This is a genomic window from Streptomyces sp. NPDC055013, assembly GCF_053608645.1.
Map to the genome: position 1 here is coordinate 1 of NZ_JBSGVW010000048.1, position 56458 is coordinate 56458.

Below are 56458 nucleotides of genomic sequence, written 5' to 3' on the forward strand. Positions count from 1 at the left end.
GCCCCATGGGGTGCGCACGGGCCCTCCTTCCCCTGGAACCGGACGCTCATGGGCTCGGGTCAATGGGCCGGTGAAAGTCCGTTCCGGGCACGGCGACTGACGAAAAGGGGTGTGTCAGACCGCCGGCTGGGGGTCCTTGGCGAGACGCGGCGCGGGGACCGCGTCGTCCGTCTCCGGGTAGTGGCACGCGGTCAGGTGGCCGGGCTTGTTGCCCTCGACCTGGACCAGCGGCGGGGCCTCGGTCGCGCACTTGTCCGTCGCCTTCCAGCAGCGGGTGCGGAAGCGGCAGCCGGAGGGCGGGTTGATGGGGGAGGGGACGTCGCCCTGGAGGCGGATGCGCTCGCGGGGGGTCTCCTCCACCGTCGCCTCGGGCACGGCGGACAGCAGCGCCCGGGTGTACGGGTGGCGCGGGTTCTCGTACAGGTCGTCGCGGTCGGCGATCTCGACGATCTTGCCGAGGTACATGACCGCGACGCGCTGCGAGAAGTGCCGTACGACGGCCAGGTCGTGGGCGATGAAGACGAAGGCGATGCCCAGTTCCTGCTGGACCTTCTGCAGCAGGTTGACGACCTGTGCCTGGATGGAGACGTCCAGCGCGGAGACCGGCTCGTCGGCCACGATCAGCTTCGGTTCGAGGGCCAGTGCCCGTGCCACGCCGATGCGCTGGCGCTGACCGCCGGAGAACTCGTGCGGGAAGCGGTTGTAGTGCTCGGGGTTCAGGCCGACGATCTCCAGCAGTTCGCGTACGCGCTTCTCGCGGCCGCCCGCCGGGTTGATGTCGTTGATCTCCATCGGGCCGGAGATGATCTTGCCGACCGTCTGGCGCGGGTTCAGGGACGCGTACGGGTCCTGGAAGATCATCTGGATCTCGGAACGGACCGGCGCGAGCTTCTTGCGGCCCGCGTGCGTGATGTCCTGGCCGCGGTAGGAGATCTTGCCGCCCGTCGGCTCCAGGAGCCGCGTGATCAGCCGTCCGGTCGTCGACTTGCCGCAGCCCGACTCGCCGACCAGACCGAGGGCCTCACCCTCGGCCACCTGGAAGTCGAGGCCGTCCACGGCCTTGACGGCCCCGACCGTGCGTTTGATCGGGAAGCCGCCCTTGATGGGGAAGTGCTTGGTCAGACCGCTGACGTCCAGGAGCGGTTGCGCGTTGCTCATGATGGTGAAGTCCCGTCTCGTGTACGTCAGTCAGTGCCGGGATCCGGCGAATTCGGCGAACAGATCCTTGCGCTCCTCCGGCGCCAGGTGGCAGGCGGAACCCCGGCCGTCCACCACGTCGAGGAGCGGCCGCTCGCTGGAGCACAGCCCGCCCGAGACCTTGTCGGTGAAGGCGCACCGCGGGTGGAAGCGGCAGCCGGTGGGCGGGTTCAGCAGTGACGGAGGCGCACCCGGGATCGGCGACAGCGGCACGTCGACCGGCCCGTCCAGGCTCGGCATGGAGCTGAGCAGACCCACGGTGTAGGGGTGCTGCGGGTCGCGCAGCACCTCCTCCTTGGTGCCCCGCTCCACGCACCGGCCGCCGTACATCACCAGCACGTCGTCCGCGATGTCGGCGATGACACCGAGGTCGTGCGTGATGAAGATGATCGCCGTGCCGAACTCCTGCTGCAGGTCCTTGAGCAGGTCCATGATCTGCGCCTGGACGGTCACGTCGAGCGCGGTGGTCGGCTCGTCCGCGATCAGCAGCTCGGGGTCGCAGACCAGCGCCATCGCGATCATCGCGCGCTGGCGCATACCGCCGGAGAACTGGTGCGGGTAGTCGTCCACCCGCATGTCCGGCTGCGGGATCCCGACCCGCCGCAGCATCTCGATCGCCCGCGCCCGGGCCTCCTTCTTGGAGGCGCCGGTGTGCTTGCGGTACGTCTCGCCGATCTGCGTCCCGATGGTGTGGTACGGCGACAGCGAGGCAAGCGCGTCCTGGAAGATCATGGACATCTTGTTGCCGCGCAGCCGCTCCAGCTCCCGCTCGGATGCGGTGAGCAGCTCCTTGCCGTCCAGCAGGATCTCGCCGTCGATCTTGGTGCGGAACGGGTCGTGCAGGCCCAGGATCGTCAGGTTGGTGACGGACTTGCCGGATCCCGACTCACCCACGATGCCGAGCGTCTGGCCCTTGGCAAGGTCGAAGGAGAGCCCGTCGACGGCCTTGACGATGCCGTCCTCGGTGGAGAAGTGGACTTGAAGGTCCTTGACGGAGAGGAAGGGCTGCTGATCGGTGCTCGTCACGGGGACGCTCCTGAGGGGGTGATGCGAGGGGTCGGGAGTGGGGGGCGGAGGTCAGGCGAGCCGGATCCGCGGGTCGATGAGGGCGTAGACGGCGTCCACGATGATGTTGGCGAAGACGATCGCGCCGGCCGCCAGCAGGGTCACACCCAGCAGCATCGGCAGGTCGCTCTGGTCCACGGACTTCACCGCGAGCCGGCCGACGCCCGGGAGGCTGAAGGTCGACTCGGTGATGATGGCACCGCCGATCAGCGTGCCCAGGTCGATGCCGAACACCGTGACGATGGGGCCCATCGCGCCGCGCCAGGCAAACCGGAAGAACACGTTCGACCGGGACAGACCCTTGGCCCGTGCCGTGCGGACGTAGTCCTCGCTGAGTTGCTCCACGAGCTGGGAGCGGGTCATACGCGTGTAGTTGGCAGTGAAGATGATCGCGAGGACCAGCCAGGGCAACAGCAGCCCGCCGAACCAGGCGGCCGGGTTCTCCGAGAGCGGGGTCCACTGCGGCTGGTCGAGCCACCCGAGCTGCGCGACGAAGAAGAACATCGCGATGTAGCCGACGAAGTAGATCTGGAGCGAGGAGCCGAGCAGCGAGGCGGAGCTGGCGAACTTGTCCAGGAACTTGCCCTGCTTGAGCGCCGCGAGCATGCCCGCGCCGATACCGAGGATCAGGAAGACGACGGCCGCGCCGAAGGCGAGCGACAGGGTCGTCGGCAGACGGTCCATGATCGTGTCGAAGACGGGCTCGCGGTTGGCGAAGGAGTACCCGAGGCAGGGTGCGTTGCAGAAGTCGTAGTTGGCGTAGTCGCGCCCGACGAAGACGCCGACGAGCCACAGCCAGTACTGCACCGGGATCGGCTTGTCGATGCCCAGGTTCTGCCGGATCTGCGCCAGGTTCTCGGGCGTGCAGTTCTTGCCGCAGGACATCATCGCGGGGTCACGCGGCACGGCGTAGAAGAGCCAGAAGGTGATGGCGCTGATGATCAACAGAATGACCAGCGCGCCGATGACTCGGCGGACAAGGAAGCGGAACATGAGGCGTGACTTTCCGGACGGGGCGCCGTCGCCGGGAGGAAGTAGAGGGGGGTGGGCCGCAGGGGCGGCCATGTGCAATGGCCGCCCCCAGGGGTCGTGCTCGCTTACTTCTTGGCGTAGAGCTTGGTGAGCGCGACGCAGGTGTTGCCGCCGTCCCAGACGACGTTGCCGACCTTGGAGCCGTGCAGGTAGTTCCGGATCTTGTGGTAGTCCGGGACGACCGCGGCCAGCTCCATGATCATCTTGTCGACGTTGCCCCAGGCCTTGTTGGCCTCCTCGACGTCCGCGATCCTGCCCGCGGCGTCGATGGCCTTGTTGACGCTCGGGTCGTCCAGCTGGGCGTAGTTGCTGCGGCCGTCGCCGATGTTCTTGCCGCTCCAGCACGGGTAGAACTGCGAGTAACCGCCCGGCCAGTCCGGGCTCCAGCCGGCGGCGAACAGGTCGAAGTCGTTGTCGATCTTGCCGATCTGGGTGTAGAACGTCGACTTGTCGACCTGCTTGTTGACGACCTGGAAGCCGGCCGCCTCCAGCGCGTTCTTGATGGCGACGGCGGTCTTCACCGCGGTGTCGGACTGCTGGTAGGCGATGACCAGCTTGTAGCCCTCCTTGCCGGCCTCCTTCAGCAGGGCCTTGGCCTTCGCGGGGTCGCCGCCCGGCTTCTTGTCGACGCCGTACAGGTCGAACTTGGTGTAACCGGGCGTCACCGGGGCGAAGATCGTGGTGGCGATCTCCTGGGACGCGGCGCCGCCGCCGATGGTCTGGAGCTGCTGGTGCGGCCAGGCGTGGTTGATGGCCTGACGGACCTTGAGGTCCTTGACCCGGGTCATGTTGATCGGCCAGTAGTAGGTGACCGTGTCGACCGCGGTGAGGACGCGCTTCTTCAGCTCGGGCTTGGTGAGGACCTGGGCGAGGCGCTCGGGGGCGACCTCGTTGAAGATCGGCACCGCGTACTGGTCGTTGCCCTGGTCCGCGATCCAGCGGTCGGTCGACGCGACCAGCTCGTAGCCCATCTGGAAGACGAACTTGTCCGGGTAGGCGTTGCGGATCGGGTCGGTCTTCGCGTCCCAGTGCTCGTTGCGCACGAAGGTCATCGACTTGCCGATGCTGCGGCTCTCGATCTTGTACGGACCGCAGGAGACCGGCTTCTTGTCGTACTTCTCCTTGGTGTCACCCTTCTTGGGCACCAGGGAGTAACCACGCATCGCGAGCGTGTAGTTGAAGTCGACGCGGGCTTCCTTGAGACGGAAGGTTATGGTCTTGCCGTCGATCTCGATGGAGTCGAGGCTCTTGCCGTCGTACGGGCCGTCGTACTTGTCGCCGCCCTCCAGGAACTCCTGGACGTAGATCGGGCCCTCGGTGATGAAGCTCGCGAAGAGGCGCTCGAAGGTGTGGCGGACGTCGTCCATGGAGAGGTCGGCGCCGTCCTCCCACTTGATGCCGTCCTTGATGGTGAAGGACCAGGTCTTGCCGCCGTCCTTCATCGTGCCGGCGTCGGTGGCGGCGTCGCCGACCAGGGTGGCCCCGCCCTTGTCGTCCAGCTTGTAGCCGGTCAGACCGCGCATGATCGGGACGGTGATGGCGCCCTCGGTCGAGACGTAGATCTGCGCCGGGTCCATGTGGTCCATGTCGAACTGCTGGAGCGAGTAGATCGTCCCGCCCGTCACCGCGCCCTTGACCTCGGGGGCCGGGCCGGTCGAGTCGGCCTTGGTGCCCACGGGGATCTCGGTGGTCTTGGAGCCGGTGACCTTCGGGGCCTGGTCCTGCGAGCCGCCCTCGCTGCCGCTGCTGCAGGCGCTCAGCACCGAGGTCGACGCCGCGGCCACGCCGGTGGCGATCAGGAAGTTTCTACGCGAGAAGGACATCGCATCCTGCCTTGAAGTGGGTTGATGAGAGAAGAATCCGGCACCCGGCGACTTCGCCGTGGTCCTGAAATGAGCCGGAGTCAGCGCTTGGACTTCGGGTCGAGTGCGTCACGCACCGAGTCACCGAGGAGGTTGAACGCGAGCACGAAGATCACCATGGACAGGCCCGGGAAGAGCATGAAGGTGAGGTCCTCCGTGTAGAACTGGGCGCCTCGCTGGATCATGACGCCCCAGTCCGGGGTCGGGTCGATCATGCCGACACCCAGGAAGGCGAGACCCGCCTCAGCGGTGACGAAGGCCGGGAGCATCAGCGTGGACTGGATGATGATCGGAGTCCACAGGTTGGGCAGCAGCTCCTTGAAGACGATACGCCGCGGTGACGCGCCCGTGACCTTGGCGGCCTCGACGAACTCCCGCTCGCGCAGGCCGAGTACCTGCCCGCGCAGCAGTCGGGCGATGGAGGCCCAGCCGAAGGCGGAGAGCACGATGATCAGGCCGGCGGCGCGCAGCCACGTGGGGATGTTCTCGTCGGGAGCGACGAAGAGTCCGTACACGACCGGCATGAAGGCGATGAAGAAGAGGGTGGACGGGAACGACAGCAGGATGTCGATGACCCGGCCCACGAAGTAGTCCGTCCTGCCGCCGAGGTAGCCCGCGGTGACGCCGATGACCACCCCGAGGATGACGGTGAGCAAGGTGGCCGCGACGGCGATGCCGAGCGAGGTGCGGATCGCGTAGAGCAGGAAGGTGAAGACGTCTCGCCCGAGCTGCGGCTCCACGCCGAACCAGAAGTCCGAGCTGATACCGCCGTTCGGACCCGCCGGGTACGCGAAGGCGTTCAGCAGCTCAGGCTGCTGGCTCGCGTACGTCGTGTACGGATCCTTCCCGTACAGCTTCGCAATGAGCGGAGCGGCGAGCGCGATCACGAAGAAGAAGATCACGATGTACGCCGATATGACGCCCGTGTGGTCCCGCTTGAAGCGAGTCCACGCCAGCCGTCCCGGCGAGCGGCTTTCGTTGCCCTTAGGGGTGGAGGGCGAAGGCGACTTGTCGATGCTTTCGTCAGTCGCCTCAAGCGGGGCAGCCGCGGATGGAGTTGGGGGGGTCATGGTGCTCCTGGCCCAAGGGAGGGTCTGATGACTCCGCAGGGCACGCTCCCCTACGGGCTACGCCGGACTTTTTCAACGCAATTCATTCAAGGTCAATAAATTCTCGGCCGACTTGGTTGTCTCTTTACGTTCTTTACCCTGTCTTGACCATTCCGTAGCTACGCGGGTAGCGCAACGTGATTGAGTTGTGCCTTGACTCGGACTAACTGGACCAATCGGGCAACGAGTTCGATATGCGGACGCTCCTGTATCGAAATGTGTACATCCAGCGGTCGTAATCCAACGGTTCGGCATCGGATGGTGGAGATCCATTGCGTCATACATCGAAGATCCATTGGGCCGGATGAGAGAAGTCCGTTTCGTCGCCCGCACGGACGTCGTGCGGGCGTTGCGCGGCCCCTGCGGACGCCCCGTGGGTGCGGCCCGAGCTCCGGCATTCGGACGGTCTGTTGCTCCATTGGCCGGAGTCCATGTGCGATATGCGCCTTTTCGCTCGATATTGGCCCGTAACGGATCAGTACCAGAGGAGGCACTCCATGCGTGGAGCCACATTCGCCGGACGGGCCGCATGTGCGATGGCGGTCGCGCTCGTGGCGACGGCCTGTGGAGGCGGGGGTGACAGCGGAGCCGGCGGCGAGGTGCTGAGCTCGTCGTGGACCGATCCGCAGAACCCGCTGGAGCCGGCCAACACCAATGAGGTGCAGGGCGGCAAGGTGCTCTCCATGATCTTCCGGGGCCTGAAGCAGTACAACCCGAAGACCGGCGAGGCCGAGGACATGCTCGCCGAGCGGATCGAGACCACCGACTCGCGCACCTACACGATCACCGTCAAGGACGGCTGGACCTTCAGCGACGGCGAGCAGGTCACCGCCAAGTCCTTCGTGGACGCCTGGAACTACGGGGCGAGCCTGAAGAACAACCAGAAGAACGCCTACTTCTTCAGCTACATCGACGGCTACGACAAGGTCCATCCCGCCGAGGGCGAGCAGAGCGCCGACACCATGTCCGGGCTGAAGGTGGTCGACGACAGGACGTTCACGGTCCGGCTCAGCCAGAAGTTCTCCGGCTTCCCCGACACCCTCGGCTACAACGCCTTCGTCCCGCTGCCGCGCGCCTTCTACGACGACCACGCCGGCTGGCTCGCCAAGCCGGTCGGCAACGGCCCGTACACCGTGGCGTCGTACACCAAGGGCTCCGAGATGAGCCTCGCGAGATGGGACGCGTACCCGGGTCCGGACGCGGCCCTGAACGGCGGCGTCACCCTCAAGGTCTATACGGACAACAACACGGCCTACACCGACCTGATGGCCGGCAACCTCGACCTCGTCGACGACGTGCCGGCCCAGCAGCTGACGAACGTCCGCGGTGACCTCGGCGACCGCTACCTCAACACCCCGGCCGGCATCATCCAGACCCTGGCTTTCCCGCACTACGACAAGGACTGGAACAAGGCCGGCTCGGTCAAGGTCCGCAAGGGGCTGTCCCGGGCGATCGACCGTGAGCAGATCACCAGGACCATCTTCCAGGGGACCCGCACGCCCGCGACCGACTGGACCTCACCCGTCCTGGGCGCCGAGGGCGGCTACAAGGAGGGGCTGTGCGGTGAGTGGTGCCAGTACGACGCGGTCGCGGCGAAGAAGCTGATCGAGGAGGGCGGCGGGCTGCCCGGCGGGCAGGTGAAGATCACCTACAACGCGGACACCGGCTCCCACAAGCTGTGGGTGGACGCCGTCTGCAACTCCATCAACAACGCCCTGGGCAACGACCGGGCCTGCGTCGGCAACCCGATCGGCACCTTCGCCGACTTCCGCAGCAAGAGCACGACCCAGAAGCTCTCCGGCCCCTTCCGGGCGGGGTGGCAGATGGACTACCCGCTCACCCAGAACTTCCTCCAGCCGCTCTACTACACCAACGCCTCCTCCAACGACGGCAAGTGGTCCAACGAGGAGTTCGACAAGCTCGTCGACGCGGCGAACGCCGAGACCGACCCCGCGCGGGCCGTGGAGATGTTCCAGAAGGCCGAGGCGGTCGTCCGGGACAACATGGCGGCCATTCCGCTCTGGTACCAGAACGGCAGCGCCGGCTGGTCGCAGCGGCTGTCCAACGTGGCCCTCAACCCGTTCAGCGTCCCCGTCTACAACGAGATCAAGGTCGGCTGAGTCCGTCATGGGGCGGTACGTCGTCCGGCGCCTGGTGCAGATGGTCCCGGTGTTCATCGGGGCCACCCTGCTGATCTTCCTCATGGTCAACGTGATGGGCGACCCCGTCGCGGGCCTGTGCGGCGACCGGCAGTGCGACGCGGCGACGGCGGCTCAGCTCAGGAAGGAGTTCGGCCTCGACAAGTCCGTGTGGCAGCAGTACCTGACCTATATGGGGAACGTCTTCACCGGAGACTTCGGTACGGCGTTCAACGGCCAGGAAGTCACCGAGCTGATGTCGACGGCCTTCCCGGTCACCTTCCGGCTCACGATCGTCGCGATCCTCTTCGAGGTCCTCATCGGCGTCACGCTGGGCGTCGTCACCGGCCTGCGGCGGGGCCGCCCCGTCGACTCCGGCGTCCTGCTCCTGACCCTCGTCGTGATCTCCGTCCCCACCTTCGTCACCGGTCTGCTGCTCCAGCTGCTGCTCGGGGTGGAGTGGGGCTGGATCCGCCCGTCGGTCTCCGCGCAGGCCCCCTTCGGCGAGCTGCTGATTCCGGGCCTCGTCCTCGCCTCGGTCTCCCTCGCGTACGTGACCCGGCTGACCCGCACCTCGATCGCCGAGAACCGGCGCTCCGACTACGTCCGTACGGCGATCGCCAAGGGCTTGCCGAGGCACCGAGTGGTCACCCGGCATCTGCTCCGCAACTCGCTCATCCCCGTCGTCACCTTCATCGGCGCCGACATCGGCTTCCTCATGGGCGGCGCGATCGTCACCGAGCGGATCTTCAACATCCACGGCGTCGGCTATCAGCTCTACCAGGGCATCCTGCGCCAGAACACGCAGACCGTCGTCGGCTTCGTGACGGTCCTCGTCCTCGTCTTCCTCGTCTGCAACCTGGTCGTCGACCTGCTGTACGCCGTACTCGACCCGAGGATCCGCTATGCCTGAGCAGCCGTTCCAGTCCGAGGGGGCGATCGCCGGCAGCGGCGCGGGCGGTGCGATGGAGCTGGCCGCGGGCGAGGCGCAGACGCTGGAGCCGCCGCCGGTCGGGCCGGCACCGCGAGGTCCGCAGGGCACGGGACCGCCGGCGCCCGACCCATCGGCGGCCTCGGCGGACGAACGTCCGCGCAGCCTCTGGTCCGACGCCCGGCAGGACCTGTTCCGCAACCCCGTCTTCATCGTCTCGGGCCTGATCATTCTCTTCCTGCTCTTCATCTCCCTGTGGCCCTCGGCGATCGCCTCCGGCAGCCCCCTCACGTGCGACCTCGCCAAGGCCCAGCAGGGTTCCGCGCCCGGCCATCCCTTCGGCTACGACGGCCAGGGCTGCGACGTCTACACGCGCACGGTCTACGGCGCCCGTACGTCCGTCGCGGTGGGCGTCTGCGCCACGCTCGGGGTCGCGGTCCTCGGCTCGGTGCTCGGGGCGCTGGCCGGCTTCTTCGGCGGCCTGTGGGACTCGTTCCTCTCCCGCGTCACCGACGTCTTCTTCGCCATCCCGGTGATCCTCGGGGGCCTGGTCCTGCTGTCCGTGGTCACCGGCAACTCCATCTGGCCGGTCATCGGCTTCATCGTGCTGCTCGGCTGGCCGCAGATCTCCCGCATCGCGCGCGGCGCCGTCATCACCGCCAAACAGCACGACTACGTCCAGGCCGCCCGCGCCCTCGGCGCCTCCAACTCCCGCATCCTCCTGCGCCACATCGCGCCCAACGCCATCGCCCCGGTGATCGTGGTCGCGACCATCGCCCTGGGCACGTACATCGCCCTGGAGGCGACCCTGTCCTACCTGGGCGTCGGCCTGAAGCCCCCCAGCGTCTCCTGGGGCATCGACATCTCGGCCGCCTCCCCCTACATCCGCAACGCCCCCCACGCCCTCCTGTGGCCCTCCGGTGCCCTCGCCATCACGGTCCTGGCCTTCATCATGCTGGGCGACGCAGTCCGCGACGCCCTCGATCCGAAGCTGAGGTGAGGGCGCGGTGGCGGTTGCGATCAGGGAAGCTCCGGGGCGGTTCGCGCCCTCGCGCGTGGGCGTGGGGCACGGCCTGGGCGCCCACCTTCGTCCCTCGGACACGGCCCGCCGGTCCCGGCGGCCTTGCGAGCTGCGGCGGGCTCGGGTCCGGGAGGGCGACACGGAGTCGGCCTGCGGCCCGCCCGGGGTGGTGATGCCGATCGCGCTCGTCCGGTGGCGGCGGGGGAGCCGACCCCGCGGGGCACTTGCTGTCTCAGGACGCCCGCCGGTGCGTCACCTCCTCTCGGGTGCCGGGTGGTCGCGGCCCCGGTCGTCGTCATGCCCGGCGTCGCTGTGTGCGACGCCCTCGGAGAAAGACGCGGAGTCGACCCGCCGGGTGCGGGGCGCTGGTACCGACCGCGCGGCGCACGGCGGCGGGCAGGTGGTCCTGTGGCGGTGCCCGCAGTCCCAGGGCGCCTGCCGGACGCCACGTCCTCTCGGGCGTCTGGTGGTCGCCGTCGTGCTCGGGGTCGCGGTGTGCGACGCCCTCAGGATCTGTCCGGGCCCCCGCCCCGGGACGCCTCCCAAGCGCCATCCGCGGCGAAGCCACCCACACCCCCCATCCGAAAGTGAGGTGAGCCGGCGGCATGCTGCTCGAAGTGCGTGATCTGCACGTGGAGTTCCGGACGCGGGACGGGGTTGCCAAGGCGGTCAACGGGGTGAGTTACGGCGTGGACGCGGGGGAGACGCTTGCCGTGCTCGGGGAGTCCGGGTCCGGGAAGTCGGTGACCGCGCAGGCGGTGATGGGGATTCTGGACACGCCGCCCGGGAGGATCACCGGGGGCGAGATCCTCTTCCAGGGGCGGGACCTGCTGAAGCTGAAGGATGAGCAGCGGCGCACAGTCCGCGGCGCCGAGATGGCGATGATCTTCCAGGACGCCCTGTCGTCGCTGAACCCCGTGCTGACCGTCGGCGACCAGCTCGGCGAGATGTTCGTGGTGCACCGCGGCATGTCGAGGAAGGACGCGCGGGCGAAGGCCGTGGAGCTGATGGACCGGGTGCGCATCCCGGCCGCGCGCGAGCGCGTCAAGCAGTACCCGCACCAGTTCTCCGGCGGTATGCGCCAGCGCATCATGATCGCGATGGCCCTCGCCCTCGAACCCGCGCTCATCATCGCCGACGAGCCCACCACCGCCCTCGACGTCACCGTCCAGGCCCAGGTCATGGATCTGCTGGCGGAGCTCCAGCGCGAGTACCGCATGGGCCTGATCCTCATCACCCACGACCTCGGCGTCGTCGCGGACGTCGCGGACCGGATCGCCGTGATGTACGCGGGCCGCATCGTGGAGTCGGCACCCGTGCACGACATCTACAAGGCGCCCGGCCACCCGTACACCAGGGGCCTGCTGGAGTCGATCCCGCGCCTGGACCAGAAGGGCCAGGAGCTCTACGCCATCAAGGGCCTGCCCCCCAACCTCATGAACATCCCGCAGGGCTGCGCCTTCAACCCCCGCTGTCCCATGGCCCGCGACATGTGCCGCACCGACGTGCCCGAGCTGTACGAGGTCTCCGAGGTACGGGGCAGCGCGTGCCACTTCTGGAGGGAGTGCCTGGATGGCTGAGGCGATTCTGGAGGTCACCGGGCTCGTCAAGCACTACCCGCTCACCCGGGGCATCCTCTTCAGGAAACAGGTCGGCGCGGTCAAGGCCGTCGACGGCGTCGACTTCACCCTCCACCGCGGTGAAACCCTCGGCATCGTAGGCGAGTCCGGCTGCGGCAAGTCCACGGTCGCCAGGATGCTGGTCAACCTGGAACGGCCGACGGCCGGTTCGATCAAGTACAAGGGCGAGGACATCACCGGACTGTCCGGCCGCGCCCTCAAGGCCGTACGCCGCAACATCCAGATGGTCTTCCAGGACCCGTACACCTCCCTCAACCCCCGCATGACGGTGGGCGACATCATCGGAGAGCCGTACGACATCCACCCCGAGGTCGCCCCGAAGGGTGACCGCCGCCGCCGGGTGCGGGACCTGCTGGACGTGGTCGGCCTCAACCCCGAGCACATCAACCGCTACCCGCACCAGTTCTCCGGCGGCCAGCGCCAACGCATCGGCATCGCACGGGGGCTGGCGCTGCGCCCGGAGGTCATCGTCGCCGACGAACCCGTCTCCGCGCTCGACGTCTCGGTCCAGGCCCAGGTCATCAACCTGATGGACCGCCTGCAGAACGAGTTCGACCTGTCCTGCGTCTTCATCGCCCACGACCTGTCGATCGTCCGGCACATCTCCGACCGCGTCGGGGTGATGTACCTCGGACGGATCGTGGAGATCGGCCGGGACGCCGAGATCTACGACCACCCCACGCACCCGTACACCCAGGCGCTGCTCTCCGCGGTCCCGGTCCCCGACCCGGAGGCCCGTGAACACCGCGCGCGCATCATCCTCGCGGGCGACGTCCCGTCCCCGACGAACGTCCCCTCCGGCTGCCGCTTCCGCACCCGCTGCTGGAAGGCGGAGGAACGCTGCGCCGAGCAGGTGCCGGCGCTCGCGGTGCCGTCCGGGCTGCGGGACCCGGGCGGTCCCGAGGCGCACGACTCGGCGTGCCATTTCGCGGCGGCGCAAGGCAACGGGCCGGGGTGACATGGCGCACCCCGGCCCGCTTACGGCACCCGCACGGCCGTACGCTGTTCAGCCTCCACCGTCCGTATATCGGTGCCGCTTCGGTGAAGTTGCCTGCGTGTTAACGCAGTTCGAGCGCTTTTGAACCGCTATGCCAGCGACCGCTGCAGGAAGTCCAGCTGAAGCAGCAGCAGGTTCTCCGCGACCGCTTCCTGCGGGGTCATGTGTGTGACGCCGGACAGCGGCAGCACCTCGTGCGGACGGCCCGCGGCGAGCAGGGCCGAGGACAGGCGCAGGGAGTGGGCGACCACGACGTTGTCGTCCGCGAGGCCGTGGACGATCATCATCGGGCGGTGCGGTTCGGCCGCGTCCACCAGGCCCGCGTCGTCGATCAGCGAGTTGCGGCGGTAGACCTCCGGCTGCTCGTCGGGATGGCCGACGTACCGCTCCTGGTAGTGGGTGTCGTACAGGCGCAGATCGGTGACCGGTGCGCCGACCACCGCCGCGTGGAAGACGTCCGGGCGGCGCAGCGCGGCGAGCCCCGCCAGGTAACCGCCGAAGGACCAGCCCCGGATGGCCACACGGGTCAGATCGAGCGGGAACCGCTCGGCGAGCGCGTGCAGGGCGTCGACCTGGTCCTGCACCACGATCGCCGCGATGTCGTCCTTGACGGCCTTCTCCCACGCGGGCGAGCGCCCCGGCGTGCCGCGCCCGTCCGCGACGATCACCGCGAACCCCTGGTCGGCGAACCATTGCGAGGTGAGGTGCGCATTGTGCGCGGCGACCACCCGGGAGGCGTGCGGACCACCGTAGGGATCCAGCAAGACCGGCAGCGGGGTGTCACCGGCGTAGTCCCGAGGCATGAGCACGGCGCACGGGATGCTGCGTGCGCCCCCTTCGGTGAGGGTCACGCGCGGGGACAAACCAGGATCTTCGGCATGCGACCGGACCGTCGCCATCGGCTTCCCGTCCCGCAGCACCTGGACCTGAGCCCCGGGCCGGTCAAGGGTGTGGGAGGCCAACACCGTCACGCCCCCGGCGCGCACCGCCGAGTGCACGCCCGGCTCCTGTGAAACGCGCTCCACGCCGAGCTCGTTCACCCGGTACACGTGCACTTCGCCGACCTCCGGAGCGGCCGCTGCCTCGCCCGCCGACGCCGAGATCAGCACGTCGTCGGACGTGACGTCCAGTACCGCGCGGACGTGCAACTGCGGTCCGGTCAGCGGCCGTTCGCCCACCGTGAGCACGCGTGCGCCGCCCTCGTCGGCGATGCGCACGAGATGCCCGGCGGGGCTCCAGCAGGGGACCCCAGGGAAAAGATCCAGCCATTGTGGATCTTCGTCCGCGTGCACCATCCGGGTCGCCCCCGTCGCCGGGTCCACGGCCAGGAACAGCTGGCTGCGCTGGTCGCGCGCCTGTACGAGCAGCAGCGGTGCACCCGCCGCTGACCAGTGCACTCGCGCCAGATACGGGTACCGCGCCCGGTCCCAGGAGACCTCTGTACGCACCCCGTCCAGGCCGATCACGAACAGCCGCACGTCCGCGTTCGGTGTTCCCGCCGCCGGATACGCCACTCGCTGCGGCTCGCGCTCCGGACGTGCCGGATCGGAGATCCACCACCGGCGCACCGGCGTGTCGTCCGCCCGCGCCACCAGCAGCAGGTCCGACTCCGGACCCCACCAAAAGCCCCGGTAGCGCCCCATCTCCTCGGCGGCGATGAACTCCGCCAGGCCGTAGGTCACCCCGTCCGACTCCGGCTCGGCGAGCGCACGGTCGCCCTCGCCCTCGGCGCCCACCACTCGCAGGGCGCCCTGCGTGACGTACGCGATGTGCCGCCCGTCGGGGGAGGGGCGCGGGTCGATCACCGGCCCGGGGACCGGGAGTTCACGTGCCGTACCGGCCCGCAGTTCGGCCGTGAAAAGCCGCCCTGACAAGGCAAAGGACGCCAACTCCACGGCCGCGTCGGTGGCGTGGGAGACGATGCCGGCGCCGCCCTCCCGGCTGCGCTCGCGGCGTGCCCGCTCCTCGGGCGAGAGGTCCTCCGAGGCGCCGCCCAGGAGGGCGCGCGGGTCGGCCGCCACGCGCTCCCCGCCGTCCGCCGTGTCGAGCACCCACAGCGAACTCGCCGGATCCGTACCGGAGGTGGAGCGCAGGAACACGACACGGGAACCGTCGGGCGCCACCGTGAATGCGCGCGGTGCGCCGAAGGTGAACCTCTGGGTGCGGGCGTGCCGTCGGGGGAAGGACACAGGCTTGGTCGTCATGCCCCGACCATATTGGCCAGTGCGCCCCCTTGTGCGGCTGTGCGCCGATCGATGCGCACGGACGGATAGTTATGATCACAAGCGCATAGTGGGTATGAACCTGCTGGCTGCTGCATGGATTTATCTGCCCCCATAGTCCGACCCCCGCGCCTGGGATTCTTGGAGGTGAGCCGCCGTGGCACTCTCGATTTCGGCGGTGGTGCTGCTGGCGATCGTCGTCTTCCTGCTGGTCAAGAAATCAGGGCTGAAGGCGGGCCATGCCGTGGTCTGCATGCTGCTCGGCTTCTACCTGGCGTCCTCGACCGTCGCTCCCACCATCAGCGAGCTGACGACGAACATCGCGGGCATGATCGGCAGCATCAAGTTCTGAGCCGTGCCGGGCAGCGCTGTCGGTGTCGCCTCGTAGGGTGGGGCCCATGACGGAACTGCCCGACCGGCGTCTGCTCCTGGTGCACGCGCACCCGGACGACGAGTCGATCAACAACGGCGCGACGATGGCCAAGTACGCGGCCGAGGGTGCCCGGGTGACCCTGGTCACCTGCACACTCGGCGAACACGGCGAGGTCATTCCCCCCGGGCTGCGCCATCTCACCGGAGCCGAGCTCGGCGAACACCGCCTGGCCGAGCTCACGGCCGCGATGCGCGAGCTCGGCGTCGAGGACTTCCGTCTCCTCGGCGGCAGGGGCCGTTTCGAGGACTCGGGGATGATGGGCATCGCCGACAACGACGACCCCGCGAGCCTGTGGCAGGCGGACGTCGACGAGGCGGCCCGGGAGCTCGTCGAGGTCATCCTGGAGGTACGCCCCCAGGTCCTCGTCACCTACGACCCCGACGGCGGCTACGGCCACCCCGACCACATCCAGGCCCACCGCGTCGCCATGCGCGGGGCCGAGCTGGCCGCGGACGCCGGGTGGCGGATCCCCAAGATCTACTGGAACCGCGTCCCGCGCACGGTCGCCGAGGAGGCCTTCGCCCGACTTCAGGCGGACCTGCCCGGATTGCCCTTCGCCAAGGCCGCCACCGTCGGCGACGTGCCGGGTGTCGTGGACGACGAGCGGATCACCACCGTGATCGACGGCACCGCCCACGCCCCCGCCAAGGCCGCCGCGATGCGGGCGCACGCCACGCAGATCGACGTGGCCGAGCCGTACTTCGCGCTCTCCAACGAACTCGCGCAGCCCCTCTTCGCGACCGAGTACTACGAGTTGGTGCGCGGGGAGCAGGCATCGCGGACGGAGTCCGATCTGTTCGCCGGTGTCGCCGGTATCGCCGGTATCGCCGCCGAGGAGGCGTCATGAGCTCGATGCTCGCCCAGCCGCTGAAGCGGCCCTCCGCCCTGCGGGTCCTCGCTCATGTCGGGCTCTTCGTGCTCGGCGCGGTCGTCGGTGTGGCCGGGGCGCTGGTGCAGCCCGCATGGTTCCCGGGCGGCCTGCTGCTCGCACTCGCGGGCGAGGCCGGGCTCTGCCTGGGTGCCGCCCGCGCGATGGGCAGCCGGGCCGCGGCCGTCGCGCCCGCCGGTGGCTGGACGATCACCGTCATCCTGCTCACCGCCAGCCGCCCCGAAGGCGACTTCGTCTTCGGCACAGGCGCCGCCTCCTACCTCTTCCTGCTCGGCGGCATGGCCGTGGCTGTGATCTGCGCCACCCTCGCGCCTGTGCGGCAACCGGGGGGCGACGCCGTCCGACTTGGCAATTGACGTACTACTTCGCCATGCCGCTCTCGTGCGAGTCCCGTGTGGGTTTCCAAGGCGGTCGTGGGATACGCGCCAGAAGTGGCCAGTATGGTGGTGCGCGCCGCCGAGCCGCCCGAAGCAGTGAGGTATGGGCGGCGGAGCCAACCGGGAGAACCTGCCTTGAGTCGTGAAACTGACACTCCGTCCTCCGGACCCAACGGGCGCGGCGGAGCCGCATACCCCTCGGGCACGCCGCCGTACGGGACCCCCATGGCTTCCGACAGCGGTGCGGACGCGGGCCGTTCGGCCGCGCAGCCGGAGGAACGCAAGACCGAGACCACGCTGACGACGCGGATCCGGATCAATATCCCCGGATCCCGGCCCATTCCGCCGGTCGTCGTGCGCAAGCCCGTGGCGGACGCCGAGAGCTCCGGCCCCGTCGACAACGCGGACGCCGAGACGTCGAAGCCGTCCGCCGCCACCGCCATGTCCACGGGCACCGTCGAGCCCCCGGCCCCGCCCGCTGGGCAGGCGGAGGAGAAGACGAGCGACTGGTTCGCGCCCCGCAAGTCCTCGGGGGGCAAGGGCGGTCAGGGCGGCACGTCCACCAACGGTGCGGGCCTGCCCGGCGGTTCGGGCCCCGGCGCGGGCGGTCCCGCCGGCCCGGGCGCCGGTGCCGGGCGGCCCGGTGGGGTCGTCGGCTCGATGAGCGTGCCGGGCGGTTCGCGCCCCGGCGGTGCGAGCGGCTCCGGGCTCCCCGGTGCGACCGGCGGTCCCGTGGCTCCGGGGCACGGCGGCGGCACCGGTTCCTTCGACGTGACCGAGGCGCTGGCGGCGGGCCCGCTGGGAGGCGGCAACGGCGCGCGCCCCGGCGGCGAGGCGCGCCGCGACGACCTGCCCTACTTCGCGGAGAACGGCGGCGGAGGCCAGGACGGTCAGGGCGCCCCGAACGGCTACGGCGGCCAGGGCGGCCCGACCGGCCCGGGCGGATACGGCGCCCAGGGCGGGCCGGGCGGCTTCGACCCGGCCGCCGACTTCAACGCCCCGAACAGCTTCGACGCCTCCGGCGACTTCGGCGGCCCGAGCGACTTCAACGGCTCGAACGGCCGCGGCGGCCAGGGTGGCCCGCACGGACCCGCGGGCCCGACGACCGGTCCGGTCACCGGCGACGGCCCCGCGGTGCCGCCGGTCACGGGCGGCGGACTCGGCGGCCCCGGTGCTGCCGGTCTTCCCGGCGGTCCGGGCGGTTCCGGTATTTCCGCCGGTCCGGGCGGCCCGAGCGGCCCGGCCGGTGCCGGTATCTCCGCGGGCCCGGGTCGGCCCGGCGGGCCAAGTGGCCCCGGCGGTCCCGGCAGTGGCCGTGGCGGTCCCTCCGGTCCCGGTGGTCCTCCCGGACCTGCGGGCCCGGGTGGTTCGAGCGGCCCCGGCATCTCCGCCGGACCCGGTGGCCCCGGCGCCTCCCCGCACGTCCCGGGCCGCGGCCCCGGCGGTGCGATGAGCGACGACACCGCGATCCTCACCCCGCAGAAGCCGGCCCCCGAGCCCGGCAACCCGCACTACGGCGTCGCCGACAACGTCTCCGGCCACACCGTCACCAGCGGCATCCCCGTCGTCCCCTCCGGAGCCCAGAGCGGGCCGTTCGGGCCGGGCGGCCCCGACGCGCCCGGGCCGCACACGCCCCCGAAGCTGCCGGAACCCGCCACTTCGCAGACTCCGGCGTCCCGCGCGCCCAAAAAGAAGGGCCGCAGCAAGCGGGCCCTGATCGGCGGCGGCGTGATCGTCCTCGCCGGTGGCGTCTACGGCGCCGGCCTGCTGATGGCCCACTCCGACGTGCCCAAGGGCACCACCGTGCTTGGCGTCGACATCGGCGGCGGCACCCGCGACGAGGCGCTGAAGAAGCTCAACGACGCCTTCGACAAGCAGGTCAACAAGCCGCTGAAGCTGTCGGTGGGCGGCAAGACCGTCACGCTGGAGCCGGACAAGGCCGGGCTGCAGTTCGACATGCAGCAGACGGTCAGCACGGCCGCGACCAGTGACTACAACCCGGTCTCGGTCATCGGCTCCCTCTTCGGCAACCACCGGGTCGTCGACCCGGTCATGCCCACCGACGAGGAGAAGCTGCAGGCGGCCCTGCAGGACGTCTCCGGCGGTTCCGGCTCGGTGACCGAGGGCACGGTCAAGTTCGATTCCGGCAAGGCCGTCGCCGTCTACGGCAAGGCGGGCAAGGGCATCGACGTCGCCAAGTCCACCGCGGCGGTCCAGGAGGCCTACCGCACCCAGGTGGAGACCGGTGCGTCCCCCGCTGTGCAGGTCGCCACGACCACTCAGCAGCCGAAGATCGCGAACGCCGAGGTCGACCGGTTCATGAAGGAGTTCGCCGAACCGGCGATGGCCACCAAGGTCACGGTCCAGACGGACGCCGCGCACAGCATCCCGTTCGGCTCCCTGTCACTGCCGAAGATCCTCGGAGTCAAGGCCGTCGACGGCAAGCTCGTGGACACGTACGACCTCAAGGCGCTCAAGGAGGCGTACGGCGCCACCTTCGACGGCGTGCAGATCAACGGCGCGAGCGGCAAGCGCGACGTCCTTCCGCAGGATGTCGCCTCCGCACTGCGCAAGGCGCTGCGCGGCAAGACGGCGGCGGAGCGCACCGTCACCATCGACACCAACCCGAGTTAGCGCAGCTGCTCGGACCAAGGGGGCACCCGGCACTCGCCGGGTGCCCCCTTGATCGTCGTATGACATCTGTCATCCGGCAGTCAGGACCGCCGACACTGCCGGGCTCCGGGCCTGCGCGGCCACCCTTGAGCACATGACAACGACAGCGTTGAACACGACGACTCCGGTGGTCGGATTCGACCAGGTGAGCAAGAGCTACGGGGACGTACGGGCCGTCGACGGCCTCACGCTCGCGCTGCACCCGGGGGAGACCGTGGCCCTGCTGGGCCCGAACGGGGCCGGCAAGTCCACCACGCTCGATCTGCTGCTCGGCCTCAAGCGCCCCGACGGCGGCAGGGTCGGCGTCTTCGGCACCGACCCGCGCGAGGCGATCGTCGCCGGTCGGGTGGGGGCCATGCTGCAGAGCGGCGGGCTGATGGGCGAGGTCACGGTCGCCGAGATGGTGCGGCTGGCCTGCGATCTGCATCCGCGGCCCTACCCCGTCTCCGACGTGCTCGCCCGCGCGGGCATCACGCAGATCGCCGACCGCAAGGTCGACAAGCTCTCCGGCGGCCAGTCCCAGCGCGTCCGCTTCGCCCTCGCGACCGCGGGCGACAGCGACCTGATCGTCCTCGACGAGCCCACCACCGGCATGGACGTCACCACCCGCCGGGCCTTCTGGGCCACCATGCGCGAACAGGCCGACCAGGGCCGTACGGTCCTGTTCGCCACGCACTACCTGGAAGAGGCCGACGCGATCGCCGACCGGGTGCTGGTCCTGCACCGCGGCCGGCTGCTGGCCGACGGCACGGCGGCCGAGATCAAGGCGAAGGCCGGGGCGCGGCGGATCTCCTTCGACCTGGCCGACGGTCCGGTCGACGAGGCCGCCCTGCGCGATCTGCCCTTCCTCACCACGCTCACGGTGTCCAGCAGCGGCTCCGCCGCGGGGCCCGGCCGGACCGTCCGCATCCAGTCCTCCGACGCCGACGCGACCGTCCACGCCCTCTACGGACTCGGCCTCTACCCCCGCAACCTCGAAGTCGCCGGGCTCGGACTCGAGCAGGCGTTCGTCGCCATCACCACCGCCGAGGAGGCACGTACGTCATGAAGGCCTTGATCCGGCTGGAACTCACCCGCGCCCTGCGCAACCGCAAGTTCCTGTTCTTCTCGGTGCTCTACCCGTCGATGCTGTTCCTGCTGATCGCGGGCAGCGCCGACAGCACGACCGAGGTCGACGGCACCGGCCTGACCCTGCCGACGTACATGATGGTCTCCATGGCCTCCTTCGGCGCGCTGACGGCCGTCCTGATGGGCAACAGCGAGCGCATCGCCAAGGAGCGCGAGAGCGGCTGGGTACGGCAGCTGCGGCTGACCACCCTGCCGGGCCGCGGGTATGTGCTGGCCAAGACCGCGAGCGCTGCGGTGGTCAGCCTGCCGTCGATCGTCGTCATCTTCGTCGTCGCCGCCGTCGTGAAGGACGTACGGCTGGACCCCTGGCAGTGGCTCGCCCTCACCGGTGCGATCTGGGCCGGGAGCCTGGTCTTCGCCGCGCTCGGGGTGGCGATCGGATACTCCGCGACGGGTGACGCGGTACGCCCGATCACGATGATCATCTACTTCGGGCTGTCCCTGCTCGGCGGCCTGTGGATGCCCACGACGACCTTCCCGCAGTGGCTCCAGGACATCGCCGCCTGGGTGCCCACGCACGCGTACGCTGCCCTGGGGCAGGCCATCGAGCAGAGCCAGGCCCCGCACGCGAAGGACCTCGTCGTCCTCGTCGTCTCCTTCGCCCTGTTCACGGGCGGCGCGGCCTGGCTGTACCGGAAGGACACGTTGAAGGCGTGAGCGGCACAGGCGTCGGGATGGGGCAGCGCCCGGAGAATCACCGGCAACGGTTCGTCAAGCTTCTGTGGACCGGCATCTGGCTGGTGTACCTGAGCGCGCCGGCCAACGACCTGCTGCACGGCGGTCACAGCACAGGCGTCCGGGTGCTCGGCTGGATCGGCCTCGCCGCGTTCGTCACCTGGTACATGCTGCTGCTCTTCCGCACCGGTCGAGGCGAACGCAACGGCGTCGTGCTCGCCTCGCTCGGCGTCCTCGCAGCCCAGTCCGCGGTCCTCGCCCTGACCCTGGGCCGGGAGTGGCTGGTGCTGTTCGTGTACGTCTCCATCGCGTCCGGCGCGGCCCTGCCGCTGCGTATGGCGCGCTGGACGATCCCGGCCGCGTCCGCGCTGATGACCGTGATCGCGTTCGCGACACCGGGCGGCAAGGCCTTTCTGGCCGGGCTGTTGATCCCGGCCCTGCTGGGCGGCTTCGCCATGACCGGCGTACGCGAACTCGTCCGCACGACGATCGCGCTGCGTGAGGCCCGCGCCACCGTCGCCCAACTGGCCGCCAACGAGGAGAGACTGCGCCTGGCCCGGGACCTGCACGACCTGCTGGGCCACTCCCTCTCCCTGATCACCATCAAGAGCGAACTCGCGGGCCGTATGCTCCCCGATCACCCCGACAGGGCGGCCCGCCAGGTCGCCGACATCGAGCAGGTCAGCCGCCAGGCCCTGGTCGACGTGCGCGAGGCGGTCTCGGGCTACCGCCGCCCGCGCCTCGCGGCGGAACTGGCAGGCGCCAGGGTCGCTCTGACAGCGGCCGGGGTGACGGCCGAACTCCCGGCCGAGCCCGATCTCGCCGGCGTCCCCGAGGACAGCGAGTCGGCCCTCGCCTGGGCGCTTCGCGAGGCGGTCACCAACGTCGTACGGCACAGCGGCGCCCAGCGCTGCACGGTCGAGGTCCTGCTCCGCCAGACCCTCGACGGCCCCGTCCTCGAACTCTCCGTCGAGGACGACGGCTCCGGCGACCAGGGCAACGGCCCCGGCCACGGCCTCACCGGCCTCACGGAACGCCTGGAGACGGCGGGCGGCACCCTGCAGGCGGGCGGTACCCGGCACGGCTTCCGCCTGATCGCCCGCGTCCCGGCCGCCGTGATCCCGGCGGACGTAGGATCCGGTTCATGAGCCGCACGATCAAGGTCCTCCTCGCCGAGGACCAGTCGATGGTCCGCGAGGCCCTGGCCGCCCTGCTCGGCCTGGAGGAGGACATCGAGGTCGTCGCCCAGGTGGCCCGCGGCGACGAGGTCCTGGCGGCGGCCCGCGACCACGACGTGGATGTGGCGCTCCTGGACATCGAGATGCCGGGCGCGACGGGCATCGACGCGGCGGCACTGCTGCACGACGAGCTGCCGGCCGTGAAGCTCGTCGTCCTCACGACCTTCGGCCGCCCCGGCTACCTCCGCAGCGCGATGGAGTCCGGCGCCGACGCCTTCCTGGTCAAGGACGCTCCCGCGGCCCAACTGGCCGAGGCGATACGCAAGGTCCTGGCAGGCGAACGGGTCATCGACCCGACCCTGGCGGCAGCGGCGCTTGCGGAGGGCGCCAACCCCTTGACCGACCGCGAGCGAGAGGTCCTCCGAGCGGCGGAGGACGGCTCCACGAACGCCGAACTGGCGGCGTCCCTGCACCTGTCCCAGGGCACGGTCCGCAACTACCTCTCGACGGCCATCCAGAAACTGGCGGTACGGAACAGGGCGGAGGCGGTGCGGATCGCGCGGGAGAAGGGGTGGTTGTGAAGCGCCGACCAGGGGCAACGCCCTCAGGGGCGTGGGGCTGTGTCGATATGCGGCTCCGCCGCGTGGGCGCGACCAGCCACGACCAGCCCGCAGTCGCACGACAGCAGAATTGCCTACGGCGGGGAGGCGGACTAGTTCAACATCGCCCGCGCCGCCCGAGCCTGCCCCCGCACCTGTTCCGCCGCCCCCTCATCCACCGCACAGATCAACTCCGCGTACTCCTCCAACTCCACGGCCCCCTCGACGAAGTCCCCCCGCTGCACCAGCAACTGCGCACGCTCGAACCGCAACCGAGCCGGATGCGACGGCAGCAGCAGCGACAGCTCCACCGCCCACAGCGCCACATCCGACCGCTCGGGCCGAGTCGCCGCCCAGGCCCGCACGTTGTTCAGTATCCGCAGCACCACATCCAGCGGATCGGCCGGCGACAGCATCGACGGATCCAGCGGCGCCCCCGTGGCCCCCGCCACCAGCAGCTCCGCATCGCCCCCCGTCAACACCCGCCCCCCGTCGAACGGATCGGCGAGCACCTGCTCATCGGTCGGCCCGAACCCCACGACGAAGTGCCCGGGCAGCGCGACCCCGTACACCGGGGCCCCCGCCCGCCGGGCCACCTCCATCCACACCACCGACAACAGGATCGGCAGCCCCCGCCGCCGCTCAAGCACCTCGTGCAGCAACGATGACTCCAGCCGCTGATAGTCCGCGGCCGAGCCGCGAAACCCGCACCGCTCCCCGAGCAGCTCCCGCAGGGCCACGGCCCACGCCCTCGGCCCGCCCGGCCGGAACGGCAGCTGTCCGGCCAGTGCGTCCAGCTCCACCTGCACGGAATCCATCCCCGACTCGTCCAGCGCCCCGTCCGCCTCGGCTCCCACCAGCAGACACAGCATGGACAGGTCGGGCCGCTCGGACCGCGCCTCTTCGGCGAACCGCCGCCGCAGCTCGGCGGAGCGTTCCGGCGGTGGGGGGTAGGGGGGACGCATAGCTGGCTCGTGCCCTTTCGCGGCGATCGGTACCACTGCTCACGGAGATCGATAGTGGTGGTAGGCATGATGCGCGGCGAACCCCATCGCGGCGTACATTTCCCGCGCGCCCTCGTTCTCCGCCTCGACCTGCAGCCACGCCGCGGACGCCCCCTCGTCGAGGGCCTGCCGGGCCAGCGCGGCCATCACCCGGGTGGCCAGCCCCTGCCGCCGCAGCGCCGGATCGACCTCCACGGCGGCGAACCCGGCCCACCGCCCGTCCACGACACAGCGCCCGATCGCGGCAGGCGCACCGCCACTCGCACCGGGAACCGTCGCGAACCACACCGACGGCCCGCTCCCGAGCACCTTCAGGGCCACCTCGCTCACCCCCTTGCGCTGATACCGCGCAAGCCAAGCCTCGTCCGCCTCCCGGGCCACCACCACTCCGGCGCCCTCGTCCCGGTCGGCGATCGGCGCGAGCGCCCCGATCCACATCTCGGCAGATACTTCACGCACCCACCCGAGCCGCTCCAGTTCCGCGCACAGCAGCTCCTGCGTGCCCTCGGCCCCGGTCGCGGTCTGGACGTACGCGGGGAGCCCACGGTCGCCGTACCAGCGCCGTACGACCTCCAGTGCGGCGGGAAGCGGCATGCCGGGGTCACCGAGCGGCAGCACCGAGTTGGCCCGCCGGGTGAACCCGGACGCGGCGCGCAGCTCCCACTCGCCGAGCCGCCCGCTCTCGACGGGCCGCCACGCGCGCGAGGAGACGTGCGCGAGTTCCTCGTACGAGGCGGCGGGCCCCCGGCGCCGCGCGGGAGCGGCGGGCACCACCTTCCCCGCGACCAGCGACGATTCCGCGATGCGGACGGTCTCGCCACTCTTCCGTGTGATCAGCAGCACACCGTCGTCCCATGATGCGAGAACACCCACCGTGTCGGTGAACTTCTCACCCCCGGCAGCAGGATCGTTCAGGCGGCGTACGGAGACCCGTTTGCCCACGTCAGCAGCGGTGATACGGACCTCAAGGCGTCCCGTCGCTGAGATTTCCACAGGTCAGTTCACCCCTCCTGTTCGGATCATGCCCAAGAACGGAGATACTAGGGGCGGGCATCGACGACGCCGCGCTCCCGCGCGCCAGGCGGCGGAGCCTGAGGAGGCCCGCCAGCGCCCTATCGAGGAGGAACGACAGCGTGACCTACGTCATCGCGCAGCCTTGTGTCGACGTCAAGGACAAGGCGTGCATCGAGGAGTGCCCGGTCGACTGCATCTACGAGGGCCAGCGGTCCTTGTACATCCACCCGGACGAATGCGTCGACTGTGGTGCCTGTGAGCCGGTATGCCCGGTCGAGGCGATCTTCTACGAGGACGACACTCCGGAGGAGTGGAAGGACTACTACAAGGCGAACGTCGAGTTCTTCGACGAGCTCGGCTCCCCCGGCGGCGCCAGCAAGCTGGGTCTGATCGAGCGCGACCACCCGTTCGTCGCCGCGCTCCCGCCGCAGGCCGAGTAATCCTCACCGGCGACCCGCACAGCGTGCCGCCTCGGTCCCGTACGGCCTGATCGCCCCGATCGTCGTACGGGACCGAGGCGTTGCCGTATCTGCTGTACCAGAAAGTGAGCGAGATCCCGTGTCCGCAGTCTCCGACCGCCTTCCGGCCTTCCCCTGGGACAAGCTGGAGCCGTACAAGAAGACGGCCGCCGCGCACCCCGACGGCATCGTCGACCTCTCCGTCGGCACGCCGGTCGACCCGGTTCCCGAGCTGATCCAGAAGGCTCTGGTCGACGCGGCGGACTCCCCGGGCTATCCGACGGTCTGGGGCACCCCGGCACTGCGTGACGCGATCACGGGCTGGGTGGAGCGCCGCCTGGGCGCCCGTGAGGTCACCCACCGGCACGTCCTGCCGATCGTCGGCTCCAAGGAACTGGTCGCCTGGCTCCCCACCCAGCTGGGCCTGGGCCCCGGCGACAGGGTCGCCCACCCGCGCCTTGCCTACCCGACGTACGAGGTCGGCGCCCGCCTCGCCCGCGCCGGCCACGAGATCTACGACGACCCGACCGACCTGGACCCGGCCGGCCTGAAGCTCCTCTGGCTGAACTCCCCGTCGAACCCGACGGGCAAGGTCCTGTCCAAGGACGAGCTCACCCGGATCGTGGCCTGGGCCCGCTCGCACGGCATCCTGATCTTCTCCGACGAGTGCTACCTGGAGCTGGGCTGGGAGGCCGACCCGGTCTCGGTCCTGCACCCGGACGTGAACGGCGGCTCGTACGACGGCATCGTCGCGGTGCACAGCCTCTCCAAGCGCTCGAACCTGGCCGGCTACCGCGCCGCGTTCCTGGCCGGCGACCCCGCGGTCCTGTCTCCCCTCCTGCAGATCCGCAAGCACGGCGGCATGATGACGTCGGCCCCGACCCAGGCGGCGGCCGCAGCGGCCCTGGGCGACGACGAACACGTCCGCCTCCAGCGCGACCGCTACGCCGCCCGCCGCACGGCCCTGCGCGAGGCCCTGCTCCGCCACGGCTTCCGCATCGAGCACAGCGAGGCCAGCCTCTACCTCTGGGCCACCAAGGACGAGTCCTGCTGGACGACCGTCTCCACTCTTGCCGACCTGGGCATTCTCGTGGCCCCGGGCGACTTCTACGGCGAGGCGGGCGCCCACCACGTCCGAGTCGCCTTCACAGCAACGGACGAACGCGTGAGGGCAGCGGTCCAGCGCCTGACGTAGGCCCGCGGTCGAACGGCAGCCCACCGAACACGCCCCGGCCCTGGCCGACGTACCGTCGCAGGCACGCAAAAGCCGACGGGGCCCAGGGAAATTCCCTGAACCCCGCCGGCTCAAGCCGGGCGCACGCCGACCGTCAGCCGAGCGGAAGCCCCTGCACCGGCAGCGAGCCGGTCGCCGGCACGCCACTCCCAGCCGCGTCACCGAGGACGGTCCCGACCGACCCGGCGACACCGCCCGCGGTCTCCTGAGCCGCGGGCGTCGCCTTCTTCGTGACCTTGCTGCCGGCCTTGGTCGCCGTCGGCACCGCCTTCTTCGCGGCCTTGCCGCCGGTCTTGGTCACCTTGCCACTGGCCTTCGTCGCGGTCGGCAGCGCGTTGTCGACCGCGGTGTCGACCGCGCCACCCGCGAGCCCGGTGGCGTTCGTGGCCGCGCCGTCGACGACGCTCGCGCCGTCCAGGGCGGTCAGCCCGCCGACCTTGGAGGCGTCGGGCAGTTCGGGGGCCGCGCTGGCGGAGCCGGCCGCACCGACCCCGGCAGCCGCTCCCGCAGCGACGAGCAGCGCGGCACGGGCGATCCGGCGGGTCAGGGGGAGGGACATGATGCTCCTTCGACGGTTATGTCGGATGAGAACGATGAAGTGTCCGACCACGCCCGGCAGTTGACCGACTGGCTGTTGATCTCCGGGCTCGGACGCAGTGACTACCGCTCGAAGCCCTCGAAGGTTGCGGCGGCGCAACGTAAAGAGTTGGCAATGCGTCGCATTATCGCCTGCGGATAAAACGGGGCAAAACTTATGCCGCCCGAAACCCTGCCGAATCCTTACAGCCCTTGATTCTCAAGGCCTTTGACGGATGCGAGGGTGTCCGCGCGAAAACCTGCCCACAGCACCGCCGACCGACACCTCGGGTGACCCTCGGGAGTGATCGGCCGAACGCCTGCGCGTAGCAGTCGGCGTGTACTGGTCGCCAGCTGTTACGGCATGGTCGTGATCCGGACCGAGTCCGGCCCGCTCCGCGCCCCCGAGGCGTCCTGCCCCGCGAGCGGACGCCACCGGCTGTCGGTGTTCCCGGCGGTCCACTCCCGCCCGGCGTACGAGACCCGCTTGATGTGCAGTTCGGAGGCGTTGGCCACGGCCCAGTGGGCCAACTGCCAGCCGCGCTCGCGGACCCCGCGCCCGGCGCCGGAACCTCCGTCGGCCGTCACGGGGAGCACGACGGTCCGCCCGTCGCTCCCGCCCGCGGTCGCGGTGGGCGTGGGTGTGGCGTCCTCGGCGGCGACCTCGGCCGAGGCCGGCTGGAGGGCGTCCCGTCCGAAGTCCCGTACGAGCGCGGCCCGCACGCCGTCCGGGCCCGTGGCTCGCGCGACGCCCGGGCGTCCCTCGCAGGTCAGCGTGGCCGCCGAACGCCCGGTGAGGGCGGCCGCGAGCAGCGTCGCGTCCGGCTCGTGCTTGGCGTACGCGTCCGGAAAGCCGCTGCGCTGGACGTGCTGCGCGGCCACGGTGAGCGGCATCTCCAGGTATCCGCGGACCTTGACCAGGTGCTGGTAGAACTCCCCCGACGAGTAGATCGGGTCCATGATCTCCTCCTCGGTGCCCCAGCCCATCGAGGGCCGCTGCTGGAACAGGCCCAGCGAGTCACGGTCGCCGTGGGTGATGTTGCGCAGCGCCGACTCCTGGAGGGCGGTCGCGAGAGCGATCGTCACGGCGCGCTCGGGCAGCCCGCGGCCGGTGCCGACGGCGGCGATCGTCGCCGCGTTCACCGCCTGCTCCGGCGTGAACTCGTACCTCGCCCCGTCACCGTCGCCGGAGGCGACCGCGCAGCCCGGTTCACCCGTGCCGCCGGTGACGTACTGCACCGCGAGGTAGCCCGCGACGGCGAGCAGGACCAGGAAGGCCGCCCCGCGACGCAGGAGGCGGCCACGACGTGTGGAGGTGGGGTACGGCTCTGGCACGCCCTACAAGGTAGCTGAGGTTACCGAGGGGTATGGGGCGAGTGAGGAAAGTGGGCGGACGGCCCGACGGTCCGGCGCGTTAGGGTCGGCACCATGGCCGACACCTCCCTTGACCTCACGCAGGACGCCGCGAAGCTCACCGCGCAGCTCGTCGACTTCCCCTCCGTCAGCGGCACGGAACAGCCCCTCGCGGACGCGATCGAGGCCGCCCTGCGCGCGCTGCCGCATCTGACGGTCGACCGGTACGGCAACAACGTCGTGGCGCGGACCAACCTGGGTCGGCCGGAGCGCGTGATCCTCGCCGGCCACATCGACACGGTGCCGATCGCGGACAACGTCCCGTCACGGCTCGACGAGGACGGCGTCCTGTGGGGCTGCGGCACCTGCGACATGAAGTCGGGCGTCGCGGTCCAGCTCCGCATCGCCGAGACGGTCCTGGCCCCCAACCGCGACCTGACCTTCGTCTTCTACGACAACGAAGAGGTCACCGCGGACCTCAACGGCCTCAAGCACGTGTCCGAGGCCCGTCCGGAGTGGCTGGAGGGCGACTTCGCGGTCCTGCTGGAGCCGTCGGACGGCGAGGTCGAGGGCGGCTGCCAGGGCACGCTCAGGGTGCTCCTCAAGACGAAGGGCGAGCGTGCCCACTCCGCGCGCGGCTGGATGGGCTCGAACGCGATCCACGCGGCGGCCCCGATCCTGGCGCGCCTGGCGACGTACGAACCCCGTTACCCGCTGATCGACGGCCTGGAGTACCGCGAGGGCCTGAACGCGGTCGGCATCTCGGGCGGCGTGGCGGGCAATGTCATCCCGGACGAATGCGTCGTGACCGTCAACTTCCGCTACGCCCCCGACCGCACCGAGGAGGAGGCCATCGCGCACGTCCGCGAGGTCTTCGCCGACTGCGGGGTCGAGGAGTTCGTCGTGGACGACCACAGCGGCGGCGCGCTCCCCGGGCTCTCCCACCCCGCGGCAGCGGCGTTCATGGCCGCGGTAGGCGGCACCGCGCGCCCCAAGTACGGCTGGACGGACGTCTCCCGTTTCTCCTCCCTCGGCATCCCGGCGGTCAACTACGGCCCCGGCAATCCGCACTTGGCGCACAAGCGGGACGAACGGGTGGAGACGGCGAAGATCCTGGCGGGGGAGCAGCGGCTGAGGGCGTGGCTCACGGCGTAGCAGCGAGGGTGGACGAGAGGTGAGAGTGCGCCCGGGGATCGCCGGTACGGCGCTTCATGGCGGACATGCACACGTCCCCCGTCCGTAACCCGCGTGGATCTACGCTGAGTGGAAAGACCTGCAACATCTGCACGACCTGCAAGACCGCAGGCCCCGCAGCGGAGGGAGCGTACATGGCTACAGGCAACCCCGAGGGGAAGAAGCAGCCACCGTCGGAGCAGCGTCTGGGACCGGTGATCCGCAGGCGGGGCCAGGTGACGGCGAGCACGACCGACCAGCGCCTGCTGGATGCGGGCGGGCCCTCCGACTGGGTCCACACGGACCCCTGGCGAGTCCTGCGCATCCAGTCGGAGTTCATCGAGGGCTTCGGCACCCTCGCCGAACTCCCGCCCGCGATCAGCGTGTTCGGCTCCGCCCGCACACCGGCCGACTCTCCCGAGTACGACGCCGGGGTCCGCCTCGGCCGGGGCCTGGTCGAGGCCGGCTTCGCGGTGATCACCGGCGGTGGCCCCGGTGCCATGGAAGCGGCGAACAAGGGCGCCTGCGAGGCGAAGGGCGTCTCGGTCGGCCTCGGTATCGAGCTCCCCTTCGAGCAGGGGCTCAACCCTTACGTCGACATCGGCCTGAACTTCCGGTACTTCTTCGTCCGCAAGATGATGTTCGTCAAGTACGCCCAGGGCTTCGTGGTCCTCCCCGGCGGCCTCGGCACCCTCGACGAACTCTTCGAGGCCCTCACCCTCGTCCAGACCCAGAAGGTCACCCGCTTCCCGATCGTCCTCTTCGGCACCGAGTACTGGGGTGGCCTGGTGGACTGGCTGAAGAACACCCTGGTGGCCCAGGGCAAGGCCTCGGAGAAGGACCTGCTCCTGTTCCACGTCACGGATGACGTGGACGAGGCGGTGGCGCTGGTCTCGAAGGAGGCGGGGCGCTAGCGCCGGGCTTCAGCCGTCGTCCCGGGCGGGTACGAGTGGGTGGGCGAGGCCCCTTGCCCACCCATCACCCGTCCCGGTCCCCCGAGAGGCGGGACTTGAGGGGTGCGGGCGGCGGGGGCGGGAACGCTATGCCAAGCCCCGCCGCGCCACCGCCGGAGCCCGCCACCCCGCGATCGACGCCACCATGTCCAACACCTGCCGCGTCTCCGCCACCTCGTGCACCCGATACACCTGCGCCCCCAACCACGCCGACACCGCGGTCGTGGCCAACGTCCCCACCACCCGCTCCTTCACCGGCCTGTCCAACGTCTCCCCGACAAAGTCCTTGTTGGACAGCGACACCAGCACGGGCCAGCCCGTCTCCACCATCTCCCCGAGCCGCCGTGTCGCCTCAAGACTGTGCCGCGTGCTCTTCCCGAAGTCGTGCCCCGGATCGATCAGGATCGACTCCCGCGGCACCCCCAGCGCCAACGCCCGCTCGGCCAGCCCCACGGTCACCCGCAGAATGTCCGCCATGACGTCGTCGTACGTCACCCGATGCGGCCGAGTACGAGGCTCCGCACCCCCGGCATGCGTACACACCAGCCCCGCCCCGTACCGAGCGGCGACCTCCGCCAGCTCCGGATCCACGCCACCCCACGCGTCGTTCAGCAGATCCGCCCCGGCCTCGCACACCGCCGCCCCGACGGAGGCCCGCCAGGTGTCGACGCTGATCACGACATCCGGAAAGCGCCGCCGCACCTCGGCCACGAACCCGACCGTCCGCCGCGCCTCCTCCTCGGCCGTCACCTCTTCGCCGGGCCCGGCCTTGACCCCACCGATGTCGATGATGGCCGCCCCCTCCGCCACGGCCTGCTCCACGCGCGCGAGGGCGGGCTCGTCGCGGAACGTCGCCCCTTGGTCGTAGAAGGAGTCCGGGGTCCGGTTCACGATCGCCATGATCACCGGCTCGTGCGTGTCGAACTCACGCCTGCCCAGCCTGAGCATCCCCTGTGACCTCTCCTTGTGTGTCCTGGTACGTACCGCCCTTTGGGCCGCCTGCGACCCTAGCTGTCAGAGTCGCATGGCACGATCGGACCCTGACACACTCGACCGCTCGCATAAACCGACCGTGGGGGCCGCAGCGATGGTTATGTTCTTGTTCCTGGTCGTCGCGCTGGCCGTCGTGGTCGCCGCGGTGACACTCGCCGTGGTGGGCGGCGGCGAGAGCGACGGCCCGCTGCCCGAGGCGGCGCCCGAGCGTCTGCAGGATCTGCTGCCGCCGGACCGCCCGCTCGACCGCGCGGACATCGAGACCCTCCGCTTCCCGCTCGCCGCACGCGGCTACCGCATGGCCGACGTCGACGACGCCCTCAGCCGCCTCGGTGCCGAGCTCGCCGAGCGCGACGCCCGCATCGCCGACCTGGAGTCCGCGCTGTCCGGCGCGCAGGCCTCGGCCGGCCATGTGTCGATGGACAAGCCCTCCCAGGAGGACCAGCAGTGAGTGACGGCACGGCCCTCGCCGGCCCGGACGGTGCCCTGCGCTGCCCCTGGGCCCTGTCCACCCCGGACTACGTGACGTATCACGACCAGGAGTGGGGCCGCCCGGTCCACGGCGACGACGCCCTCTACGAACGCCTCAGCCTGGAGGCCTTCCAGTCGGGCCTGTCCTGGATCACGATCCTGCGGCGGCGTGAGGGCTTCCGCGCCGCCTTCGCGGACTTCGAGATCGCCAAGGTCGCGACCTTCACGGACGCCGACAGGGACCGCCTCCTCGCGGACGCGGGCATCATCCGCAACCGCGCGAAGATCGACGCGACCATGGCCAACGCACGCGCGCTGGCCGAGTGGACCCCCGGCGACCTGGACGACCTGATCTGGTCCCACGCCCCCGACCCGGCCACCCGCCCGGCCCCGAAGACCTTGGCGGACGTCCCGGCGGTCACTCCGGAGTCGACGGCCCTGTCCAAGGCCCTGAAGAAGAGGGGCCTGCGCTTCGTGGGACCGACGACGGCCTACGCGTTGATGCAGGCGTGCGGTTTGGTCGACGATCACTTGGAGACCTGCGTCGCGAGAAGCGCCGTCTAGGAGCGCGGGGCCGCATCGATGTGCGGCTCCGCCGCGTGGGCGCGACCGGCCCCCACGGGCCCGCGGTCCCCGACGGCGCTACCGTCCCGACGTCAGCGGCCCAGGTACTTCGGCTTCTCCTTGTTGACGAAGGCCTGCACCGCGATCGCATGGTCCTCGGAAGACCCGGCCCGCGTCTGCAGGTCGTCCTCCTTCTCCAGGGTCTCCTCGAGCGAGTGCGACAGCCCGAACGCCACCGCCTCCTTGAGCGCCCCGTAAGCAACCGTCGGCCCCTCGGCGAGGGCCCGCGCAACCTTCTCGGCCTCGGCCCGCAGCTCCGCGGCGGGCACCAGCCGGTTCGCGATCCCCAGCTCGTACGCCTCCTGAGCCTTGATGTTGCGCGGGAAGAGCAGCAGGTCGGCCGCGCGGCCCGGTCCGACGACCCGCGGCAGCGTCCACGAGATCCCGGAGTCGGCGGTCAGCGCGACCCCCGCGAAGGACGTGTTGAAGGCCGCCGTGTCCGCCACCACCCGATAGTCCGCAGCGAGCGCGAACCCGAAGCCGGCCCCGGCAGCGACGCCGTTCACCCCGGCCACCACCGGCTTCGACATCCCGGCCAGTGCCCGCACGATCGGGTTGTAGTGCTCCCGCACGGTGCTCATCGTCTGCCCCGACCCGGTCTCCCGGTCCGACATCAGCAACCCGATGTGCTCCTTGAGGTCCTGCCCCACGCAGAACGCCCGCTCCCCGGCCGCGGTCAGCAGCACGGCGCGAACGGCGTCGTCGCCCGCAGCAGCCTGGACCGCGTCCCGCAGGGCGACCTTGGTCTCGACGTTCAGCGCGTTCATCGCCTCGGGGCGGTTCAGCGTGATCGTCGCGAGCCCCTCGCTCACCTCGTAGAGCACGGTGTCGGCCATGGCGTATCCCCTCCGGTGTGACGGCTCGGGCGTACTCGTCGGTACGCACCTGTCTGAAGGACAGCATGGCGGAGATCACTGACAACGGCCCCGACCGGACGTGTGACCTGCGTCAAAGAATTTACGTCCCGTTCCGTTCGGCCGAAGCGCGTGCGGCGGAGCAGTATCGCAGTCACATCGCCGAATTGAGTGGTTTTGCTCGCGCGCGTTGCCCAAGCGATGCCGACTGATGTTGGTCATCGGGTCCTGAGATGCGGGATAATGGCTTGGAAGCAATGTGTTCGATGCCGGTGTCGCGTGTCCCCTATCTGACGCGCGTGCCCTCCATGGGGCCGTCGGCTTTGACGATGAGCTGGTTTCAGGAAGGGGAACGAGCATGGCGGCCATGAAGCCGCGAACGGGCGATGGCCCGCTCGAGGTGACCAAGGAGGGGCGGGGCATCGTCATGCGCGTTCCGCTCGAAGGCGGCGGTCGGCTCGTCGTCGAGCTGACCCCGGACGAGGCCGACGCGCTCGGCGATGCCCTCAAGAAGGTCGTCGGCTGACGCGGCAGCGACCCTACCCTTTCGGCGACCCCGGCATCGCACATGGTGCCGGGGTCGCTGGTTTTCCCGGTACGTCTGCGATTTTCCCCGGCTCGTCCGCCAGTCTTCCCGGTAGGTCCGGTGGCTATTCCCGGCAGGGACAAGGCCTGCGTGGCGGCCGGTCAGGCGGTCAGCGCTTGACCGCGCACAGCAGCCCGTCGCCCACCGGCAGCAGCGACGGCACCAGTTCCTGGCTCTCGCGCACCGCGCGCAGCAGCTCCCGGATCCGTATGACCTCGGTGGGCTGCGGGCCCGAGTCGACCGTGCGGCCGTTGGCGAACACGCCCTCGAACACGACGAGGCCGCCCGCACGCAGCAGGCGCAACGATTCAGCGAGATAGTCGAGGAACTCCAGCCGGTCGCCGTCGCAGAAGACGAGGTCGTAACCGGCGTCGGCGAGGCGGGGCAGGACGTCCAGGGCGCGGCCCGGGATGAAGCGGGCGCGGTTGCTGGCGAAGCCCGCGGCCCGGAAGGCCTGGCGGGCGAACTGCTGGTGCTCGGGCTCCGGGTCGACCGTGGTCAGCACGCCGTCCGGACGCATACCGTGCAGGAGGTGGATGCCGGAGACGCCGGTACCGGTGCCGATCTCCGCGACCGCCTTGGCGTCCACGGTGGCGGCGAGCATCCGCAGCGCGGCACCCGTGCCGGGCGACACCGAGCGCAGCCCCGCTTCACGGGCCCGGTCACGGGCCCAGCGCAGGACGTCGTCCTCGGCGACGTAGGCGTCGGCGAACGCCCAGCTCGTCTGCCGGTTGCCGGTAATGAGCCTCTCCTGTCCCCGTGGTTGCCTGGGCGTGACTGTATCCGTTGCGGCCGGGAACCCGCAGATGGGACCGCGCGTTTAGAGGGGTGGGAAGACGAGCGGGGGGACACAGTTGGATCACGACGACGAGCAGGGCCGAGAGCAAGTGCTGACGCAGGCGCACCAGCCGTGTCAGCCCAGATCAAATTCTCGTAAAACCGCTTATCCGGAGCTAACGGGCGAGGTGGCTATGGTAGGGGCTCCACTGGACACCACCAGAGCCGATAGGGGAGGTGCGGCTGCGCCTGTGGATCGGGGAGGAGTGCTCCGGCGCTTTCTCGGATCGGCGGGTAGGCCGAAATCCGTGAACGACACCGCTGACCACAGCCACGCCGACGACTACGCCCAGACCGCGACCTTCTCCACCGACGCGGACGGGCAGGCGTGGACTCCGCCCACCTGGGAGGAGATCGTCAGCACGCACAGCGGCCGCGTCTACCGCCTGGCGTACCGCCTCACCGGCAACCAGCACGACGCCGAGGACCTGACGCAGGAGGTCTTCGTCCGCGTCTTCCGCTCCCTGTCGACGTACACGCCGGGCACCTTCGAGGGCTGGCTGCACCGCATCACCACCAACCTCTTCCTGGACATGGTCCGTCGCAAGCAGCGCATCCGCTTCGACGCGCTGGGCGACGACGCCGCCGAGCGGCTGCCCAGCAAGGAGCCCACGCCCCAGCAGGTCTTCAACGACGCGCACTTCGACGCCGACGTCCAGCAGGCCCTCGACACGCTCGCGCCCGAGTTCCGCGCCGCGGTCGTCCTGTGCGACATCGAAGGACTGTCGTACGAGGAGATCGCCGCGACCCTCGGCGTCAAGCTCGGCACCGTCCGGTCCCGTATCCACCGTGGCCGTTCCCAGCTGCGCAAGGCCCTCGCGCACCGTTCGCCGGAGGCGCGTGCCGAGCGCCGCTCCTTCGTGCCGCGCGTGCCTGCACTGGGGGGAGGGGGCGCGACCGCGTGAGTGGCACTCGACCCAACCCCGCCGAACGGCTCCTCGCCGAGCAGCACCTTGGCGACCGACTCTCCGCGCTCGTCGACGGAGAGCTCGGTCATGAGACGCGCGAGCGCGTCCTGGCCCACCTGGCGACCTGCGCCAGGTGCAAGTCGGAGGCCGACGCCCAGCGCCGACTGAAGAACGTCTTCGCGGAGGCGGCCCCGCCGCCTCCCTCCGAGAGTTTCCTGGCCCGTCTTCAGGGCCTCCCCGGGGGAGGTGACCTGGACGGCGGCGGCTCGCCGCTGGGCGGGGGAGGGTTCGGCGGACTGTCCGGACGGCCGGGCGCCGGGGCCTTCGGAGTGAACCGGGAGGACCGCTTCGAGTTCGGATACGTCCCGTCGCGTTCGCACGCCGTACCGGCGCTCCCCGCCTCCGACCGCGGCTTCCGCACCCACCCCGTGGGCCGTCATGACGCCGATCGCGCTTCCTCCCGTATGAGGTTCGCGTTGGTCGCGGCGGGCGCGGTGTCGCTGGCGGCCATCTCGCTGGGCGGCGTCACGACCAGCGCGCCGACCGACGCGGAAGCGCGCGGCGGCTCGGGGGCCGGCAGCAACGTGACGCCGACGCGGACCCAGGGCACGGGCGCCACGACGACACCGGAGAACCAGCGCCGCCGCGCCGTGGGCCCCCTGCTGGCGCAGGGTCAGGGCGCGCAGACGCCCGACACCCCCGTGGCCCCGACCGAGGTCGCGGCTCCCCTCCTGCCCGGCATGGCGGCCCAGCCCGCCGACGCGGACATACACACCCTCGCCGCGCCCGTGGTGGCCGGCGCGGCCGCCATGTCCCCGCTGATACGCCCGCTCAGCGCGACCCCGCCGCTCGCCCTGACCTCGTGGGCCACGACCGCCGCGATCACGGCTGCCCCCGACCTGCTCACCGCACCCCTGCCCGACGTGACCTCATCCCCCTCCGCCCCTCCGGCCACCGGCCGCTGACCCGGCCTCTGCGCAGCGGCCCACGAACCTGATTGAATCCAGGGTGGGCCGCGCGTCGTGCCTGTGGGCCGGGCGTGGAGTGGATGGACTGCGGCCGCCGTTGACGCCGCGTGCCGGATGGGGGGTAGCACGAAGTCGCCGGTTTCCTGGGGGGAACCTGAGTGCGACAGCGCAGAGTCGTGTAGGCATTCGGGCGCCGGGACGCCCCGGTGGCGGCCTGCCGGGAAGCCAGGGATCGCATGTAGCCGCTGCCGTTGGCGCGGCACCGTTCGGGCCGGGTTCCTTGGACAGCCGGCACATGGGCTGCGGGGTGGCGACCGATCGGCTGAGGCTGCCCAGCCGGACGCCGGCCGTGTCCGTTCGGATGCGGCCAGGAGCGGAGCGGCCTATTCGAGCATCGGGTCAGCAGTGAGCAGGAAGCAGAGCATGAACGAGGGGAAGCCCGCGAAGGCGAAGTGGTGGAACCGACCTCGACCGCAGGGGCCTTCGGCCGAGCAGGCGGGGGCGGCTCCGACGCCGGAGGACTTCAGCGAGCCGGCGAGACCGGCCGGGGCTGCCGGAGATGCCGGTGCACGGGGCCACGGCGCCGACACCGACGGGGACTTCGAGCTGGCGCGGCCTGCGGCGAGCGACGGGCGTGGTGGGACTTCGGCCGAGGGCGACTTCGAGCTGGCGCGGCCCGTGGAGGCAGCAGTCGACGACGGGGCCTCGACGGAGGGGGACTTCGAGCTTCGGCCTGCGGTGAGCGGCAGTGGCGACGACGGGGCTTCCGCCGAGACGGACTTCGTACTGGCCCGGCCTGTTGCGCGCGTGGACGGCGACGGTGACGGTGACGGCGACGCGGCTTCGACTGAAGGGGACTTCGAGCTGGCGCGGCCGACCGGAGCACTCGTGTCCGTCCCGGACGCCGACGTGACGGTCACGGCAGTCGGAGCTGCTGACGACACCGAGCGCCCCAAGCCCCTGCACGACCCCGACCCCTACAGCACCCCGCCCTACGGCGAGCCCGGCCCCTGGGCGCCCGCTCCGCCCGTCCAGCACCCGGCGACCACGCCCGCGCACGGGACGGCCGTACCGCCCCCAGCCCCGCCGGCGCACGGCGTGCCGATGCCCGCGCCCGGTGCACCCGCCCCGGCGACCGGCACCGAGGCCGCAGCGCACACCGCACCCGCGCCTCCGGTACCCCCGCCCCCGTCCGTCACCGAACCCACCCCCGCGCCGACCCCGGCCCTCAGCGCAACCGTCACGGCGGCGCCGCCCGCCATCCCCGCCCGGACACCACCTTCGGTGCCCGGCACAGCCAGCCAGGCCGCCCCGGCCCCGGCGGCCCCGGCGGCGGACACCCCAGCCCCCGCCAATCCCTGGCAGAACTACGACCCCTGGTCCCGCACGCCCCACCCCACCGCCTCCCTCCAGCAGAACGGCGTCGCAGGCGTCATCGGTGAGCCGAGCCGCAGGCGCGGGAGGCAGGCGCTCCTCGTCGGTGCCCTGTTGCTCGCCCTCGTGTCCGGTGGGGTCGGTGGTGCCGTGGGGGCGTATCTGGAGCGCACCGGGGGCGTGGGGGACGTGGAACTGCCGCAGGCAGGCAGTGAGTCCGCCGGGCGGGCGCCGGACAGTGTCGCGGGGATCGCCGCGCGTGCCCTGCCGAGTGTCGTGACGCTGCATGTGAGCGGCAGCGAGGAGCAGGGCACCGGCACCGGGTTCGTGCTCGACGATCGCGGTCACATCCTCACCAACAACCACGTCGTCGAACCCGCGGGCGATGACGGCGAGATATCCGTGACCTTCCACAGCGGCGACACCGCGAAGGCCACCGTCGTCGGACGGGACGGCGGCTACGACCTCGCCGTCGTCAAGGTCACCGGCGGCAGCGACCTCGCCCCCCTGCCGCTCGGCAACTCCGACAACGTCCAGGTCGGCGACCCTGTCGTGGCCATCGGCGCCCCGTTCGACCTGGCGGGCACGGTCACCTCCGGCATTGTCAGCGCCAAGGAGCGGCCGATCACGGCCGGCGGTGAGAGCGGCGACGGGAGCGACGTGTCGTACGTCGACGCCTTGCAGACCGACGCGCCCATCAACCCCGGCAACTCCGGCGGCCCGCTCCTCGACGCCCAGGGCCGTGTCGTCGGCATCAACTCCGCGATCCGTTCCGCCGACAGCGGCTCCGACCTCGACGGCGGCCAGGCCGGCTCCATCGGCCTCGGCTTCGCCATCCCGGTCAACCAGGCCAAGCGCGTCGCCGAGGAGCTGATCAACACGGGCAGGGCGACCCACCCCGTCATCGGGGTCACGCTCGACATGGACTACACCGGCGACGGAGCCCGCGTCGGAGCCAAGGGCAGCGACGGCGGTCCCGCGGTCACCGGCGGCGGCCCCGGCGCCAAGGCCGGCATCAAGTCGGGCGACGTCATCACCGAGGTCAACGGCCAGCGCGTCCACTCCGGTGAGGAACTCATCGTCAGGACCCGCGCCCACCGCCCCGGCGACCGGCTGCAGCTGACCTTGGAGCGCGGCGGAAAGGAGATCTCGATCTCGCTGACGCTGGGCTCGTCGAGCGGCGGCTGAGCGGGGCCGAGACTCACAGAAACCTCTCAGCGTGACCCGTGTCACCACCCACACGGGTCCTGACAAGGCAAACAACCCGGAAAACCGCACGCCCACACGCATTCGGAGGCCTCGGGACAGTACCGGTCGTAGCGGATCGCCGGGTACCGTGGAGCCGACCGAGGACATCGCAAGGAGCTTCAGGTGTTCAATGACATAGGACCGCTCGAGCTGGTGACGCTCATTGTCCTCGCCGTGCTCGTCTTCGGTCCGGACAAGCTCCCGAAGCTCATCCAGGACGCCACGCGGACGATTCGCAAGATCCGCGAGTTCTCGGAGAGTGCCAAGCAGGACATCCGGCAGGAACTGGGCCCGGAGTTCAAGGACTTCGAATTCGAGGACCTCAACCCCAAGACGTTCATCCGCAAGCAGATGGACAACGACGAGCTGGGGCTGAAGGAGATCCGCAACGGCTTCGACCTGAAGAAGGAAATGGCCGAGGTCACCGACGCCGTCCACGGCCGTGACGCGGAATCGTCCTCGTCGTCCTCCGCCTCGGGAACCTCGGGTTCCGCAGGCGGCGCGATCGACATGACGAAGAAGCCCGAGAACCCCCGCGACGAGCGCCCGCCCTACGACGCGGACGCCACCTGACCCGTACGAACACGCGGGCGGGACACCGCTCGTACGTGACGCTTCTCATACTCCGCTCGGGTCGTGCACGGCCTGAACCCGCCCTCTGTGCGCCCCACGCGCCGGGCGGTTTCACTGCTGTTCGGAGCGGTGTGGCTATGCTGCCGAGTTGTTGTGCGGACCGGACGAGTACGCCCGAAGGGGGGCGGGCCGGGCTGGTCCGGCGAGAACGAGGAGGCGTCCGGGCACATGGAGACGACGAGTCAGACGACGAGTCGGGCAGTCGCGCAGGCGGCCGCGGAGAGCGGACAGCAGGTCCCCTCCGCCCGGCGCACGGTCGACGGCTACCTGTTGGCGCCCTTCCCGTGGTACGGCCTCGATGAGGCCTTCACGGGGCCGCGCTGGCTGATGCAGGTCGGCATGGCGGCCGACGGATCCGTGGAACACGGCTCGACCGGACACGGCGACGAGCCCTCCGTACGGAACGAGGCGACGGAGGACCGGGAGAAGTTCGCGGTGGTCGTGACCGTCGCGGCGAACCCGTCCCGGCACAGCGCCGACGGTACGGGGCTGCTGGAGGCCACATCGGTGTCCTCGGCGGCGTGGCTCGCGGGGGTGGGGCTGCTGTCCTTCACCTGGCCGGGCCAGATGGACCACACGCTGCGCGACGACTGGCTGGAGCAGCAGACGGAGACGGCGTGGGCCCTCGCGGACGACCTCGAGGGTTCGGACTGGTCGACGCTGTCCCTGCCGGTGGACGGGGTGCCCACGCCCTTCCACTACCGGGAGTCCGAGTTCGGCTGGGTGCTGGCCGGCTCCACTCAGGAGGGCGTGCACGTGGGGGCGTACGGGCGGGGCATGAGCGCGTACGGGCTGGGCTTCGCCATGATCAAGGACATCTCGGCGTACGCCTAGGCCTCGGCCTGCCGCGAGACGCAGTTACGACGATGGGGGCGCCGTCCGGTGAGACGGCGCCCCCATCGTCGTACAGGTCTCAGAACTTGTTGCGCGGCGTGATCCCCAGCGACATGCCCGAAAGGCCGCGCTGGCGGCCTCCCAGCTTCCCCGCGATCGCGCGCAGGGCCGAGCCGGCCGGGGAGTCCGGGTCCGTCAGGACGACCGGCTTGCCCTCGTCGCCGCCTTCGCGCAGGCGGACGTCGATGGGGATGTTGCCGAGGACCGGGACGTTCGTGCCGGTCGTGCGGGTGAGGCCCTCGGCGACCACCTGGCCGCCGCCGGTGCCGAAGACGTCGACCATCTCGTCGCAGTGCGGGCAGGGCAGGCCGGACATGTTCTCGACCACGCCGACGATCTTCTGGTGGGTCTGGACGGCGATGGAGCCGGCCCGCTCGGCGACCTCGGCGGCCGCCTGCTGAGGCGTGGTGACGACGAGGATCTCCGCGTTCGGGACCAGTTGGGCCACCGAGATGGCGATGTCGCCCGTGCCCGGGGGAAGGTCCAGGAGCAGGACGTCCAGGTCGCCCCAGTACACGTCCGCCAGGAACTGCTGGAGCGCACGGTGCAGCATCGGGCCGCGCCAGACCACCGGGGCGTTGCCCGGCGTGAACATGCCGATGGAGATGACCTTCACGCCGTTCGCGGACGGCGGCATGATCATGTTCTCGACCTGGGTCGGACGCCCGTCCGCGCCCAGCATGCGCGGCACGCTGTGGCCGTAGATGTCGGCGTCCACGACGCCCACCTTGAGGCCGTCGGCCGCCATCGCCGCCGCCAGGTTGACCGTCACGGACGACTTGCCGACGCCGCCCTTGCCGGAGGCGACCGCGTACACGCGGGTCAGCGAGCCCGGCTTGGCGAAGGGGACCTCGCGCTCGGCGGTGCCGCCGCGCAGGGCGTTCGCCAGTTCCTTGCGCTGCTCGTCGCTCATGACGTCGAGCGTGACGTCGACGCGGGTGACGCCCTCGACGCGGGAGACGGCGTCCGTCACGCGCTGGGTGATCGTCTCGCGCATCGGGCAGCCGGAGACCGTCAGGTACACGGTGACCGCGACCGCACCGTCCGCACCGATCTCCACCGACTTGACCATCCCCAGTTCGGTGATGGGGCGGTTGATCTCGGGGTCGTTCACCGTCGCCAGCGCTTCGCGCACCGCGTCTTCCGTAGCCATAGGACGATGGTACGGCGCGGTAGCCATGCCCCGGTAAGCCCGTCAGCGGTCGTCTACGTCACGTCCCGGAGACCGATCTGCCGGGAATACTCCGCGCTCGCGGTGACCGCCGTGCCGGTGACCGTTGCCCCGCTCGTCCAGGTCCTTCAGCAGGTCCTGCAGCTCCGAGCGCATCCAGTCGCGCGTGGCCACCTCGCCCAGGCCGATGCGCAGCGCGGCGATCTCGCGGGTCAGGTACTCGGTGTCGGCGATCGACCGCTCGTTCTGCTTGCGGTCCTGCTCCAGGTTGACCCGGTCGCGGTCGTCCTGCCGGTTCTGCGCGAGCAGGATCAGCGGGGCGGCGTAGGAGGCCTGCAGGGACAGGGCCAGCGTCAGGAAGATGAACGGGTACTCGTCGAACCGCAGATCGCCGGGTGCGGCGATGTTCCACAGCACCCACACGATGATCACGATCGTCATCCAGACGAGGAACCGTCCGGTGCCGATGAAGCGGGCGACGCGCTCCGACAGCCGTCCGAAGGCCTCCGGATCCCACTCGGGCAGGATCCGGCGGCGCGGCGGGCGGGGTTGGTCGAGGCGGGTACGGGGCGCCCGGGTGGTCGCGGTGGCGCCCGACACGACGCGCTCGCGCGTGCCCTCGCGTTCAGGAGCCATGCACCGTCACCCCCTCGCCGGCGCCCTCGTCCAGGTGGAACTCCGTCTCCCGCCAGTCGTCGGGCAGCATGTGGTCCAGTACGTCGTCCACGGTCACCACGCCCAGCAGCGACCCGGACTCGTCGACGACGGGCGCCGCGACCATGTCGTACGTCGCGAAGAACCCGGCGACGACCGGCAGCTCCGCGTCCGGGTCCAGAGCCTCCAGAGCCTCGTCGACCATCGAGCTGACCAGCGTGTACGGCGGGTCGCGCAGCAGCCGCTGGAAGTGGACCGTGCCGAGGTACTTGCCGGTCGGGGTCTCGTCGGGCGGTCGGCAGACGTAGACCTGGGCGGCCAGGGCGGGGGACAGGTCGGGGTTGCGGACCCGGGCGAGGGCGTCGGCGACGGTGGCGTCGGGGCGCAGGATGACCGGCTCGGTCGTCATCAGACCGCCGGCCGTGTGCTCCTCGTACGCCATCAGACGGCGCATGTCGGCCGCGTCGGCGGGCTGCATCAGGCTCAGCAGCCGCTCCTTGTCGTCCTCCGGCAGCTCACCGAGCAGGTCGGCCGCGTCGTCCGGGTCCATGGCCTCCAGGACGTCGGCGGCGCGCTCCTCCTTCAGCTTGCCGAGGATCTCGATCTGGTCGTCCTCGGGGAGTTCTTCGAGAACGTCGGCGAGGCGGTCGTCGTCGAGGGCCGCGGCGACCTCGGCACGGCGCTTGGGGGAGAGGTGGTGCAGCACGTTGGCGAGGTCGGCCGGCCGCAGCTGCTCGAAGGTGGCGAGGAGGCTCTCGGCGCCCTGTCCCTTCTCCTCCAGGGTGAATCCGGTGACGGCGGACCACTCGACGGTCAGCGACTCGCCCCTGGCCCGCCGGAAGGCGCCGCTGCGGCCGCCCTTGCGGACGAACACCTTGTCGATCTCCCAGTCCCGGCGGGCCGGCAGCTGCCCGACCGACAGATCGAGGACGGTGACCTCCTCGCCGGTCTCGACGAGGGTGACGCGCCGGTCGAGCAGCTCGCCGAAGACGAGGCGCTCGGTGGGGCGCTGCTCGAAGCGGCGGACGTTGAGCACGCCGGTGGTGATGATCTGGCCGGACTCGATGCTGGTGACGCGGGTCATGGGCAGGAAGATGCGGCGCCGGGTGGAGAGTTCGACGACGAGGCCGAGCAGGCGTGGCGGGCGCCGGCCGACGCGCAGCATGACGACCAGATCGCGGACCCGGCCCACCTGGTCGCCGTTCGGGTCGAACGCGGCGACGTCGGCGAGGTGCGAGACGAAGATCCGGGGAGCGCCGGCTGCCATTGCTGAGGCTCCTTTGCCTGTCGTTGCGCTTGCCTGTTCGTGGACTGTGCCGCATACCCGAATTGCCCGCTCGGGTGGGCTTCAGGCTAGCCCGTCCGGATCCGATACGCCCTGGTGAGCAGTCCGGACGGACTGGCTCCGCCTGGGCCCTGACACCCCGGTACGCTGCGGTACGCCGCTCGGGTCCCACAACAGAAAGGCAGCCCCACCTGTGCCTGCGATTCCTCAGGGTCGTATTCGCCGGGCCGCGATGCTGAGCGCCGTGTGCGCGCTGGTCGTGTCGGGAGCCGGACTGACGGGATGCAGTAGTGAGGACCCGGACGAGGGCACCAACGGGGTCGGCAAGCTGCCGGCCGCCGAGATCCAGCGCAAGACCCGCAAGGCCGCCGACTCCGCCGAAGCGGTCCGCCTCGCCGGGAGCGTGGTCACCAGCGGGCGCACCTACAAGCTCGACATGCAGCTGAAGTCCGACGGCGGGACGGGGTCGGTCACCGCCCAGGGGGCCACCTTCCAGCTGCTGCGGATCGGTGAGCAGCTGTATCTGAAGGCCGACGCCGGGTTCTGGAGCGATGCGGACGGCGCCAAGACCGACGCGGCGGCGGACAAGCTGAACGGCAAGTACGTGAGGGTGCCGGAGGGGGATCCGTCGTACAAGAAGTTCAGCGGCTTCACGGACAAGGGTGTCCTGCTCGACGGCCTGTTGACGCTCCACGGCGCTCTCGCCACCGACGGGCACCACGAGCAGGAGGGCACCCGCATCATCCGCATCACCGGCGACAAGGGCGCCGGCGGCACCCTCGACGTCTCCCTGGAGGGCACCCCCTACCCGCTTCGCCTCACCCGCGCGGGCGGCGGCGGCACCTTGACCTTCTCGGCCTGGGGCAAGGACTTCCCGCTGGAGAAGCCGGCCAAGGACGAGACGGTGGACTACGGCAAGCAGCTGCCGACGTCTTGACGGCGCTGCCCGGTAACCGTCCTGCTCAGTGACCCGCCCGGCCGGGCAGCGGCCGCCTAGCGGCGCCGCTTCTTCTTCAGCAGCAGCCGCGGCAGCCCCGCGGGGATCGGCTCACGTGTCGTCGCGGGGGACGGCAAGGGGGCTTCGGCCAGTGAGCCGTCCGGCAGCGGGGCGGTGCCTCCCGTCGGCTCCAGGCGCAGCACCCGGCACTCGCGGGCCCAGCGGGCCGGCATGGCCTCACCGTCGGGCGCGTTGAGGCGCTTGCCCTTCAGCTCGGCGACCGTCGCCTCCCACTGCTCGGAGCCCGGCGCCAGCTCCACGACCTTCGCCGACCAGGAGACCAGCCGGCCCCCCTTGTCCTTGCTGCGGACCGTCACCTCGGCCTCGGCCGCGTCGGCCAGCCCCGGCAGCGGCTGCTCGCCCGGCCCGTCGCCGACCACGCACGCCGCACCCTCGTGCCACGCGTGCCACAGAGCCCGGGCCGGGGTGCCGGGTCCCCTGACCCAGATGAGGCCGGACTTCTTCGTGGCCTCCTCGACGAGGGCCTGGTCGAGCAGCTCGCTTGTCATGGCCCAAGCCTATCCAGGCGACTGCGGCCCGGTCGGGGGCGCCGGATCGGGCCGCTCAGAGCCATCCGTTGCGCTTCAGCGTGCGGTGGATGCCCAGGCAGATGGCCACCGTGATGCTCATGATCACCGGGTAGCCGTACTTCCAGTGCGTCTCCGGCATGTAGTCGAAGTTCATGCCGTAGACCCCGCACACCATCGTCGGTACGGCGATGATCGCGGCCCACGAGGTGATCTTCCGCATGTCCTCGTTCTGCGCCACGGACGCCTGCGCGAGGTTGGCCTGGAGGATCGAGTTGAGGAGCTCGTCGAAGCCGATGACCTGCTCGTGCACGCGCGCGACATGGTCGGCGACATCCCGGAAGTACTTCTGGATGTCCGGGTCGATCAGCCGCATCGGCCGCTCGCTCAGCAGCTGCATGGGCCGCAGCAGCGGCGACACGGCGCGCTTGAACTCAAGTACCTCGCGCTTGAGTTGGTAGATCCGCCCCGCGTCCGTGCCGCGCGGCGTGCCCTTGCGCCCCGGCGAGAAGACCTCGGTCTCCACCTCGTCGATGTCGTCCTGCACCGCGTCGGCGACGGCGATGTACCCGTCGACGACGTGGTCGGCGATCGCGTGCAGCACGGCCGACGGGCCCTTGGCGAGCAGCTCGGGGTCGTCCTGCAGCCGGTGGCGCAGCGCCCGCAGCGAGCCCTGCCCGCCGTGCCGGACGGTGATGAAGAAGTCCCGGCCGGTGAAGCACATGACCTCGCCGGTCTCGACGACCTCGCTGTTGGCGGTGAGTTCGTCGTGCTCGACGTAGTGGATGGTCTTGAAGACGGTGAACAGCGAGTCGTCGTAGCGCTCCAGCTTGGGGCGCTGGTGTGCCTGCACCGCGTCCTCGACGGCCAGTGGGTGCAGCCCGAACTCACTGGCGATACCGGCGAATTCGGCCTCGGTCGGCTCGTGCAGCCCGATCCACACGAACCCTCCGTCCCGCCGTACCCGGCGCATCGCCTCGTGCGGGGTCAGCGGCTGCGGGGTCTCGACGCGGGCGCCGTTGCGGTAGACGGCGCAGTCGACGACGGCGGAGGGCGTCGCGGGGTCGCGGGTGGTGTCGTACGTGCCGGTGTCCTTGCGCAGCGAGACGCGGGACGGGCGGACCACGGCGCGCAGGTCGCGGATCATCGACATGAGCAAGCTCCTTCGCAACGGGCAACGAAGCGTGGGGGGCCGCAGCACGGTTGGAACTACCCGGAATGGGGACGTCCTGACTTCAGGATGTTTGGCACGTCCACAAAGCGGGGAGCACCGCACCGTCGCGGTGATGGGCTTCGTTGCTGATTCAGATCAGACAGATCAGGCAAAGCGAAACGAAGTGCTCTTCCGTGTGAGGACGCGAGCATGAAAGGCGGCGGTCAGCCGGAGGCGGAACAGCCGAATCAGCTACATCAGCGGCGGGAAGAGCGAGTGGTACTGCACGGTCGACTTCGATCCATGACAGCCCCACCTCCTCCGGCCGGTCCCTCGTGAGGGACGATCCATACCCCGTTCGGGGTTCCCCGTAGGGGAGTCTCAATTCGGTGTCAGGACTCGATCGCGAAGCTTCTGCATGCCGTCCCGAACACCGGGCAAGAGTATCAGCCGACTGAAGTGTCAAGGCGCTCCTTTGCCCGGTACTGACGAGTTCTATGCTCGGCTCATGGCTGATGTTCTCCCTCTGGTCGAGGCCCGGTTGCGCTCCGCGCTGGGCGAACCGGACGCACGCGCGGCGGTCACCTTCCTCGGTACGGACCGCATGGAGGTGCTCCGCTTCCAGGAGGGAGACCTCGTGCGCTACGCCACACTCGGCATGTCCGCGCATCCCATGAACGACCCCAACGCGATGGTCGCCGATCCGGTCAAGGGCCCCCGCGCCGAGCTGGTGCTCTCGGTCCGCTCCGGGCTCGCCGACACCGACAAGGTGCTCCGCCCGCTCGCCGTGCTCGCCGCGTCCCCGCAGGTCGAGGGCGTGATCGTGGCTCCGGGTGCCTCGCTGGACGTCGGTGACCCGCTCTGGCCGGGTGCCCCGTTCACCTCGGTCCTCGTCGCCGAGCCGGGCGGCCTGGTCGACGACCTGGAACTCGACGAGCCCGCCGACCCGGTGCACTTCCTGCCGCTGCTCCCCATGACCCCGAACGAGGCCGCGTGGAAGCGGGTGCACGGCGCCCAGGCCCTCCAGGAGCGCTGGCTGACGAACGGGACGGACCTCCGGGATCCCGCCCGAACATCCGTCCCGCTGGACTGACACCGCGTGAGCAACCTCACCAACCGGTGGCGGAAACACGTCAGTTGGCGAACACGGTCACGCTGTCCTCGGTGGCGTGCGCCGGGGCCAGCTCCTCGGCTTCGTGCGCCAGCGACTTCCGCCGTACGACGACCACGAGTGAGCCCAGCACGGCTGTGACGGCCGCCACGACGAACGGGATGCGGAGACTGCCGGACCACTCCTCGATCCTCGGCGCGAAATAGGGTGCGGCCGCCGCGGCGAACCACCGTACGAAGTTGTAGCCCGCGCTCGCCACGGGGCGGGGCGCGTCGGAGACGCCGAGCGCCAGCTCCGTGTAGACGGTGTTGTTCACGCCGATGAACGCGCCGGACAGGATCGTGCAGACGACGGCGGTGGTGTGGTCGCCGTAGCCGAGGACGAGCACGTCCACGGCCAGCAGCACCAGCGAGCCGCCGAGCACCTTCAGCGAGCCGAACCGCTTCTGCAGGCGCGGGGCCACGATCACCGAGAACACGGCGAGCAGCAGACCCCAGGCGAAGAACACCGCGCCCGACCGGTACGGGCTCATGTTCAGCACGAACGGTGTGAAGGCCAGCACGGTGAAGAACGTGTAGTTGTAGAAGAACGCCGAGACCGCCGCGGACGCCAGGCCGCCGTGGCCGAGGGCCCTGATCGGGTCCAGCAGCGAGGTCTTGCGGGCCGGCTTCGGCTGTTCCTTCAGGAACGCCGCGATGCACAGGAAGCCGACCGCCATCAGCGCGGCCGTACCGAAGAACGGGTAGCGCCAGCTGGCGTCCCCGAGCAGCGCGCCCAGCAGCGGCCCGCATGCCATGCCGAGGCCGAGGGCGGACTCGTACAGCAGGATCGCAGCCGCGCTGCCGCCGGCTGCCGCGCCGACGATGACGGCGAGGGCCGTCGACACGAAGAGCGCGTTGCCGAGCCCCCAGCCCGCCCGGAACCCGACCAGCTCGCCGACCGATCCGGACGTGCCCGCGAGCCCGGCGAAGACGATCACGAACGCGAGGCCGAGCAGCAGGGTCTTGCGGCCGCCGATGCGGCTGGAGACGAATCCGGTGACCAGCATCGCCACGGCGGTGATGAGGAAGTACGAGGTGAAGAGCAGGGAGACCTGACCGGCGGTGGCGTGCAGGCCGCCGGCGATGGACGGCAGGATCGGGTCGACGAGCCCGATGCCCATGAAGGCCACCACGGAAGCGCCGGCGGTCGCCCACACGGCCCTCGGCTGCCGCAGGATGCTGCCCGTTCCCGCGTCGAAGGGGTCCATTGCGTTCTCCAATCCGCACTGAGGTAGGTGGCCGATGCACAGAGTATGTTAGCTAGTCTAATTAATGCAAGCTACATCTATATTGGATCGGCACGGGTTCCGTCCGGACGGGTGATCGTCCTTGACGTGGCGCAGAAGGGGTAGGACCGTGGGGGCCTATGAGGGGCGAACCCAGTTGCCCGAAGTGTGGTGGCCGGGTCAGGGCTCCCGGACTCTTCGCCGACACCTGGCAGTGCGATGTGCACGGCACCGTGCATCCGGTGCAGCCCGTGATCCCGCCCAGCGTCGAGGCCCTCGGTGTGGTCGTGCATCGCACGCATGTGCCGGTGTGGATGCCGTGGCCGCTGCCGATCGGCTGGCTGTTCACAGGCGTCGCCAGCGCGGGCGACGACCGCAGTGGCGGCCGTGCGACCGCCGTGGCCTGCTCCGGACCCGGTCCGCTGGGCGGCATGGGTGAGCTGATCCTGGTCGCCGAGGAACTCGGCGTCGGTCTCGGCGCGCGCTACGCGGGCATCGACGGTCCGGACCCCGGGCCGTACATGAACGTCGAGAAGCCACCCCAGGCCAAGGTCCTCGCCGCCGGCCGGCCGACCCCGCTGTGGCATGTCACCGGCGCCCCCGACGACCGCGCCGTCTTCGCGGGTGAGGCGCTCGGGATGTGGCTGTGGGCGGTCGCGTGGCCCGAGCAGTCGGGGTTGCTCATGTACGACGAGCTGGTCCTGACGGATCTGCGGGACGCGGGGGCCGAGGTGGAGCTGGTGCCCTGCGGGGCGTTGTCGCCGCGCTTGCTCGAGCCGTAGCGCTCCGCTGGGCCGGGCCGTGACGCGCCCAAGAGTTCGGGTGGCCGAGGACGGTCCGCGGCCGCGGGTGGGTTCGTGGTTGATCGCGCAGTTCCCCGCGCCCCTTCAGGGCGTTGCCCGTAGGGGGTGCTCGGGCTGTGCGGGTGTGACAAAGGGTCGTTGAAAACCTGGTTATCCTTGAGCGTCCCCTTCCGTGCCGTCAGTGAATGGAGTTCGTGTCGTGCGTATCGATCTGCACACCCACTCCACCGCTTCCGACGGCACGGACACCCCCGCCGAGCTGGTGCTGGGCGCCGCCGCGGCCGGACTGGACGTCGTGGCGCTCACCGATCACGACAGCACCCGCGGATACGCCGAGGCCATCGCCGCGCTGCCGGAGGGGCTCACCCTCGTCACCGGCGCCGAGCTGTCCTGCCGTATCGACGGGATCAGCATGCACATGCTGGCCTACCTCTTCGACCCCGAGGAGCCGGCGCTGCTCGCCGAGCGGGAGCTGGTGCGCGACGACCGGGTGCCCCGGGCTCAGGGCATGGTCGCCAAGCTCAACGAGCTGGGGGTGCCCGTCACCTGGGAACAGGTGCTGCGGATCGCCGGTGAGGGCTCGGTCGGGCGGCCGCACGTCGCCTCCGCGCTGGTCGAGCTGGGAGTCGTGCCGAGCGTGGGCGACGCCTTCACCGAGGACTGGCTCGCCGACGGCGGCCGGGCCTTCGTGGAGAAGCACGAGACCGACCCGTTCGAGGCGATCCGGCTGATCAAGGCCGCGGGCGGCGTCGCCGTCTTCGCGCACCCCGCCGCGAGCAAGCGGGGCCGCACGGTGCCGGAGTCCGCCATCGCGGACCTGGCGGCGGCCGGGCTCGACGGCATAGAGGTCGACCACATGGACCACGACCCCGACACGCGGGCGCGGCTGCGCGGGCTCGCCAAGGAGCTCGGGCTGCTGACGACCGGCTCCAGCGACTACCACGGCAGCCGCAAGACGTGCGTGCTCGGCGAGTACACGACGGACCCCGAGGTGTACGGCGAGATCACGCGGCGGGCCACCGGGGCGTTTCCCGTGCCGGGGACCGGCGGGGTCTGAGGCTCACCCCGTCACCGCTCCACCCCGTCACACCCTCACTCCCGCGTCCCGTTCGTTCCGTTTCTCTGCAAGGCACCCATGTTCGACCTCGCCGTCTTCGGCTCCCTTTTCCTGACCCTCTTCGTCATCATGGATCCCCCCGGGATCACCCCGATCTTCCTCGCGCTCACCTCCGGCCGGCCGGCCAAGGTGCAGAAACGGATGGCCCTCCAGGCCGTCTGTGTGGCGGGCGGTGTGATCACGGTCTTCGGGCTCCTCGGCCACCAGATCCTCAACTACCTGCACGTCTCCGTGCCCGCGCTGATGATCGCGGGCGGGCTGCTGCTCCTGCTGATCGCGCTCGACCTGCTCACCGGCAAGACGGACGAGCCCAAGCAGACCAAGGACGTGAACGTCGCCCTCGTCCCGCTGGGTATGCCGCTGCTCGCCGGGCCGGGCGCGATCGTGTCGGTCATCCTCGCCGTGCAGAAGGCCGACAGCGTCGCCATGCAGGCGTCGGTGTGGACGGCGATCCTCGCCATCCACGTCGTGCTGTGGCTCGTGATGCGGTACTCGCTGCTGATCATCCGGGTCATCAAGGACGGCGGCGTGGTCCTGGTGACGCGGCTCGCGGGCATGATGCTGTCGGCGATCGCGGTGCAGCAGATCATCAACGGCGTCACCCAGGTGATCCAGGGCGCCTGAGCCCTCGAAAGCGTCCCCCGGAACCGCTCCCGGATGCGCGAAGCCCCCGTCGGCGTCAGTGCCGTACGGGGGCTTCGAAGCTGCTGCGGTGATCCGCGTCTGTTATGAGGCCGCGGTGTCGGCCGGTCGGATCCACAGCCGCTGTCCGGTGGCGGCAGCCTGCTGAACGATCCGGTTGACGGAGGCGGCGTCCACGACGGTGCTGTCCACGGGCGTACCGTCGAACTCGTCGAGTCGCATGATTTCGAAGCGCAAGGGCTTCTCCCTTCGTCTGGTCATCCTCCTGCGGAGAACTGAGGAGAACTACTTGGTTACACACGTATGCAACGTGCTTCGTGTTACAAACATTCCCTACGCTAAAGAAATTTTTCGAACGTCTAACTACTGACCGGTAAACGGTCGTCCAGAGATCAAGGCGGGACTGACCGGGACCGGTTGTGTTCGCAGCGTGACCGCCGGGACAATGGTGGCGATGAACGACGACCTCGCGGCGCTCGGCGCCCGCATCGACCACACCAACGAGCTGCTGCAACGCATGCTCGCCGAGGTGGCGAAGACGCCCTCGACCCATGCGATCTTCGTCGACGCGGGCTATCTCTACGCGGCCGCGGGACGGCTGGTCGCCGGGACGGAGGACCGCCGGGCCTTCGATCTGGACGCCGAGGGGCTGATCGAGGCGCTCATCGACCGGGCGCGCACGATCTTCGCGGACAGCAGGCTGCTGCGGGTCTACTGGTACGACGGCGCCCGGCGACGCATCCACACCGCGGAACAGCAGTCGATCGCCGAGCTCCCCGACGTGAAGGTGCGGCTGGGGAACCTCAACGCCAACAACCAGCAAAAGGGCGTCGACTCGCTGATCAGGACCGACCTCGAGTCCCTGGCCAGGCACCGCGCCATCAGCGACGCGGCCCTGCTCGGCGGTGACGAGGACCTGGTCTCGGCGGTCGAGGCCGCGCAGGGGTACGGGGCGCGGGTGCACCTGTGGGGCATCGAGGCGCCGGAAGGCCGTAACCAGGCCGAGCCCCTGCTCTGGGAGGTCGACAGCCAGCGCACCCTCGACCTCGACTTCTTCAAGCCCTACGTCTCCCGGCGCACGGCCGCCGCATACGAGACGGCGGGCGCCCGGCCGACGCGGGAGGACGTCCGGTTCGTCGGCGCCCAGATCGCGGCGAAGTGGCTCGCGGCGCGGGGGCGGGAGTCGCTCGTGGAACTGCTGCCCGGGCATCCGTATCTGCCCGGGTCCGTCGACCAGGACCTGCTGGTGGAGGCCGAGGGGCTGCTGCAGTACTCCCTGCGTGGGCAGGCGGATCTGCGGCGGGCGCTGCGGGACGGGTTCTGGGAGCACCTGCAGGCGCAGTACTAGACCCGGCGCAGTACTGGACCAGGCGCAGTACTGGGCCGGGCGCCGGACCGGGCCGGACGCCGGACCGGACTACGCGCCGTACCGGACCTGGGTGCCGGACCCGTCGACGCTGTCCCAGAAGTCCGCGACGGCTTCGGAGGTGCGCAGGGGCTGGTCGGCGTTGGGGGAGTGCTCGGCGCCGGGGATGACGGTGCGGCGGGCGTTCAGCCGTGCGGCCATGTCGTCGAGGAGCGGGACCGGCCAGGTGTCGTCGCTCGCGCCCGACAGGACGTGGAACGGGAGCGGGAGGGCCGCGAGTTCGTCCACGCGGTCCGGCTCCGTGGTCAACTGGCGCCCTGTGGCGAGGAGTTGAGCAGGCTTCGTGCCGAGCCAGCGGCGCCGCAGCAGGTCCGGGCCGCCGATGCCGCGCGCCGGCCCGCCGACCTCCTCGGGCGGCCCCATCGCGAGGATCGCCTCCCACGTCTCGGCCATGGTCATCACCGTGAGCGCGTCCCGCAGCAGCTTCACGCGCTGCTGCTGGGAGTCGGAGATCTGGGCGGGGCCCGACGCCATGAGGGTGAGCGAGCTGAACGGGGTGTGGTCGAGGAGGACGGCCGCGCGGGCGATCTGGCCGCCGAGGGAGTGACCGAAGAGGTGGAGAGGGGCGTCGAGAGCGCCGAGGGCCGCCACCTGTGCGAGGACGTCCCGGGCCAACTCGCCTCGCGCGTACGGCGCTTCGTCGTGCTCCGGACCGTCCGACTCGTGCTGTCCCCGCCCGTCGACGGCGATCGTACGGTAGCCGCGCGCCGCGAGCGGCTCGTGCATGAGCCTGAAGTCCTCCTTGCTGCCCGTGAACCCGGGAAGCAGCAGGGCGACACCTCGGACCCCGACGCCGGGAGCGGCGGGGGAGTCGACGACGGCGAAGGTGCCGCGGGAGGTGTGGAGGGCGTAGGCGCGGGCGTTCGGGGGCGGCGTGAAGGCGGGTTGGGTGGTCACGGGGGGAGGGTAGCGGGTGGGCCGTAGGACCCCCACGGGTCGGTCCGGGAAAGCCGACGGCCCGGCCCCGCGCGAGGCGGGACCGGGCCGTCGTACGGGAGATCAGCTCTCCGCGGGCTCCGTGGCGGCCGTGGCCTTGCGGGCGCGGCGCACCTTGGGCTTGGCCTCGGCCGCGCCGTCGGCGGCCTCCACGGTCGCCGCCGCCTTGCGGGTACGGCGACGAGGCGCGGGCGCCTCGGTGGCCTTCGGCTCCGCGGCGGCCGTCGGCTCCTGCGTGGCCTGAGCCGGGATCTCGGCGGCCTTCACGGGCGCCGCCGCGGTCTTGCGGGTGCGGCGTGCCTTGGGCTTGGCCTCGGCGGCCTCGGCCGTGTCGACGGCAGCCTCCGCGGCGGCAGTCGCCTTGCGGGTCCGGCGGGGCTTGGCCTCGGCGGCTTCCGGCTCGGTGACGGTCGCGGCGGCCTTGCGCGTACGACGCGGCTTCGCCTCCGTGCCCTCGGCCGTGTCCACGGCGGCCTCGGCGGTGGCCTTGCGGGTGCGGCGCGCCTTGGGCTCGGCCTCGACGGCTTCCGCTGTGTCGACGGCAGCCTCCGCGGCGGCGGCCGTCTTGCGGGTGCGCTTCGGCTTGGCCTCGGCGGCCTCCGGCTCCTGGGCCGTCTGGGCCGGGATCTCGGCGGCCGGGGTGGCCGACGCCGCAGTCTTGCGGGTGCGGCGTGCCTTGGGCTTGGCCTCGGCGGCCTCGGCCGTGTCGACGACGGCTTCGGCCGCAGCCGTTGCCTTACGGGTCCGGCGGCGCGGCTTGGTCTCCGTCGCCTCCGGGGTCTGCGGCGCGGCCTCGGCCGTGTCCACGGCGGTCTCCGCCGGTGCCGTCGCCTTACGGGTGCGGCGGCGCGGCTTGGCGGCGGGGGCCTCGTCGGCCACCGGGACCTGGTCGGCCGCAGGAGCCGCGGCGGGCTCGGACGCCTGCACGGCCTCCGCGACCTGCGTGGTCTGCGCCTCCGGCGTCGCCACGGCCGGAGCCGAAGTCGCCTTCGGCTCCGCCGACTTGCGGGTCCGACGGCGGCGCGACTTCGCCGGGGTCTCCTCGGCGGAGTCCAGGGACGGGCCCTCCGCCGGCGTGACGGCCGCCTCTGCGGCGTCCGTGGGCTCGGAGGCCGAGGACGTGGCCGTCACGGCCTGCTCCGGCGACGCCCCACTGCGGGTGCGGCGACGGCGGCGCGGGGTGCGCGGCTCGGTGACGGACTCCGCCGTGGTGGCCCCGGCGGTCTCCTCCGGAGTCCCGGAACCGACGGCGGGCGCCGACGTCTCGTCCAGCGTTGCTCCGCCACGCGTGCGGCGGCGGCGACGCGGCGTACGCGCCGGGCGCTCACGGTCCGACGAGGGCGAGCGGGACTCGTCCCGGCCGCCTCGGCCACCGCGACCGCGCGCACCGCGTCCGCCGGTCTCGCCGAGGTCCTCCAGCTCCTCCGCCTCCAGCCCGGCGCGCGTGCGCTCCGAGCGGGGCAGGACACCCTTGGTGCCCGCGGGGATGCTCAGTTCCTCGAAGAGGTGCGGGGACGTGGAGTACGTCTCCGGCGGGTCGTTGAAGCTCAGCTCCAGCGCCTTGTTGATCAGCTGCCAGCGCGGGATGTCGTCCCAGTCGACGAGGGTGATCGCGATGCCCTTGGCGCCCGCGCGGCCGGTGCGGCCGATGCGGTGCAGGTACGTCTTCTCCTCTTCCGGCGACTGGTAGTTGATGACGTGCGTCACACCCTCGACGTCGATGCCGCGAGCGGCGACGTCGGTGCAGACGAGGACGTCCACCTTGCCGTTGCGGAAGGCGCGCAGGGCCTGCTCACGGGCGCCCTGGCCGAGGTCGCCGTGGACCGCGCCGGCCGCGAAACCGCGCTGCTTGAGCTGGTCGGCGAGGTCGGCCGCGGTGCGCTTCGTACGGCAGAAGACCATGGCCAGTCCCCGGCCGTCGGCCTGCAGTATGCGCGCGACCATCTCGGGCTTGTCCATGTTGTGCGCGCGGTACACGTGCTGCGAGGTGTTCGCGACGGTCGCGCCCGCGTCGTCCGGCGCGGTGGCGCGGATGTGGGTGGGCTGCG

General features: G+C 70.7%; 54 protein-coding genes (1 of these 54 cut by a window edge). 32 read left to right on the plus strand and 22 right to left on the minus strand.

Features of this window, described 5'->3' with window-relative positions:
* Window positions 1-114: 114 nt before the first annotated feature.
* From ACWGDB_RS37640 to ACWGDB_RS37660, 5 genes are all read right to left on the minus strand, one after another.
* Window positions 115-1158 carry an ABC transporter ATP-binding protein gene (locus ACWGDB_RS37640; RefSeq protein ID WP_453826573.1) on the minus strand — a complete coding sequence of 348 codons (1044 nt, stop codon included), beginning with the start codon at window positions 1156-1158 and terminating at the stop codon, window positions 115-117.
* 30 nt (window positions 1159-1188) lie between these two features.
* Window positions 1189-2223, minus strand: coding sequence for an ABC transporter ATP-binding protein (locus ACWGDB_RS37645; protein WP_383628141.1), 1035 nt, complete (start codon window positions 2221-2223; stop codon window positions 1189-1191).
* Between the two features lie 51 nt (window positions 2224-2274).
* Window positions 2275-3255, minus strand: coding sequence for an ABC transporter permease (locus ACWGDB_RS37650; RefSeq protein WP_363034853.1), 981 nt, complete (start codon window positions 3253-3255; stop codon window positions 2275-2277).
* A gap of 104 nt (window positions 3256-3359) precedes the next feature.
* Window positions 3360-5117 (minus strand): ABC transporter substrate-binding protein, encoded by a 1758-nt coding sequence (locus ACWGDB_RS37655; protein WP_453826574.1) that lies wholly within the window; start codon window positions 5115-5117, stop codon window positions 3360-3362.
* 80 nt (window positions 5118-5197) lie between these two features.
* Window positions 5198-6226, minus strand: a complete 1029-nt coding sequence (locus tag ACWGDB_RS37660) for an ABC transporter permease (RefSeq protein ID WP_427840084.1) — start codon at window positions 6224-6226, stop codon at window positions 5198-5200.
* Between the two features lie 536 nt (window positions 6227-6762).
* On the opposite strand from ACWGDB_RS37660, the gene ACWGDB_RS37665 reads away from it, so the two are divergent.
* The 5 genes from ACWGDB_RS37665 to ACWGDB_RS37685 all read left to right on the plus strand — a co-directional run bounded on the left by ACWGDB_RS37665 (window position 6763) and on the right by ACWGDB_RS37685 (window position 12953).
* Window positions 6763-8385: a peptide ABC transporter substrate-binding protein gene (locus ACWGDB_RS37665; RefSeq protein ID WP_453826575.1), complete on the plus strand. Its 1623-nt coding sequence runs from the start codon at window positions 6763-6765 to the stop codon at window positions 8383-8385.
* Between the two features lie 7 nt (window positions 8386-8392).
* Window positions 8393-9316: an ABC transporter permease gene (locus ACWGDB_RS37670; protein WP_453826576.1), complete on the plus strand. Its 924-nt coding sequence runs from the start codon at window positions 8393-8395 to the stop codon at window positions 9314-9316.
* Entirely contained in the window at window positions 9309-10334 is a 1026-nt protein-coding gene (locus tag ACWGDB_RS37675; RefSeq protein WP_453826577.1) for an ABC transporter permease, read from the plus strand. Before ACWGDB_RS37670 ends, ACWGDB_RS37675 begins: the two co-directional genes overlap by 8 nt.
* Before the next feature lie 626 nt (window positions 10335-10960).
* Window positions 10961-11935 (plus strand): ABC transporter ATP-binding protein, encoded by a 975-nt coding sequence (locus ACWGDB_RS37680; protein WP_453826578.1) that lies wholly within the window; start codon window positions 10961-10963, stop codon window positions 11933-11935.
* Window positions 11928-12953 carry an ABC transporter ATP-binding protein gene (locus ACWGDB_RS37685; protein WP_453826579.1) on the plus strand — a complete coding sequence of 342 codons (1026 nt, stop codon included), beginning with the start codon at window positions 11928-11930 and terminating at the stop codon, window positions 12951-12953. Before ACWGDB_RS37680 ends, ACWGDB_RS37685 begins: the two co-directional genes overlap by 8 nt.
* Before the next feature lie 128 nt (window positions 12954-13081).
* Here ACWGDB_RS37685 and ACWGDB_RS37690 read toward each other — a convergent pair whose 3' ends face one another.
* Complete coding sequence (locus ACWGDB_RS37690) at window positions 13082-15196, minus strand: prolyl oligopeptidase family serine peptidase (RefSeq protein ID WP_453826580.1); 2115 nt, start codon at window positions 15194-15196, stop codon at window positions 13082-13084.
* A 175-nt stretch (window positions 15197-15371) separates the two neighbouring features.
* On the opposite strand from ACWGDB_RS37690, the gene ACWGDB_RS37695 reads away from it, so the two are divergent.
* The 8 genes from ACWGDB_RS37695 to ACWGDB_RS37730 all read left to right on the plus strand — a co-directional run bounded on the left by ACWGDB_RS37695 (window position 15372) and on the right by ACWGDB_RS37730 (window position 23148).
* Complete coding sequence (locus ACWGDB_RS37695) at window positions 15372-15566, plus strand: hypothetical protein (protein WP_328423806.1); 195 nt, start codon at window positions 15372-15374, stop codon at window positions 15564-15566.
* A 46-nt stretch (window positions 15567-15612) separates the two neighbouring features.
* Window positions 15613-16494: an N-acetyl-1-D-myo-inositol-2-amino-2-deoxy-alpha-D-glucopyranoside deacetylase gene (gene mshB / locus ACWGDB_RS37700; RefSeq protein WP_453826581.1), complete on the plus strand. Its 882-nt coding sequence runs from the start codon at window positions 15613-15615 to the stop codon at window positions 16492-16494.
* Window positions 16491-16892, plus strand: a complete 402-nt coding sequence (locus ACWGDB_RS37705; protein ID WP_453826582.1) for a DUF6113 family protein — start codon at window positions 16491-16493, stop codon at window positions 16890-16892. Before mshB ends, ACWGDB_RS37705 begins: the two co-directional genes overlap by 4 nt.
* Before the next feature lie 462 nt (window positions 16893-17354).
* Window positions 17355-19547: a hypothetical protein gene (locus ACWGDB_RS37710; RefSeq protein WP_453826610.1), complete on the plus strand. Its 2193-nt coding sequence runs from the start codon at window positions 17355-17357 to the stop codon at window positions 19545-19547.
* Window positions 19548-19680: 133 nt separating this feature from the next.
* Window positions 19681-20634 carry an ABC transporter ATP-binding protein gene (locus ACWGDB_RS37715; RefSeq protein WP_453826583.1) on the plus strand — a complete coding sequence of 318 codons (954 nt, stop codon included), beginning with the start codon at window positions 19681-19683 and terminating at the stop codon, window positions 20632-20634.
* A complete protein-coding gene (locus tag ACWGDB_RS37720) occupies window positions 20631-21371 on the plus strand; it encodes an ABC transporter permease (RefSeq protein ID WP_453826584.1) in 741 nt (246 codons plus the stop codon). The genes ACWGDB_RS37715 and ACWGDB_RS37720 overlap by 4 nt, the downstream gene beginning before the upstream one ends.
* Complete coding sequence (locus tag ACWGDB_RS37725; protein ID WP_453826585.1) at window positions 21368-22537, plus strand: sensor histidine kinase; 1170 nt, start codon at window positions 21368-21370, stop codon at window positions 22535-22537. Before ACWGDB_RS37720 ends, ACWGDB_RS37725 begins: the two co-directional genes overlap by 4 nt.
* A complete protein-coding gene (locus ACWGDB_RS37730) occupies window positions 22534-23148 on the plus strand; it encodes a response regulator (protein ID WP_453826586.1) in 615 nt (204 codons plus the stop codon). Before ACWGDB_RS37725 ends, ACWGDB_RS37730 begins: the two co-directional genes overlap by 4 nt.
* Window positions 23149-23279: 131 nt before the next feature.
* On the opposite strand, the gene ACWGDB_RS37735 is transcribed toward ACWGDB_RS37730, so the two are convergent.
* Window positions 23280-24131: a transglutaminase family protein gene (locus ACWGDB_RS37735; protein WP_453826587.1), complete on the minus strand. Its 852-nt coding sequence runs from the start codon at window positions 24129-24131 to the stop codon at window positions 23280-23282.
* A 39-nt stretch (window positions 24132-24170) separates the two neighbouring features.
* The gene (locus ACWGDB_RS37740; protein ID WP_453826588.1) at window positions 24171-25163 is read right to left on the minus strand and encodes a GNAT family N-acetyltransferase; all 993 of its coding nucleotides are present in this window, start codon (window positions 25161-25163) and stop codon (window positions 24171-24173) included.
* A gap of 140 nt (window positions 25164-25303) precedes the next feature.
* Between ACWGDB_RS37740 and fdxA the strand changes: the two genes are divergently transcribed.
* Entirely contained in the window at window positions 25304-25624 is a 321-nt protein-coding gene (gene fdxA / locus ACWGDB_RS37745) for a ferredoxin (RefSeq protein ID WP_007495984.1), read from the plus strand.
* 118 nt (window positions 25625-25742) lie between these two features.
* Window positions 25743-26837, plus strand: coding sequence for a bifunctional succinyldiaminopimelate transaminase/glutamate-prephenate aminotransferase (locus tag ACWGDB_RS37750; RefSeq protein WP_453826589.1), 1095 nt, complete (start codon window positions 25743-25745; stop codon window positions 26835-26837).
* Window positions 26838-26970: 133 nt separating this feature from the next.
* Here ACWGDB_RS37750 and ACWGDB_RS37755 read toward each other — a convergent pair whose 3' ends face one another.
* Together ACWGDB_RS37755 and ACWGDB_RS37760 are read right to left on the minus strand one after the other, a co-directional pair.
* Window positions 26971-27435, minus strand: coding sequence for an ATP-binding protein (locus ACWGDB_RS37755; RefSeq protein ID WP_453826590.1), 465 nt, complete (start codon window positions 27433-27435; stop codon window positions 26971-26973).
* Between the two features lie 374 nt (window positions 27436-27809).
* A complete protein-coding gene (locus ACWGDB_RS37760) occupies window positions 27810-28787 on the minus strand; it encodes a heavy metal transporter (protein ID WP_453826591.1) in 978 nt (325 codons plus the stop codon).
* 93 nt (window positions 28788-28880) lie between these two features.
* Between ACWGDB_RS37760 and dapE the strand changes: the two genes are divergently transcribed.
* Window positions 28881-29960, plus strand: a complete 1080-nt coding sequence (gene dapE / locus ACWGDB_RS37765; protein ID WP_453826592.1) for a succinyl-diaminopimelate desuccinylase — start codon at window positions 28881-28883, stop codon at window positions 29958-29960.
* Between the two features lie 173 nt (window positions 29961-30133).
* A complete protein-coding gene (locus ACWGDB_RS37770; RefSeq protein ID WP_383628173.1) occupies window positions 30134-30892 on the plus strand; it encodes an LOG family protein in 759 nt (252 codons plus the stop codon).
* A gap of 126 nt (window positions 30893-31018) precedes the next feature.
* Here ACWGDB_RS37770 and folP read toward each other — a convergent pair whose 3' ends face one another.
* Window positions 31019-31879: a dihydropteroate synthase gene (gene folP, locus ACWGDB_RS37775; RefSeq protein WP_453826593.1), complete on the minus strand. Its 861-nt coding sequence runs from the start codon at window positions 31877-31879 to the stop codon at window positions 31019-31021.
* Window positions 31880-32018: 139 nt separating this feature from the next.
* On the opposite strand from folP, the gene ACWGDB_RS37780 reads away from it, so the two are divergent.
* Window positions 32019-32375 carry a DivIVA domain-containing protein gene (locus ACWGDB_RS37780; protein ID WP_451173395.1) on the plus strand — a complete coding sequence of 119 codons (357 nt, stop codon included), beginning with the start codon at window positions 32019-32021 and terminating at the stop codon, window positions 32373-32375.
* Window positions 32372-32959, plus strand: a complete 588-nt coding sequence (locus ACWGDB_RS37785; RefSeq protein ID WP_453826594.1) for a DNA-3-methyladenine glycosylase I — start codon at window positions 32372-32374, stop codon at window positions 32957-32959. The genes ACWGDB_RS37780 and ACWGDB_RS37785 overlap by 4 nt, the downstream gene beginning before the upstream one ends.
* 92 nt (window positions 32960-33051) lie before the next feature.
* Here ACWGDB_RS37785 and chcB read toward each other — a convergent pair whose 3' ends face one another.
* The gene (chcB, locus tag ACWGDB_RS37790; RefSeq protein WP_453826595.1) at window positions 33052-33855 is read right to left on the minus strand and encodes a 2-cyclohexenylcarbonyl CoA isomerase; all 804 of its coding nucleotides are present in this window, start codon (window positions 33853-33855) and stop codon (window positions 33052-33054) included.
* Window positions 33856-33920: 65 nt separating this feature from the next.
* On the opposite strand from chcB, the gene ACWGDB_RS37795 reads away from it, so the two are divergent.
* Entirely contained in the window at window positions 33921-34085 is a 165-nt protein-coding gene (locus tag ACWGDB_RS37795; RefSeq protein ID WP_453826596.1) for a hypothetical protein, read from the plus strand.
* 146 nt (window positions 34086-34231) lie between these two features.
* Window positions 34232-34399 (plus strand): DUF3117 domain-containing protein, encoded by a 168-nt coding sequence (locus tag ACWGDB_RS37800; RefSeq protein ID WP_003966491.1) that lies wholly within the window; start codon window positions 34232-34234, stop codon window positions 34397-34399.
* A gap of 169 nt (window positions 34400-34568) precedes the next feature.
* Here the strand turns inward: ACWGDB_RS37800 and ACWGDB_RS37805 are convergent, their stop codons facing one another.
* Window positions 34569-35201 (minus strand): O-methyltransferase, encoded by a 633-nt coding sequence (locus ACWGDB_RS37805; protein ID WP_453826612.1) that lies wholly within the window; start codon window positions 35199-35201, stop codon window positions 34569-34571.
* Window positions 35202-35502: 301 nt separating this feature from the next.
* On the opposite strand from ACWGDB_RS37805, the gene sigE reads away from it, so the two are divergent.
* The 5 genes from sigE to ACWGDB_RS37830 all read left to right on the plus strand — a co-directional run bounded on the left by sigE (window position 35503) and on the right by ACWGDB_RS37830 (window position 41261).
* A complete protein-coding gene (sigE, locus tag ACWGDB_RS37810) occupies window positions 35503-36201 on the plus strand; it encodes an RNA polymerase sigma factor SigE (protein ID WP_369273240.1) in 699 nt (232 codons plus the stop codon).
* Window positions 36198-37169: an anti-sigma factor family protein gene (locus ACWGDB_RS37815; protein ID WP_453826597.1), complete on the plus strand. Its 972-nt coding sequence runs from the start codon at window positions 36198-36200 to the stop codon at window positions 37167-37169. Before sigE ends, ACWGDB_RS37815 begins: the two co-directional genes overlap by 4 nt.
* A 426-nt stretch (window positions 37170-37595) precedes the next feature.
* Window positions 37596-39734, plus strand: coding sequence for a S1C family serine protease (locus ACWGDB_RS37820; protein WP_453826598.1), 2139 nt, complete (start codon window positions 37596-37598; stop codon window positions 39732-39734).
* A 183-nt stretch (window positions 39735-39917) separates the two neighbouring features.
* On the plus strand, window positions 39918-40367 hold the full coding sequence (locus ACWGDB_RS37825; RefSeq protein ID WP_383628180.1) for a sec-independent translocase: 450 nt from the start codon (window positions 39918-39920) through the stop codon (window positions 40365-40367).
* 228 nt (window positions 40368-40595) lie between these two features.
* Window positions 40596-41261, plus strand: a complete 666-nt coding sequence (locus ACWGDB_RS37830; protein ID WP_453826599.1) for a hypothetical protein — start codon at window positions 40596-40598, stop codon at window positions 41259-41261.
* Between the two features lie 79 nt (window positions 41262-41340).
* Here ACWGDB_RS37830 and ACWGDB_RS37835 read toward each other — a convergent pair whose 3' ends face one another.
* Genes ACWGDB_RS37835 through ACWGDB_RS37845 form a run of 3 tightly spaced genes read right to left on the minus strand, consistent with a single transcriptional unit; the run spans window position 41341 to window position 44413 of the window.
* Entirely contained in the window at window positions 41341-42474 is a 1134-nt protein-coding gene (locus ACWGDB_RS37835; RefSeq protein ID WP_453826600.1) for an Mrp/NBP35 family ATP-binding protein, read from the minus strand.
* A gap of 42 nt (window positions 42475-42516) precedes the next feature.
* Window positions 42517-43128 (minus strand): DUF1003 domain-containing protein, encoded by a 612-nt coding sequence (locus ACWGDB_RS37840; protein ID WP_453826601.1) that lies wholly within the window; start codon window positions 43126-43128, stop codon window positions 42517-42519.
* On the minus strand, window positions 43118-44413 hold the full coding sequence (locus tag ACWGDB_RS37845) for a magnesium transporter MgtE N-terminal domain-containing protein (protein ID WP_453826602.1): 1296 nt from the start codon (window positions 44411-44413) through the stop codon (window positions 43118-43120). Before ACWGDB_RS37845 ends, ACWGDB_RS37840 begins: the two co-directional genes overlap by 11 nt.
* 211 nt (window positions 44414-44624) lie before the next feature.
* Here ACWGDB_RS37845 and ACWGDB_RS37850 point away from each other — a divergent pair, with 211 nt between their 5' ends.
* Complete coding sequence (locus tag ACWGDB_RS37850; protein WP_383603159.1) at window positions 44625-45368, plus strand: hypothetical protein; 744 nt, start codon at window positions 44625-44627, stop codon at window positions 45366-45368.
* A gap of 56 nt (window positions 45369-45424) precedes the next feature.
* Here the strand turns inward: ACWGDB_RS37850 and ACWGDB_RS37855 are convergent, their stop codons facing one another.
* Window positions 45425-45937, minus strand: coding sequence for a hypothetical protein (locus ACWGDB_RS37855; protein ID WP_453826603.1), 513 nt, complete (start codon window positions 45935-45937; stop codon window positions 45425-45427).
* 55 nt (window positions 45938-45992) lie between these two features.
* A complete protein-coding gene (locus tag ACWGDB_RS37860) occupies window positions 45993-47108 on the minus strand; it encodes a magnesium and cobalt transport protein CorA (RefSeq protein ID WP_383603153.1) in 1116 nt (371 codons plus the stop codon).
* Window positions 47109-47616: 508 nt separating this feature from the next.
* Between ACWGDB_RS37860 and ACWGDB_RS37865 the strand changes: the two genes are divergently transcribed.
* Window positions 47617-48201, plus strand: coding sequence for a suppressor of fused domain protein (locus ACWGDB_RS37865; protein WP_453826604.1), 585 nt, complete (start codon window positions 47617-47619; stop codon window positions 48199-48201).
* Between the two features lie 40 nt (window positions 48202-48241).
* On the opposite strand, the gene ACWGDB_RS37870 is transcribed toward ACWGDB_RS37865, so the two are convergent.
* Window positions 48242-49468, minus strand: coding sequence for an MFS transporter (locus ACWGDB_RS37870; RefSeq protein ID WP_453826605.1), 1227 nt, complete (start codon window positions 49466-49468; stop codon window positions 48242-48244).
* Window positions 49469-49626: 158 nt separating this feature from the next.
* Here ACWGDB_RS37870 and ACWGDB_RS37875 point away from each other — a divergent pair, with 158 nt between their 5' ends.
* The 3 genes from ACWGDB_RS37875 to ACWGDB_RS37885 all read left to right on the plus strand — a co-directional run bounded on the left by ACWGDB_RS37875 (window position 49627) and on the right by ACWGDB_RS37885 (window position 52030).
* Window positions 49627-50268 carry a DUF6758 family protein gene (locus ACWGDB_RS37875; RefSeq protein WP_453826606.1) on the plus strand — a complete coding sequence of 214 codons (642 nt, stop codon included), beginning with the start codon at window positions 49627-49629 and terminating at the stop codon, window positions 50266-50268.
* Between the two features lie 220 nt (window positions 50269-50488).
* Window positions 50489-51346, plus strand: coding sequence for a PHP domain-containing protein (locus ACWGDB_RS37880; protein ID WP_453826607.1), 858 nt, complete (start codon window positions 50489-50491; stop codon window positions 51344-51346).
* A gap of 78 nt (window positions 51347-51424) precedes the next feature.
* A complete protein-coding gene (locus ACWGDB_RS37885; RefSeq protein WP_383603141.1) occupies window positions 51425-52030 on the plus strand; it encodes a MarC family protein in 606 nt (201 codons plus the stop codon).
* Between the two features lie 102 nt (window positions 52031-52132).
* Here the strand turns inward: ACWGDB_RS37885 and ACWGDB_RS37890 are convergent, their stop codons facing one another.
* Window positions 52133-52285 carry a hypothetical protein gene (locus ACWGDB_RS37890; RefSeq protein ID WP_427840048.1) on the minus strand — a complete coding sequence of 51 codons (153 nt, stop codon included), beginning with the start codon at window positions 52283-52285 and terminating at the stop codon, window positions 52133-52135.
* A 217-nt stretch (window positions 52286-52502) separates the two neighbouring features.
* Between ACWGDB_RS37890 and ACWGDB_RS37895 the strand changes: the two genes are divergently transcribed.
* Entirely contained in the window at window positions 52503-53396 is an 894-nt protein-coding gene (locus tag ACWGDB_RS37895) for an NYN domain-containing protein (RefSeq protein WP_383603135.1), read from the plus strand.
* Between the two features lie 69 nt (window positions 53397-53465).
* Here ACWGDB_RS37895 and ACWGDB_RS37900 read toward each other — a convergent pair whose 3' ends face one another.
* Together ACWGDB_RS37900 and ACWGDB_RS37905 are read right to left on the minus strand one after the other, a co-directional pair.
* Window positions 53466-54371, minus strand: a complete 906-nt coding sequence (locus tag ACWGDB_RS37900; protein ID WP_453826608.1) for an alpha/beta fold hydrolase — start codon at window positions 54369-54371, stop codon at window positions 53466-53468.
* 102 nt (window positions 54372-54473) lie between these two features.
* A protein-coding gene (locus ACWGDB_RS37905) for a DEAD/DEAH box helicase (RefSeq protein ID WP_453826613.1) crosses the window boundary here: on the minus strand, window positions 54474-56458 show its 3' portion. 541 nt of this gene lie beyond the right edge of the window; 1985 of the gene's 2526 nt are visible here — the last part of the coding sequence; its start codon lies beyond the right edge, outside the window — the gene reads right to left on this strand; the stop codon is at window positions 54474-54476.

Excerpts from the sequence above, each read along its gene's own strand:
- ACWGDB_RS37855 (WP_453826603.1), bottom strand. The coding sequence starts at position 45,937 with ATGACAAGCGAGCTGCTCGACCAGGCCCTCGTCGAGGAGGCCACGAAG.
- ACWGDB_RS37875 (WP_453826606.1), top strand. The coding sequence starts at position 49,627 with ATGAGGGGCGAACCCAGTTGCCCGAAGTGTGGTGGCCGGGTCAGGGCT.
- ACWGDB_RS37715 (WP_453826583.1), top strand. The coding sequence starts at position 19,681 with ATGACAACGACAGCGTTGAACACGACGACTCCGGTGGTCGGATTCGAC.
- ACWGDB_RS37840 (WP_453826601.1), bottom strand. The coding sequence starts at position 43,128 with ATGGCTCCTGAACGCGAGGGCACGCGCGAGCGCGTCGTGTCGGGCGCC.
- ACWGDB_RS37865 (WP_453826604.1), top strand. The coding sequence starts at position 47,617 with ATGGCTGATGTTCTCCCTCTGGTCGAGGCCCGGTTGCGCTCCGCGCTG.
- ACWGDB_RS37710 (WP_453826610.1), top strand. The coding sequence starts at position 17,355 with ATGTCCACGGGCACCGTCGAGCCCCCGGCCCCGCCCGCTGGGCAGGCG.
- ACWGDB_RS37685 (WP_453826579.1), top strand. The coding sequence starts at position 11,928 with ATGGCTGAGGCGATTCTGGAGGTCACCGGGCTCGTCAAGCACTACCCG.
- ACWGDB_RS37705 (WP_453826582.1), top strand. The coding sequence starts at position 16,491 with ATGAGCTCGATGCTCGCCCAGCCGCTGAAGCGGCCCTCCGCCCTGCGG.
- ACWGDB_RS37755 (WP_453826590.1), bottom strand. The coding sequence starts at position 27,435 with ATGTCCCTCCCCCTGACCCGCCGGATCGCCCGTGCCGCGCTGCTCGTC.
- ACWGDB_RS37895 (WP_383603135.1), top strand. The coding sequence starts at position 52,503 with ATGAACGACGACCTCGCGGCGCTCGGCGCCCGCATCGACCACACCAAC.
- ACWGDB_RS37660 (WP_427840084.1), bottom strand. The coding sequence starts at position 6,226 with ATGACCCCCCCAACTCCATCCGCGGCTGCCCCGCTTGAGGCGACTGAC.
- ACWGDB_RS37820 (WP_453826598.1), top strand. The coding sequence starts at position 37,596 with ATGAACGAGGGGAAGCCCGCGAAGGCGAAGTGGTGGAACCGACCTCGA.
- ACWGDB_RS37860 (WP_383603153.1), bottom strand. The coding sequence starts at position 47,108 with ATGTCGATGATCCGCGACCTGCGCGCCGTGGTCCGCCCGTCCCGCGTC.
- ACWGDB_RS37885 (WP_383603141.1), top strand. The coding sequence starts at position 51,425 with ATGTTCGACCTCGCCGTCTTCGGCTCCCTTTTCCTGACCCTCTTCGTC.
- ACWGDB_RS37665 (WP_453826575.1), top strand. The coding sequence starts at position 6,763 with ATGCGTGGAGCCACATTCGCCGGACGGGCCGCATGTGCGATGGCGGTC.
- ACWGDB_RS37680 (WP_453826578.1), top strand. The coding sequence starts at position 10,961 with ATGCTGCTCGAAGTGCGTGATCTGCACGTGGAGTTCCGGACGCGGGAC.
- ACWGDB_RS37800 (WP_003966491.1), top strand. The coding sequence starts at position 34,232 with ATGGCGGCCATGAAGCCGCGAACGGGCGATGGCCCGCTCGAGGTGACC.
- ACWGDB_RS37655 (WP_453826574.1), bottom strand. The coding sequence starts at position 5,117 with ATGTCCTTCTCGCGTAGAAACTTCCTGATCGCCACCGGCGTGGCCGCG.
- mshB (WP_453826581.1), top strand. The coding sequence starts at position 15,613 with ATGACGGAACTGCCCGACCGGCGTCTGCTCCTGGTGCACGCGCACCCG.
- ACWGDB_RS37670 (WP_453826576.1), top strand. The coding sequence starts at position 8,393 with ATGGGGCGGTACGTCGTCCGGCGCCTGGTGCAGATGGTCCCGGTGTTC.
- ACWGDB_RS37720 (WP_453826584.1), top strand. The coding sequence starts at position 20,631 with ATGAAGGCCTTGATCCGGCTGGAACTCACCCGCGCCCTGCGCAACCGC.
- ACWGDB_RS37795 (WP_453826596.1), top strand. The coding sequence starts at position 33,921 with ATGGCGGAGATCACTGACAACGGCCCCGACCGGACGTGTGACCTGCGT.
- ACWGDB_RS37675 (WP_453826577.1), top strand. The coding sequence starts at position 9,309 with ATGCCTGAGCAGCCGTTCCAGTCCGAGGGGGCGATCGCCGGCAGCGGC.
- ACWGDB_RS37830 (WP_453826599.1), top strand. The coding sequence starts at position 40,596 with ATGGAGACGACGAGTCAGACGACGAGTCGGGCAGTCGCGCAGGCGGCC.
- ACWGDB_RS37690 (WP_453826580.1), bottom strand. The coding sequence starts at position 15,196 with ATGACGACCAAGCCTGTGTCCTTCCCCCGACGGCACGCCCGCACCCAG.
- ACWGDB_RS37870 (WP_453826605.1), bottom strand. The coding sequence starts at position 49,468 with ATGGACCCCTTCGACGCGGGAACGGGCAGCATCCTGCGGCAGCCGAGG.
- folP (WP_453826593.1), bottom strand. The coding sequence starts at position 31,879 with ATGCTCAGGCTGGGCAGGCGTGAGTTCGACACGCACGAGCCGGTGATC.
- ACWGDB_RS37735 (WP_453826587.1), bottom strand. The coding sequence starts at position 24,131 with ATGCGTCCCCCCTACCCCCCACCGCCGGAACGCTCCGCCGAGCTGCGG.
- ACWGDB_RS37780 (WP_451173395.1), top strand. The coding sequence starts at position 32,019 with ATGGTTATGTTCTTGTTCCTGGTCGTCGCGCTGGCCGTCGTGGTCGCC.
- dapE (WP_453826592.1), top strand. The coding sequence starts at position 28,881 with ATGGCCGACACCTCCCTTGACCTCACGCAGGACGCCGCGAAGCTCACC.
- ACWGDB_RS37640 (WP_453826573.1), bottom strand. The coding sequence starts at position 1,158 with ATGAGCAACGCGCAACCGCTCCTGGACGTCAGCGGTCTGACCAAGCAC.
- ACWGDB_RS37835 (WP_453826600.1), bottom strand. The coding sequence starts at position 42,474 with ATGGCTACGGAAGACGCGGTGCGCGAAGCGCTGGCGACGGTGAACGAC.
- ACWGDB_RS37845 (WP_453826602.1), bottom strand. The coding sequence starts at position 44,413 with ATGGCAGCCGGCGCTCCCCGGATCTTCGTCTCGCACCTCGCCGACGTC.
- chcB (WP_453826595.1), bottom strand. The coding sequence starts at position 33,855 with ATGGCCGACACCGTGCTCTACGAGGTGAGCGAGGGGCTCGCGACGATC.
- ACWGDB_RS37730 (WP_453826586.1), top strand. The coding sequence starts at position 22,534 with ATGAGCCGCACGATCAAGGTCCTCCTCGCCGAGGACCAGTCGATGGTC.
- ACWGDB_RS37770 (WP_383628173.1), top strand. The coding sequence starts at position 30,134 with ATGGCTACAGGCAACCCCGAGGGGAAGAAGCAGCCACCGTCGGAGCAG.
- ACWGDB_RS37650 (WP_363034853.1), bottom strand. The coding sequence starts at position 3,255 with ATGTTCCGCTTCCTTGTCCGCCGAGTCATCGGCGCGCTGGTCATTCTG.